Below are 56,337 nucleotides of genomic sequence, written 5' to 3'. Positions count from 1 at the left end.
GCGTCGGGCGCGCACTGCGGCCCGACCTGTCGCTGCGCGGCCGGCCGCTGTGGAAAAGCCTCCACGCGACAGCCGGTATCTGGCTCGCGGCCGGCACGGTCGCGTTCATCCTGACGGGGCTGCCGTGGTCGGGCTCGTGGGGCAAGAACTTCAAGGCGCTCGCCGCGACCGTGAACCTCGGCGCGCCGGAAGGCGCATGGGGCGGCTCATCGGTGCGCTCGACGCGACCGGGCACCGCCACGACGCCCGGGCAGGCGCCGGCGCACGCCGCCGCACCGTCCGGCCATCACCACGATTCGGGCGATTCGATGCCGGGGATGGTGATGGACGACCTGCCATTGCCGCAAACGCCGTGGGCGGTCGGCAACGTGCCCGTTCCGCAATCGCCGTCGGCGCCGACCCCCGCACCGTTGCCGCTGGCCCGCGCGATCGCGACCGTCGCCGGCCTGGGCGTGACGAGCGGCTACACGCTCGCGCTGCCGTCCGGCGCGGACGGCGTGTTCACCGCGTCGTACTTCCCGGCCGACCCGAAAGCGGAACGCACGATCTACGTCGACCAGTACAGCGGCGCGGTATTGAAAGACATCCGCTACGACGACTACGGCGCGGTATCGCAGGCCGTTTCGTACGGCACGTCGCTGCACATGGGCCGTTACTTCGGGCTCGCGAACCAGATCATTTGCGCAGTGTTGTCGCTCGGGCTGGCCGCGATGGCCGTCACGGGCACCGTGATGTGGTGGAAGCGCCGCCCGGCCGGAAAGCTGGGCGCACCGTCGCGCGAACGCGGCACGCCGCCGATGCGCGGCTGGATCGCCGGGCTCGTGCTGCTCGGCATCGTCTTCCCGCTGATGGGAATCACGATCGTCGCGGTCTGGTTGCTCGACCGGCTGCTGTTCGGCCGCGCGACGCGCGCGGCAGCGTAATCGACGCAAGCGCTTCCACCCATTCGAAGGAAACCGAAACGATGAAGTTCAGATTGATGCTGCCCGCCGCCGTGCTCGCGGCCTTTTCTCCGGCCGGGCAGGCACAGGAAAGCGGCGTCGACCGCACCGGCGCCACGCTCGCCCCGATCCGCGTCGACGCGCAGAAGGCACCCGCGCTCACGCAGCCGCTCGACACCGGCAGCCATCTCGGGCTGTCGTCGCTCGAAACGCCCGCGAGCGTCGAGCAGATCAACCGCGCGACGCTCGACACGCGCGGCGACAGTTCGATCATCGACGCGGTGAGCCGCGCCGCCGGCATCAGTGCGTCGCCGCATCCCGGCAACGGCAATTCGGAGCTGAGTGCGCGCGGCTTCGTCGGCGCATCGTCGGTCACGCAGCTCTACGACGGCGTACGCCCGTACGGCGCGATCGGCGTCACGTTCCCGTTCGACACGTGGTCGGTCGACCATATCGACGTGCTGCGCGGCCCCGCGTCGGTGATCTACGGCGAAGGCGCGATCGGCGGCGTGGTCAACATCGTGCCGAAGAAGCCGACGCGCACGCCGATCCGCAACGAGCTGCAGGTCGGCGGCGGCACCGAGGGCACGGCGCGGGCGGCGTTCGGCAGCGGCGGCGCGCTCAACGACAAGCTGTCGTACCGCTTCGACATCAGCGGCAACCGCTCGTCGAACTGGGTCGACCGCGGCGACTCGCGCAACCTGTCGATCTCCGGCGCGCTGCGCTACGACGTGACGCCGGACCTGACCGTCACGGCGTCGTACGCGCAAGGCTTCATGCACCCGATGCAGTATTTCGGCGTGCCGCTCGTGAACGGCGCGCGCGATCGGGCACTCGACAAGAAGAACTACAACGTCGGCGACAGCGACATCGCGTTTCGCGACAGCTGGGCCACCGTATCGGCGAACTGGCAGCCGAGCGACAACCTGAACGTGACGACCACGCTGTACCGGATGAAGAGCAACCGTCACTGGAAGGATGCCGAGTACTACACGTACCTGCCGTCGAGCGCGCAGGTCCGGCGCAGCAGCTACACGGAAATCTTCCACGACCAGGAACAGTACGGCAACGTGACGACGGCCACGGTCAGCAGCGCGCTGCTCGGCATGCGCAACACGTTCTCGACCGGCTTCGAGTTCAACCACACGACGTTCCAGCACGACAACAACTCGCCGTACTCGGGCACGTCGACGGTCGATCCGTTCAATTTCGACCCGGGCAGTTTCATCAACACGGCCGGCACCGTTCCGAAGTACCGCAGCCAGTCGAACCAGTACGCGCTGTTCGCGGAGAACCGGCTCGAGATCACGCCGCGCTGGTCGGTGATCGGCGGGTTGCGCTACGACCACGCGAGCGTGAACCGCGACGATCTCGTGAACGGCGGCGCGTTCACGAAGGTGTTCGCGAACACCGGCTGGCGCATCGGCACCGTGTACGACGTGCGGCCCGGTCTCGCCGTGTATGGCCAGTACTCGGTATCGGCCGATCCGGTCAGCTCGCTGCTGTCGCTGAATGCGTCGAAGGCGAACTTCACGCTCGCGACCGGCAAGCAGATCGAGATCGGCGTGAAGCAGTCGTTCCTCGACGGCAAGGCGGAATGGACGCTCGCCGCGTACCGGATCGTCAAGAGCAACCTGCTGACGGCCGACCCGGTGAACCCGAACCAGTCGATCCAGGTCGGCCAGCAATCGTCGCGCGGGCTCGAGGCGACGGTCGGTGCGGAGATCGCGAAGGACTGGCGCGTCGACGCGAACGTGTCGATCCTGCGCGCGAAGTACGACGACTTCCAGCAGTCGTCCGGCGGCACGACGGTGTCGCGCGCGGGCAACGTGCCGGTGTCGGTGCCGCAGCGGCTCGCGAACCTGTGGGTGAGCTGGCGCTTCGCGCCGGACTGGACGGGCATCGCGGGCGTCAAGTACGTCGGCAAGCGCTTCGCCGACACCGCGAACCAGCTCGTGATGCCGTCGTACACGACCGTCGACCTCGGCCTCGCGTGGAAGCCGCGCAAGGACACGACGATCACCGCACGCGCGTACAACGTGTTCAACCGCCGCTACGTGCAATCCGCGTACTACAACGAGACGCAGTACCTGCTCGGCAACGACCGGCGGTTCGAAGTGCTGGCGAACTACCGGTTCTGACGGCGCATGCCGCCGCACAACGTGCCGGCCGGCACGGGCGCGGCGGCGTGCCGGTCGGTCTCCGGCATCGCCGCTGCCACCCCGCCTTCGTGCCTCACGCCCCCGTGCCCGCCGCACGCCCCGCCATCCACTTCCGGTAGCGGCGCGTCTGGCACTGCGCGACCAGTTGCTGCCGCACCAGCGCACGCAGCGGCGACACCTGCGGGTGCGTACGCCGCCCTTCGCTGAGCCGCGTGAGCTGGAACTTGACGACGGCCATGTTGGCCAGCGCGCCCAGCGCCTTGTTCTTCCAGCGGATCGGCTGCAGCACCGGTGCGCTGTCCTTGCCCGCGCGCCAGTCGCGCGGCAGGTTCGGGTCGATCGACAGCGCGGTCGCGATGCCGACCATCGCCACGCCGCTGTTCACGACCTGCTCGGCGACCGCACGACGCCGGATCCCGCCCGTGACCATCAGCGGCATCCGCGCGACGGCCGTGATGTCGCGTGCGAATTCGAGGAAATAGGCTTCACGCGCCAGCGTGCGCCCGTCGCGGGCTTCGCCCTGCATCGCCGGCACTTCATAGCTGCCGCCCGACAGCTCGACGAGATCGACGCCGAGCGGATTCAGCAGCTCGACCACACGCTTCGCGTCGTCCGCGCTGAAGCCGCCGCGCTGGAAATCGGCCGAGTTCAGCTTCACCGCAACGACGAATTCCGGCGACACCGTTGCACGCACCGCCTTCACGATATCGAGCAGCAGGCGCGCGCGATTCTCGACGCTGCCGCCCCACCGGTCCTGCCGGCGGTTCGTCAGCGGCGACAGGAACTGGCTCAGCAGATAGCCGTGCGCCGCGTGCACCTGCACACCGGTGAAGCCGCTTTGCTCCGCGAGTTGCGCGGCGCGCACAAAGCGCTGCTGCACGTCGCGAATATCGGCTTCCGTCATCTCCTTCGGCACCGGGAACTGCTTCGACAGCGCGCCGAGCGCGAGCGGCACGGCCGACGGCGCGAGCGTCGTCTGGCCGAGCGCGGCCTGCATCTGGCGCCCCGGATGGTTGATCTGCATCCATACGTGCGCGCCGCCCGAGCGGGCGATTTGCGCCCAGCGGCGGAAGCGGTCGAGCTGCGCGTCGTTTTCGAGCACGACGCCGTTCGGCCCCGTCATCGCACGGCCGTCCACCATCACGTTGCCGGTCAGGATCAGGCCGACCTGGCCGTCGGCCCACGCCTGGTACAGGCGCAGCAACGCGTCGGACGGTGCGTGGTCCGCATCGGCCATGTTCTCTTCCATCGCGGCCTTGGCCAGACGGTTCGGAATCACCGCCCCGTTGGGCAGTGTCAGCGGCGCAAACAGATTCATGGTGGACTTCCTCGATTGACGATGCCCAACGATAACTTTAAAGTCAACTTTAAGGTCAAGCCCTTTTGGAGCACATCATGAAAATCGGCGAACTGGCTAAGGCGAGCGGCCTCGCGGCGTCCCGCATCCGCTTCTACGAAGCGAGCGGCCTGCTCGAACCGGCCCGCCGCCAGGCGAACGGCTACCGGGAATACGGGCCGGAAGCGTTGACGCGGCTCGCGATCATCGATCGTGCGCAGCGCGCGGGCTTCGCGCTCGACGAAATCCGCGCGGTGCTGCCGCCCGATCTCGGCGCGTGGCCGCGCGACGAACTGCTGGTCGCGCTGCGGCACAAGGTCGACGAAATCGCGCTGCTCGAGCGGCGTCTCGTACAGAACCGGCAGCATCTGGAAACACTGATCGACGAAATCGAGAACAAGCCGGCGGGCGAGGATTGCGCGGGCGCCGCGCAACGGATGCTCGACCGGCTGTGCGAGCAGGCCAGCGAACCGCTTGAACCCGCGCCCATCGTGCGGCCGGCGCGCAAGCGGGCGTGACTGACTGCACGGCGTTCCCCATCGATCGATCAACCCGCGCTGTGGCGAGACGCGTCGACGCAAGCGCGCCGGCTTCCGCTGCGCCCCCTCATGACCGCCCTATCCGCATGACGATCCCCCGTATCCGAGGATTTTTCATCGCCGCGCTGCTGACGTGCGCCATCGGCAGCGCCTTTGCAGCGACGTGCGACGACACCCATTCGTCGATCCGTTGCCCGGACACCCCCGATCTGCCGGCCGACATCGTCGCGCAGTTGCCTGCCGGCTACGAAGCGCTGGATGCCGCGTCGGGGCGACTGACCGACGGCACCCGCAACGGGTACGTCGTCGTCGCGCATCAGCCCGGCGATTCGATGAGTACGCCTTCGCCGCGGCCGCTGCTGATCTTCCTGCAGGGCAAGGACGGGCACTACCGGCTCGCGGCGCGCAACGACACCGTGATCATGAAAGCCGACGAAGGCGGCATGGGCGACCCGTATCTCGATGGCGTCGCCGACAATGCGCTCACGGTCGAGCCTCGCACGTTCACGGTCGAACAAGGCGTATTCGCGGGCCGTAACCACTGGCGCGACCGCGTGACGTTTCGCTACGAGGCGGCGCATCGCACGTGGATGTTCCATCGCGAAGTGTTCCGAAACTGGCGATTCAACGAGAACCCGGATGGCGATGCGCTGAAAGCCGACCCGGTGCGCGTCACGCGCGCCGATGCGGCGAAGGCCGTCGCATTCGACGCGTGGCGGCCGAGCGACTGGTGCGATGCCGCCGAACGGCGCGACAGCGATCCGGCTTGCCGCAAGCATTGACGACGCGCGGGCGGCGACGGTGCGTGCCGGTCGCTTGAAGTGCGCTGCGGCACGACTGTCCGGATTTGCCTACGTCGCAGGTAATCGACGCGCGCCGCCCACACCGCGATCATGGCGCCATCGATTCACGAACCGCAGCACGCCCAGGAGCCCGCCGTGACCGCCTACGCCATCGCCCACCTGCACGACGTCGACATGTGCGACGACATCGTTGAGTACCTCGAACGCATCGACGGCACGCTCGCGCCGTATGACGGTCATTTCGCGATTCACGGCGCGCGGCCGGAAGGTCGCGAAGGCGTGTGGCGCGGCGACCTGATCGCGATCGCGTTTCCCGATCTCGACACGGCGCGCGCATGGTACGACTCGGATGCGTACCGGCAGATCCAGCCGCTGCGCGCCCGGCACGCGAGCGGCCCGCTGATCCTGATCGACGGCGTCGACAAACGGCACAAGGCGACGGACGTCCTGCGCTGAATCGCGACGCCGGCGAGGCCGGCAACGCTTACGACGCGTTCCGCTCCATCGGCTCGCCGACCACGAAGCCGCCGCCCTGGAACCGCTGCGCGGGATCGTCGTACTCGGCGGTCGGCGCCGTCACCGGGAACAGCCCGGCGAACTGCTCGGAGCTGTCGCGCGGGCGGAAGCCGAGGAAGCCGGCCTTCGTGTTGTCCCACCACTTCACCGGGTTGTCCGACGCGCCGTAGACGATCGCGTGCCCGACACGGTTCGTCAGCAGCGAGCAGCGCACCAGCTCGATGAAGTCGCGATAGCTGAGGAACGTGACGAGCATGCGCGGATTCTTCGGCACTTCGAACGACGAGCCGATCCGCAGGCACACCGTCTCGATCCCGAAGCGGTCGAAGTAATAGCGCGACAGCGATTCGCCGAAGCACTTCGTCACGCCATACAGGCTGTCGGGGCGCAGCGGCGAATCGGCGTCGAGCACTTCGGTGACCGGATGGAAACCGATCGCATGGTTCGAGCTCGCGAACACGACACGCTTCACGCCGTGCTTGCGCGCGGCTTCGTACAGGTTGTACGTGCCGGTGATGTTCGCGCCGACCAGATCGTCGAACGGCGCATCGACCGAAATGCCGCCGAGGTGGACGATCGCGTCCACGCCATCGACGAGCGCCATCACGGCCGGGCGATCGGCCAGGTCGACCACGCGGATTTCTTCATGCGCGGCCGCGTCGTCCAGCGCCGCGATGTCGCTGACGCGTACGACGTCGGCCCAGTCGGCGAGCGCGCCGCGCAACTGGCGGCCCAGGTTGCCGGCCGCGCCCGTCAGCAGCAGGCGCCCGAACGGTTTGCGCGCGGCGGTGGATGAGGCGTTCATCGAATCTCCTTGAATCTGACCAAAATCGGAAAACGTTTTCCAACTATACGCGGTGGCGCGGCCGAACGTCAATGGTCGAACCCGTTCTCAGCCATCCGCACTTTCCCGATATCGACGGCTGGCCGCGCACCGGCTTTTTCTGACACAATCCGGCGTAATAGAACGAAAACGTTACCCTTCCGATGAAAAAAGTTTCCCCGACGATCCGCGACGTGGCTGCGGAAGCCGGCGTGTCGGTCGCGACGGTATCGAAGTACGTGAACGGCACGCAGCGCTTCTCGCCGACCGTCGAGGCGCGGCTCAAGGAATCGATCGAGCGTCTCGGTTACCGTTCGAACCCGCTCGCGCGTTCGATGATCACCGGCCGCACGCGCACGATCGGCCTCGTGATCCTCGACATCAGCAACCCGCACTTCACGAACGTGGTGAAAGGCGCGAACCGCGTCGCGCTGCAGCACGACTACACGCTGCTGCTCGTCGATACCGAAGAGAGCCAGGCGCGCGAACGCTCGCTGATCGAAGCGCTGGCGCAGCGCGTCGACGGCCTGATCGTCAGCACGCGGATGCCCGACGAGGAAGCCGGCTGGATGCTCGACCTCAACAAGCCGCTCGTGCTGCTGCGTCGCAGCCCCGGCCTGCCGATTCCGAGCGTCGGCATCGACAACCGGCTGTCGACCTACATGCTCGCGCGTCACCTGCTCAATCTCGGCCACACGCGCATTGCCTATCTCGGCTTCGGCACCGCGCGCGTGAACGACGAGCGGATCCAGGGCGCGCGCGACTGCCTCGCCGAAGCGGGGCTCACGCTCGACGTGCACGATGCGCATGCGCCGACCGCCGAAGCCGGCGAGCGCGCATGCTCGCGCGTGATGCTCGGGCCGCAGCGTCCGCAAGCGGTGATCTGCTACAACGACCTGATCGCGCTCGGCTTCATGAAGGAAGCGGCATCGCTCGGCTTCCGGCTGCCGCAGGACGTGTCGGTCGCGGGCATCGACAACGTGCCGTACGGCGAATACGCGGCGCCCGCGCTGACGACCGTCGACATCCAGAGCGAGAACATGGGCGAGCTCGCGATGCAGAAGCTGATCGACGCGCTCGCGGGACGCACCGATGCGAGCTATTCGACGTTCGAGCCGCGGCTGATCATGCGTGCATCGACGGCATCGGCCGGCTGATCGCGCGCCCGCCGCGCGCGCCGAAAGAAAACGCGCCGCCCGAGGGCGGCGCGTTCGTTTGCCGGGACGCCATCAGGCGTCGAGTTTCGCGGGCTTCATCTTCGGCGTGAGCACGTGCATCACGGCCAGCGCGATCAGGTAGGCCGACGCGCCGATCGCGAACAGCACCCAGTAGTGGCCCGTGCGCTGCAGCACCTGGCCGATCACTTCCGAGAACAGCACGCCGCCGATCGAGCCGGCCATCCCGCCGATGCCCACCACCGACGCCACCGCACGGCGCGGGAACAGGTCGGACGCCGTCGTGAACAGGTTCGCCGACCAGCCCTGGTGCGCGGCGGCGGCGAGGCCGACGATCAGCACCGCGGGCCACAGGCTCTGCACCTGCGACACGAACGCGATCGGCAGCACGCAGCATGCGCAGATCAGCATCGCCGTCTTGCGCGCGCCGTTCACGCTCCAGCCTGCGCGCAGCAGCATCGACGACAGCCAGCCGCCGCCGATGCTGCCGACCGTCGTCAGCGCGTAGATGCAGACGAGCGGCAGGCCGATGTGCTGCATGTCCATCCCGCGCGACTCGTTGAGCCACTTCGGCAGCCAGAACAGGTAGAACCACCACACCGGATCGGTCAGGAACTTGCCGATCAGGAATGCCCACGTCTCGCGCTTGCGGATCAGCTCGCCCCAGCGCGGCGCGCCGGCGTTCGCATTCGCGGCATCGAGCGCTTCGGCTTCGTCGCGCGGCTCGTCGTACTCCGCGGCGAGCGCACGCGTGTCGGCCTGGCGATAGAGCACGAGCCACACCGCGAGCCACACGAGGCCGATCGCGCCGATGATCACGAACGCCGCGCGCCAGCCGTAGGCCACCGCGATCGCCGGGATGATCGCCGGGGCGAACACCGCGCCGATGTTCGCGCCCGAGTTGAAGATGCCGGTCGCGAGCGCGCGTTCGCGGCGCGGAAACCATTCGGCCGTCGTCTTGATCGCGGCCGGGAAATTGCCGCCCTCGCCGATCCCGAGCAGCGCACGCACGAACGCGAAGCCCGTCACCGAGCCGACTGCCGCATGCAGCATCGCGGCGATGCTCCACACCAGCATCGCCACCGCGTACGACACGCGCGTGCCGAGCCAGTCGACGATGCGCCCGAAGCCAAGCAGGCCGAGCGCATAGAACGCGGAAAACGCCATCACGATGCGGCCGTACTGCACCTGGCTCCAGCCGATGTCGTGCTGGAGCATCGGCGCGAGCAGGCCGAGGATCTGCCGGTCCATGTAGTTGATGACGGTCGCGAAAAACAGCAGCGCACAGACGGTCCAGCGGTAGCGGCTGGCGGCTGCGCGCACGGCGCCGACGACGGCAGATTGCATGAATGTCTCCGATGCGCGGCCGCGCCCGTCGCGCCGCACGGTATTCGTTGACCGGCGACCGGCGCCGGGGTGGGCGGCCCGCGCTGACGCACGGGTCGGTTCACCCACCAATCTGGAAAACGTTTTTCAAAGGATAGGGCGTCTGCCGGCGCCCTGTCATTCGGGGATTTCGATGAGTCATCTCAAATGGGTCACCGCAAAAGAGACGACTGTTTCGCAGATTGGCATTAACCGTTTTTCCCGGATTTTCCCGACACGCGCGCGGGAGTGCGGCCGCCCATTCACATGTCCGATTCCAGCCAGAATCCGGCGCGGGGATGGTTTACAGTCGTCGCATGCGCCTCGATCCCGACACCTGCTACGACGCCCTGCTTTCGCGGAACCGCCGCTTCGACGGCTGGTTCTTCGTCGGCGTGGCGACGACCGGTGTGTATTGCCGCCCCGTTTGCCCGGTGAAGCCGCCGAAGGCGCAGAACTGCAGCTACTACCCGACCGCCGCAGCCGCCGAGAAAGCCGGGTTCCGGCCCTGCATGCGCTGCCGCCCCGAACTCGCGCCCGGCCACGGGCTGCTCGACCTGTCCGGCAATCTCGCCGACGCAGCCGCCTCGCTGATCGAGGACGGTTTCCTGAACGCACATTCCGTCGACGCGCTCGCGCAGCGCGTCGGCGTGACCGAGCGGCATCTGCGGCGGATCTTCGGCGCGCAATTCGGCGTGTCGCCGGTCGAGTTCGCGCAGACGCACCGGCTGCTGATGGCCAAGCGGCTGCTGACCGATACCGCGCTGCCGGTGGCCGTCGTCGCGTCGACGGCCGGATTCGGCAGCGTGCGGCGCTTCAACGACCTGTTCCGCCAGCGCTATGGCCTCAACCCGCTGCGGCTGCGCAAAGGCGCCGGTGCATCGGCCGACGGCGACATGACGTTCCCGCTGCCGTACCGGCCGCCATTCGCGTGGGACGACCTGATGCGCTTTCTGGCGCAGCGGCAGATCGACGGCGTCGAGCGGATCGATGCGCAGGGTTATGCGCGTGTCGTCGACATGCCGGACCGGAACGACGGTGGCCGCGTGACGGGCTGGCTATCCGTCGCACACGTGCCGCAGCGCTTCGCGCTGGCTGTCACCGTGTCGCGCGCGCTGACGCCGGTCGTCCCGGCCGTGCTTGCCCGCGTGCGGCGGCTGTTCGATCTCGACAGCCGGCCCGACGTGATCGACGCGCATCTCGGCGATCTCGCGAGCGGCTCGCCGGGCCTGCGGGTGCCCGGCGCGTTCGATGGCCTCGAGATCGCGATTCGCGCCATCGCAGGCGAACAGCTGGCGGCGGCGGATGCGGGCACGCCTGCGCCGGCACGCATTGCAGAACGCTTCGGCGCCCCGGTCGACGGCGCGCCGCCGGGCCTCACGCACGCGTTGCCGTCCGCTGCAACGCTGGCCGCCCTGCCGCCTTCGGCCCTCGAAACCATCGGCATCAAGCGCGATACGGCACGGGCAATCGTGTCGCTCGCACGCGCAATCGACGACGGCACGCTCGCACTCGAACCCATGGCGCCGCTCGATCCAACGCTCGCCGCGCTGCGCACGATGCCCGGCTTCGACGAACGCGCGGTGCAGTACGTCGCGATGCGTGCGATGGCCTGGCCGAATGCGTTCCCCGCCGACGATGCGTGGCTTCCCGCACGCACCGAACGCGCGACCATGCCATCATCTGCGCCGCATGCGGCGCGCTGGGCGCCGTGGCGCGCGTATGCCGCACTGCATGTGTGGCGACTTCATGGAGATGCAGCGCGATGACTCCCGCTCACCTGATTCCGAGCCCGCTGGGCGACATCGCCGTGCGCATCGAGGACGATGCGCTGACGGGCCTGTACTTCGTCGGCCAGAAATACTTTCCGCCGGTGGCGATCGTGACCGAAGCCGAAGCGCTCGCGAGGTCGCCGGTCGCATGCAAGGTCGCGGAAGAAATCGCCGAATACTTCACCGGCACGCGCGACACGTTTTCGGTGCCGATCCACCTGCGCGGCACCGCGTTTCAGCGACGCGTGTGGAAGGAGCTGCTCGCGATTCCGTTCGGCGAACTCGTGTCGTACGGCGACATCACCGAACGCGTCGGGTTGCCGATGAGCGGCGCGCGCGCCGTCGGCGGTGCGGTCGGCCGCAATCCGGTATCGATCATCGTGCCGTGCCACCGCGTGGTTGGCGCGTCGGGCAGCCTGACCGGCTACGCAGGCGGCATCGACCGCAAGCGTGCGCTGCTGTCGCTCGAAGGCGCCGGGTTCTCACGTGGCGCCCGTCATCCGGTTCAGCAGGCGCTCGCATTCTGATACGTGATGCGCATCACGCGCTCAACAGGGGCCGGCGCGCTTCACGCTTCGCATACGCGCCGGGCGTCGTGCGGAATTTTGCCTGGAACAGCGCGATGAACGACGACGTCGAGTCGTAGCCCAGTTGCGCGGCCACCGTGCCGATCGGCTCGCCCGCATCGAGCAGCGGCAGCGACGCGATCAGCCGCACGGCCTGCCGCCATTCGGTGAACGACAGCCCCGTATCCTGCCGGAACAGCCGCGACAGCGTGCGCCGCGTCGCGCCGACCTGATGGCCCCATTCGTCGAGACTGCGCGTATCGCCCGGCGCGGCATGCAATGCCCGCGCGATTTTCAGCAGGCGCGGATCGCGCGGCAGCGGCACCGTCAGCGGCGCCGGCTGCATCCGTGCGATCCGGTCGGCGATCAGGCACACGAGTGCGCCCTCCGGCCCCGCCTCGTCGTAGTTCACCGGCAACTCGCCCGTCGCGATCACCAGCTCGCGCAACAGCGGCGTCATGCAGAGGATCGTGCAGTCGTCGTTCACGTCGTCGCGCGCGATCGCGGCGTCGAGATACAGGCTGTGGAACGCGACGCAATCGCGCGTCGACACCGCATGCGGCACGTGCGGCGGAATCCACATCGCATAGTGCGGCGGCAGCAGATGCCGGCCCGACGGCGTCGACACCTCGAGCACGCCGCTCGTCGCATACATCAGCTGGGCCCACGGATGGCTGTGCGCGTCGACGCTCACGTTGCCGGGGATCCCGAACGCGCGCACGTACAGCGGCCTCGGCAGGCGCGCCATCGGCGGCACCGCGTAAGGGTCACCCGATTGTCCCGCCAGCAACATAAGACGTCCTCCGAAGGTCATTGCACGAACGAACGCGATGCTACCGTGGCGGCTCTTCTTTTACACGGCTTCCGTTCATGAGCGCTCACACCCGCACCACCCGCAAGACCGTCACCGCGATCCGTTCGACCAAAGGCATCGGCAGCCTCGTGTCGCTGACCGCGTATTCCGCGCCGATGGCGAAGCTCGTCGATGAAGTGGCCGACGTGATCATCGTCGGCGACTCCGTCGGCATGGTGCTGTACGGGATGCCCGATACGCTGCGCGTCACGCTCGACATGATGATTGCACACGGTGCGGCCGTCGTGCGCGGCGCCGCGCAGGCGTGCGTCGTCGTCGACCTGCCGTTCTCGACGTTCCAGGAATCGCCCGCGCAGGCCTATCGCTCCGCCGCGCGGCTGCTCGCCGAAACCGGCGCGCAGGCCGTGAAGCTCGAAGGCGGTACCGAGATGGCCGACACGATCCGCTTCCTGACCGATCGCGGCATTCCGGTGATGGCGCATGTCGGCCTCATGCCGCAGCAGGCCAACGCGACGGGCGGCTTCCGCGCGCAGGGGATGGATCCGCGTTCCGCTACGCAGGTGTTCGACGCCGCGTGCGCGGCCGAGCAGGCCGGCGCGTTCAGCGTGGTGATCGAAGGCACCGCCGAAGCGCTCGCGCGCCACCTGACCGACACGCTGACGATCCCGACGATCGGCATCGGTGCATCGCCGGTATGCGACGGGCAAGTGCTCGTGACCGAGGACATGATCGGCGCGTTCGATGCGTACACGCCGCGCTTCGTGAAGCGCTATGCCGATGCGAATGCGGTGATGCGCGACGCGATCCGGCAATACGCGCACGACGTGCGGGAGCGCGTATTTCCGGAGCCCGCGCATTGCTTCGGGTACGGCAAGCCGCTGCAACTCGCAGACGCAGCCGCGTGATGCGCGACGAACGACGCGGTTACGTCACGTGCGCTTGCGCATCGCATGTGCGACCCGCGCGTTCGCTTCGAATTTCGCGCGATGCGTCGAGAAGAACGTCCGCACGTTGCGGACGTTCGATGCACCGGTGAACAGCCGCCGCGCGAATTCGTCGTATTCGGCGACGTCGGCCAGATCGGCCACCACGACGAAATCGGGCCCCGGCGACACGCGGTAGCACTGCGTGACGGCAGGCTCCGCACAGACGTACGTTTCGAACGCGTCGTAGTCTTCCGCCGTCTGCCGGTCGAGGCTGATCTCGATCAGCGCGGTGACAGCCGTGCCGATCGCGACCGGGTCGAGCACCGCGACCTGCCGGCGGATCACGCCGGCTTCCGTCAGCCGCCGCACGCGGCGCATGCAGGTAGGCGGCGACGACAGCGCGCGCTCGGCCAGTTGCAGGTTCGACACCGACGCGTCGTCCTGCAGGATCGCGAGGATGCGCAGGTCGAGATCGTCGAGGGTGATGCCGGCCATCGGCGGCTCCTTCCGGTCAGGGCGTGAAATTTAATTTCAACATGATAGATGATCATCCTTACGTTTCATTCATTGTTGAATTTTGAAATTTAATTCCATTTGACAGGTTCTACCATCGCTCTCACGGGTCCAGACGGACATTTACGGAGCGCGATATGTGTGGAATTGTCGGGGCGGTCGCCCAGCGGGACATCCTGCCGAACCTGGTCGACGGCCTGAAGCGGCTCGAATACCGCGGCTACGATTCGTGCGGTGTCGTGGTCTACCGCGACCGGGCACTGGCGCGCGCCCGCAGCGTCGATCGGGTCGCCAACCTGCAGCGCGAGATCGCCGAACATGCGCTGTCGGGTTACACGGGGATCGCCCATACGCGCTGGGCCACGCATGGCGCGCCTGTCACGCTCAACGCGCATCCGCACTTCTCGCCGAGCGACGCGAACGCGCGCATCGCGCTGTCGCACAACGGCATCATCGAGAACTGCGATCAACTGCGCGCGGAGCTGCAGGCGCACGGTTATGTATTCGCGAGCCAGACCGACAGCGAGGCAATCGCGCATTTGATCGACCATCTGTACGACGGCGACCTGTTCGATGCGGTCCGGCATGCGGTGGCGCGACTGCGCGGCAGCTATGCGATCGCGGTGATGTGCCGCGACGAGCCGCACCGGATCGTCGGCGCGCGCGACGGGATGCCGCTCGTGGTGGGCGTCGGTGAAGGCGAAAATTTCCTGGCGTCCGATGCGATTGCGCTGTCGGGCATCACCGATCGCATCGCATATCTCGAGAACGGCGACGTCGCCGACATTCAACTGCATCGTTACTGGATCGTCGATGCGGCCGGCCAGCGCGTCGAGCGCGCGGTGCAACGCGTCGCCGCGCATAGCGGCGCGGCCGATCTCGGGTCGTACCGCTACTACATGCAAAAGGAGATCTTCGAACAGCCGCAGGCCGTGGCCGATACGCTGCTCGATGTTTCGTCGATCATGCCCGAGCTGTTCGGCGACGGTGCGTGGCGTGTGTTCAATGACGTCGATTCGGTGCTGCTGCTCGCGTGCGGCGGCAGTTATCACGCGGCGCTGACCGCGAAGTACTGGATCGAGAGCATCGCGAAGCTGCCGGCGAGCGTCGAGATTGCCAGTGAGTATCGTTATCGCGACGGTGTGCCGAATCCGCGCACACTGGTTGTCGCGGTGTCGCAGAGCGGCGAGACGGCGGATGTGCTCGGGGCGGTGCATGTCGCGAAACGCAGCGGGATGACGCATACGCTCGCGATCTGCAACGTCGCGACGAGTGCGTTGATGCGCGAATGCGCACTGCAGTTCGTGACGCGTGCGGGGATCGAGATCGGGGTCGCTTCGACGAAGGCATTCACGACGCAGCTCGTTGCGTTGTTCCTGCTGACCTTGTCACTGGCGCAGGTGCGCGGGCGGTTGAGCGACGACGAGGAGAAAGCGCATCTGCGCGCGCTGCGGCATCTGCCCGATGCGATGTCGAAAGTGCTCGCGCTGGAGCCGCAGATCATGGCGTGGTCAGAGTTGCTCGCACGACGCGACAACATGCTGTTTCTCGGGCGCGGGATGCATTATCCGATCGCGCTGGAAGGCGCGCTGAAGATGAAGGAGATTTCCTATATTCATGCAGAGGCTTATCCGGCGGGCGAGTTGAAGCATGGGCCGCTGGCGCTCGTGAGTAACGAGATGCCGGTGATTGCGGTTGCGCCGAATGACATGCTGCTTGAAAAGCTACGGTCGAACATGCACGAGGTGAGTGCGCGGAATGGACGGCTGTTCGTGTTCGCGGATGTGGACTGCGGGTTGGTGCCGAGTGAGGGGATCGAGGTGATTCGGCTCAATGAATACTACGGGCCGTTGTCGCCCATTTTGCATACGGTGCCGATGCAACTGCTCGCGTATCACGCTGCGCTGGCGCGGGGGACGGATATCGACAAGCCGAGGAATCTGGCGAAGTCGGTGACGGTGGAGTGAGGGGGGCGTTTCCTCTCCCCGCTTTCAGCCGATACACCGACAACGCAAACGCCTCGCCTAACGCCCGCTCGCCGATGCATGTTCGGGCGCAACCGACCCCGCCCGCACGAAATGATGCTCCACCTTCGTGCGCAGCACGCCTTCAAGCGCAGCAAGCCGTTCACGCAATCGCACCGCCTGCCTTTCCGTCATTTCACCGAGAACGATCTTCTGCTCGAGAACATCGCCACAGCGCGTGATGGCCCAACGATCGACCGTCGCCGTTTCCCCTTCGAGTACGGCCGCCGCGGTCGAGACGATGCCCGGATTCCGTCTCGATACGAGATGGACGGTATGCGTCAACGTGAAACCGGCAAGGAATTGCGACCAGTCTTCACAGACTGCCGGGCGGGAAGCGGAGGAAACTTGGCTCATGGTTGCTCCGGATAAGTGATTACCGAACCGGTGCCAGCCATGCTGCTCCCGTTTCGTTGCCGTAAATCGGCCGCATCGCCTCAGAGGCGTCCACCTTGCCCGGGAGGGCAGGTTGGCGTCGGAGAATCCGACTCTGGATGCTTGACTTCTCACGTTCGACATTTCGAACGTTGATTCATTATATCGAAAAAACGACGTCGGGCAAGTGGTCTGTGAAAAGCAACCCTTCAGCGGGACAGGTCCACTCTTCCGGCCCTCGCACCAAGGGGAGCCCACGGACCTTCGTGCCTTGCATGAGGGTCAGAATCCCTTCATCACGGCCTAAAACCACACACTGAACCGCGTCCCCGTCGCCAGCACATCGACCGTCAGTTTCCATTGATGGGCCACGGCAATCTCCTTGCAGATGGCCAGCCCGAGACCGGCACCGTCATACCGCGAATCAGGCGCCCGCCAATATCGGTCGAAGAGCCGCGGCAGATGCTCCCGCTGAATGCCCGGCCCTTCATCGTCGATATGGATCGCCTTGTCGAGAACGGTCAGCACGACAACGCCGTCCGACGGCGACGCATTAATCGCATTCTCGAGAATGTTCTTGAGCAGGATGAACAGCGCCCCGCGATCCGCCCGAATCGGTGACGCAGCGTCGCGTGCTTCGATATGGAGCTTCACCTGCTTCGCATCGGCCTTGCCGGCCAGCATGTTCACGACGTCGCGCGCGACTTCGGCGCCGTTCACGTCGCCAAAGCAGAAGTTCTGCGCTTCGCTGACTTCGGCCAGATGCAGCAGTTGCTTGACCTGCCGCGCCATCAGGTCGATCTCGCGAAGCAGGAGTGCCTTCTGCCGGATGTCGGGCTGCAACTCGATCTGGCCTCTGACCAGCGTGAGCGGTGTCTGCAACTCATGCGCGGCGTCGGCCAGAAACTGCTGCTGAACCGCGAAACCGTTCTCGAGCCGCGTCAGCGCATCGTTGAACGCATCGATCAGCGGCTTGATCTCGCTGGGAATGCCGTCCGAAGACAAGCGCGTCTTCAGGTTGCGCGGCTCGATGCCCCTCGCGGCACGCGATACTTCCCGCAACGGCTTCAGCACGCGACTGATCGTCAGCGGCAGCGTCAGCCCGAAGATGATGGTTGCAATGACGAGCACATATGCGACGGTCTTCGGTATCGGATCGATTCTCGACATGATGAGCGCATCGACGAGCTGCCTGCTTTGCGCCACCTGCACGTAATAAACGACGCGCCCGTTCGATCCGCGCTGCGTGGCGATCGCATACGCGTTGCCGTCGATCGTGGTGGGCAGCACCTTGCCGGCCGCCTTCGCGAGATCTTCCGTCAACCACGGTCGATCGCCGCTCGACGGCACCGAGGCCAGCAACAGCTTGCCCGTCGCGTCGAGCACGCGATACTTCACCTCGGTCGGCAAGAGCCGGAACATCAGCGCCGGACGCTCGCCCAATCGCACCGCTACCGGACGCCCATCGGCGTCGAAGCTCAACCCCGCCTCGATATGACGGATGCTCTCCATCTGCTGCCGCCGCCCGAAGAACTCCGGATATCGATCGAGGACATGCGCGGAAACTGCGGCCAGCAGCGCCAGGCTGATGGCGAACGCAACGACGTTGGTCACCCACAGACGCGTCGACAGGCGTCGAATCCAATGATGGAACATGGTCAGTTTCTTACCCTGAAGCAGCAACGAGCGAGACGCGGCGAATCGTCATGCATCCCGCAGCGCGAAGCCGGCACCGCGGATATTGGTCAGCCGCATCGTCGCACCGATTGAAGCCAGTTTCTTGCGCAAGCGGTGCACGGTCACCTCGAGCGCGTTCGGCGTGACCGCCTCCCCGAGCCCCCAGGCGGCATGCTCGAGTATTGAATGCCGGACGGTCCGGCCGGCGGCTTCGATCAGGCACAGCATGACCTGCAGCTCGGCCGGCGCAAGCAGCACCGTCCGGTCGCCGCAGCGCATCGCGCGCTGGGGCGGGTCCACGCTCACATCCGCGAACGACGCGACGAGCGTCGTCAGCAACGCCGGACGCCGCATCAGCGTGCGCACGCGGGCGACGAGCTCGCTCATTTCGAACGGCTTGGTCACATAGTCGTCGGCCCCGCTTTCGAGCCCGTCGATGCGGTCGTGCAGCGCGTCGCGCGCCGTCAGCATCAGGCAAGGCGTCATGCGCCCTGCCGCGCGCAGCGTCCGCAGGAACGCCAGCCCCTCTCCGTCGGGCAAGCCACGGTCGATGATCAGCAGCGCGTAGTCGGCCCGGTCGACACCGTAGGTGGCTTCCCCTACATTGCCGAACCGGTCGGATTCGATTCCCGCAGCGGCCAGCGCCTGGGACAACAGGTCGGCTAGGCGCTCATGATCCTCGACAATCGCCACTCTTGGCATACTCGCACTCACTTGAACCGATACATGTAGCCGACCCTGGCTTCGGGAACGAACCGTCTTCCGACGATCGGGCTGTCGGTGATGGCGTCGCCGAGACGCGACACGCCAACGTCCACAAAGATCGTCTGCTGTTTCGTCGGCCGGTAGTCGATACGCGTGCCGGCCGACACGTTCACGGTCGAACCCGCGCTGTAGGCTGCGCGCCCGGCGCGCGCCTCCGATGGTCGCACGCCGTAATAGTAGTCGACGTATTTGTCGCTCAGCCATTCCACGCCGACATGCGGCGCAACCGAGAATTGGCCGAAGGCAAACGCCTTCTCGAAGCCGATTTTCGCGCGCTCGCCCTTGTTTCCGCCGAACAGGAAGGTGCCCGACAACGTGCCGAACCCGGTGCCCCATGACAGAGCAGGCCCGTACCAGAACGCGCCCTTGCGATTTTCCATGCCGTTCAGGATCGGGGCGTCCGAGCCCTTGTAGCCGTCGAAGATCGAGAACTGGCCACGCAGCGCGACACTGACCCCGCTCCAGCTACCGATTTTCAGGTCGGCCGTGGTACCGATGGCCTGGACCCATTTGTTGTCGAAATAGACCAGCGGAAACGGCAGCACGCGGCTGCTATCGCCCTGGTAGACCGACGGCTCAATGCCGACTCCGGCACCCAATCCCCAATGCGTCACGTTGGTCGCATTATTGAGTATGGTCAGCCCCGAATGATCGGCATCGGGCGGGATCATACTCTCGTCGGCCCAGGCGGAAGCAGACGACAATGCGAATGAGGCGGCAAGCAGCAACAACGGACGTTCGCGGTGGAAGGCGGTTTTCACAATCATTTTCCTGGAGTCGACGATCGAAACGGGGGCTACTGTAGGACCAGTCGACTTACCGCTCACTTACCAGGAAAAATATCGTTGCGTTGCGGACTGTGCGGAGAATTTCGGCGATGGGGAATATCGACGCAGGGCGAGCATGTGTCGCCCTGCGTGCTGGAAGAACGCGGCGCGACACGCCGTCAGAACACGGTATGCAACCCGACCCGCGCCACGGCCTGACTCGCCGAACTTGAAGCACCGTTCGGATCCAGCACGCCATTCACCTGCGCGTTCGCGCCGCTGTTCGCCCGCTGATAATCCGCCGACACGTACACCATGGTCCGCTTCGACAACAGGTATTGAAGCGCCATGCTGATCTGATGCGCGTGGTTGTTGCTCACCGCTTCATTGCCCTTCATGTACATGTATTTCGCGCCCAGAACGACATCCGGCCGGATCCGCCACAGACCGCCGGCTTCGGCCATCCACACGCCGGCATCGTTGAACGAGTTGTGCACGGTCGTCATCAAGGCCTTTGCGGCAACGACACCGAAGTCGTAGTGCATCCCGACGCCCCAGTTACGCACGCTGGTCGACGGCACGCCCGGCGCCGGGCCGTACTTCTCGTTCGTATAGGCCGCCCCCACGCCGAACGGCCCGAGTTCATAGTTCACCCCGGCGCTGACCGCGTTGTCCGCGCCGACCGAACCGGCCACGCCGCCGAACGCATACATCACGCCGCCGGACAAGCCCGCGACCGTCGGCGAACTGTATTTGACGGCGTTCGCGATCGGCTTGCTGCCTGCGGTGCGGTCCCAGTCGAACGCGCCGGTCGGGTTGTCGGGAAGCGCGAGACGTTGGAACGGGCCGTTCCGGAATCCGTACAGCCCGGAAATGTCTCGCGAAATTGCATTGCCTTTCGAAAAGAGCGAATCCACCATGAAGTCGTATTGATTCCCCAGCGTGATGCTGCCGAACCGGTCGCTATCGATGCCCACGTAGGCGTTGCGCCCGAAAATTCCGGTCCCGACGATGCTGCCGTTCGCCATCGAGAACTGGTTCACGAGCGCGAATGTTGCGTGGTACCCGCCACCGAGATCTTCGGTGCCGCGAAAGCCGAAGAGATTGGGCGCGTAGATGCCGTCGTCGAACTTGACGTTCTTTCCGCCGCCCTCGTTGCTGACATACGAGATGCCGGAGTCGATCAGACCGAACATCGTCACACTGCTCTGCGCCCACGCGCCCTGCGCAACGGCAAGAACTGCGAATACGCCAAACCTGAGTTTCATGTTGTCTCCGTCTTTTTTATGGAAATACGCGTCCGTCGCCACACTGGGTGGCGCTTGCCCGCTTGTTGCTTCGTGAAAAATCGCCTGGATTCAGGCAGCTACATCAACATCGGAAATATGATTAGTTTTACTTATTTACAAACACGACAATTCGCACAAGAACCGGCTTCAAACCCGCCTGGATCCAAACCCGTGAATCAAGCGCCTCGAAAGATGACCCAAGCCGTGGAATCCACTTCGACCGCGACGGTTTCCAGTCCGGCCCCCGTGCAGGGCCCGTCGATACACACGCCGTCATCGAAGCGAAACAGCGCGCTGTGATGCGCACACATCAGCACCTGCGACCGATAGCAGGAAACATCGCCCGGCACGAAATCGAGCGGCACGGAGAAATGCGGGCACCGATTCACATACGCCCATACTTGCTCGCCACGCCGCACCACGATGACGGGACGTCCGATGCAGGCTTCGTCGACCACGCGCGCGCCGCCATCAGGCACCTCGGACACGCGGCAGAGTTGTTTCGCTTCCATCGCTCACACCCGTTGCTCGGGGTTGCCGAGGCTCCAGTCCCACGGACGCACTTCCACGTGCGAGAACAGCCCTTCCTTCACATACGGGTCGTTTCCGACGAACTGCATCACCGCATGAAGGTCGTCCGCCTCGACGACGAGCAGCGTTCCGTTCATCGCGTCGCCGTGCGGGTCGAGCGTCGGCCCGCCGAGCCGCACGTACACGCCGTGCTCGGCAGCCGAGCGCAGATACGTCCTGTGAATCGGACGCACGCGGTCGCGCACGTCGCGCATGCCGGGCTGGTCCGTCGCAAACACCGCGAAAAATCGAGCCATGACGATCAGCTCCGGTCGATGAGGTCATTCATCACGTCTTTCTCCGTTGGCGCATCCGGCCGCTCAATGCGGCGCGCGACCGTCCCATGCGTCCTGAAGCAACGCACGAATCGCCGCGCGTTCGATCGGCCGGGGATTGGCATAGGGGTTCTTGCACGCGAGGTCGGCCGCTTCGTCGAGCCCTTCCCGAGGCATTCCGATTCCGGCGAGCGCCGGCGCGATGCCAAGCTGCTCGTTCAGCCTGAACAGCAGCGGGCCGGCGTCGGCCGCATCGGTCCCGCCCAGCGCCCGCGCAACGCGGCGTAGTGCATCAGGCGCCGCGGCATGGTTGTAATGTGCGGTATGCGGCAACATCGCCGCGTGCGTCTGCGCGTGCGGCAGGTTGAACGTGCCGCCGAGCGTGTGACAAAGCTTGTGGTGCAACGCCATGCCGACCGCGCCGAGGCAGGTCCCGGCAAGCCACGCACCATACAGCGCGCGGCTGCGCATCGTCCGATCCTCCGGATCGCGCACCACCGCGGGCAACGCTTCGCCGAGCGCGCGAATCGACTCTTCGGCCATCAAGCTGATCACCGGGTTCGCGTCTTCCGCATAGAGCGCCTCGACCGCGTGCGCCATCGCATTGACGCCCGACGCCGCCGAGATGCCCGGCGGCAGCGACAACGTCAGCGACGGGTCGTAAATCACGGTACGCGGCAGCACGCGCACATCGCGCCCGGTGCGCTTCAGCCGGCCTTCGGTGATCCCGTAGATCGGCGTCATTTCCGAGCCCGCGTAAGTCGTCGGCACGGCCAGGATCGGCAGCGACGATTCGAGCGCAATGGCCTTGCCCAGCCCGATCGTCGAGCCGCCGCCGATCGCGATGCAGCAGTCCGCGCCCAGCGCGGCCGCCATCTCGCGCGCGGCACGCGCGACTTCGACCGGCACGTGCATGACGGCCTGCGCGCATACGCCGGCCGCACGCTCGCCCAGCACGCTCTTCACGCGATCGGCGAGATGCCGCTGTTCGGGCGTGGACAGGATGAGCGCACGACGGGCGCCGAGCGTCGACAGTTCGTCCGGCAACTTGTCGAGCGCCCCCCATTCGAATACCACGCGCGAAGGGGTGCCCTGATAGACAAAGCGCTCCATGAGAGCCTCAGCGCTTGAAATGCGGCGGCACGTTGCCGTCGACGTTGACCCACACCGAGCGTGCTTCCGTGTAGTCGTGCATGGCCTCGAAACCCATCTCGCGGCCGTAGCCCGACTTGCCGACGCCGCCGAACGGGCTGCCCGGATTGACGCGCTTGTAGCAGTTGATCCAGCACATGCCCGCGTTGATCTGCGACGCCATCTTGTGCGCACGCGAGAGATTCTGGGTCCAGAGGCCGCTGCCGAGCCCGTATTCCGTTGCGTTGGCAATCGCAAGCGCCTCCTCGTCGCTGCCGAAGCGCAGCACGGTGACGAACGGGCCGAACACTTCTTCCTGTGCAACACGATCGGCCGCGCTCCTGGCCTCGATGATCGTCGGGCGCACGTAGTAGCCATTGGCGAGCGCCGGATCCTGCGGCGCGCTGCCGCCCGTCAGCACGCGGCCACCCTGCTCGCGCGCGACGTCGACATACGACAGCACGCGGTCGAGGTGCTGCTTCGACGTGAGCGGCCCCATTTCCGTATTCGGATCGAGCGGATTGCCGATCCTGATCGACGACGCGAGCGCGACGAACCGCTCGAGGAACGCGTCCGCGATGCGTTCGTGCAGCACGAGCCGCGAACCCGCGATGCACGCCTGCCCCTGATTGTGAAAGATCGCCCACGCAGCGCCGTTGATCGCCGCGTCGAGATTCGCATCGTCGAACACGATATTGGCGCCCTTGCCGCCCAGCTCCAGCTGCACGCGCTTCAGGTTGCCCTGCGACGCTTCGACGATCCGGCGGCCGGTCGCCGTCGAACCGGTGAACGCGATCTTGCCGACGCCCGGATGTTCGGCGAGCCGCTGGCCCGCCGTATGCCCGTAGCCGGGCACGATATTGACGACGCCCGCAGGGAACCCGACTTCGGCCATCAGCTCGACGATGCGCAAGGTCGACAGCGGCGTGATTTCCGACGGCTTGAGCACCACCGTATTGCCAGCGGCGAGTGCCGGGCCCATCTTCCAGCTCGTGAACATCAGCGGGAAATTCCACGGCACGATCTGGCCGACGACGCCGATCGGCGCACGCTGCACGTAATTCAGGAAACCGGTCTCGACCGGAATCACCGAGCCTTGCAGCTTGTCGGCCATGCCGCCGAAATAGCGGAAGCAGGCGGCCGTACGCGGCACGTCGAGCGACCGCGAATCGCGAATCGGGTGGCCGGTGTCCAGCGATTCGAGCTGCGCCAGCGCCTCCGCGTTGGCTTCGATCGCGTCGGCCAGGCGCAGCAGCAGACGGCCGCGTTCGGCCGCCGGCATCGCCGACCATTTGGGAAAGGCGCGCGTCGCGGCTTCGACGGCCAGATCGACGTCCGCCGCGGTGGCCGCCGCGATCTTCGTGATGACGGAGCCGTCGTGCGGGTTCAGCACGTCGATCGTGCCGCGGTCGACGGCGTCAACGAAGCGCCCGTCGATGAAGAGTTGGGTTTGCATGAATCGTCCTCGGTGTATTGCGGAAGCGAAAGCTGAATCGGTAGCAAAAACGCGGCTCAGAACGCGATCGGGTACGGCGCGAGCTCGCCGCTTTCGTAGCGTTGCGGCAGGTTCGGCGTCGCGTTTTCCCAGACGAGCAGCATCGATCGCTTCGTCGAGTAGCCCTGGTGCCGGATGTCGGCCGGCATCGCGCAGATGTCGCCCGCGCGCATCGTGATGCGTGCGCGCGGCGCGCCGGTGTTCTTGTCGCCGATGTCCCACACGATTTCGTCGGACAGTTGCAGGAACCATTCGACGCGGTCGTTGCCATGGAACACCGGCAGGATGAATTCCTCGGTGGTCGGGCAGAACAGGCTGCGCCCGCACACCGACGTGACCGACGGATTCCACGTGACGTCCGAGCGCGACAGGTACTTGAACAGGTTGAACGCGTGCAGTTCGCCCTCGAAGCCCGGTTCGACGTGCACCTCCGGCTCGTCCTGCGCGACGTCGAGGAACGCACGGTTGACCGGCAGCGCGTCGCGCAGCGGCGAGTCGCCTTCGAGGCCCGGCATGCGGCGCGTCGCGATACGCGTGCGCTCGATCGCCGAGCCGTTTTCGCCGTGCTTGCGCCCGAATGCCGTGCCCGTTTCCTCCGGCGCCGCGAACGGGTCGAAGCCTTCGTTGGTCCAGTCGTGCAGCATTGCCTTGAAGGTCGCCATGATCGTCGGCGTTTCGAAGGTCTCGGTGTAATCGACACCGGCGTCCTTCAGGATGCCGTTGAAGGTGCCTGCATACATGTCGACCTTGCCGTAGTGATTGCGCGTGCCGAACACGTGATCGAAATTCACCCAGCCGTAGAAGAAGCCCCACGCCACGTCGCGCATCATCGCGCGCAGGAATGCGTCCGCTGGCATCGCATGCGTACGCGTCTGGCCTTTCGCGGGCCAGCTGATCTTCACGAAGTATTCGTCGCGCTGGAACCCGAATTCGCCGAGCTGGAAGCGGCGGTAGCCGGTGACGGCATCGGCTTCGGTCGATCGCACCAGATCGGCGGCAAAGCCCGTGGACGGGTCGAGGGTTTCGAGGGTGGCCATAACGTGTCTCCTGGGATAGTCGAATGAGGTCGGAAGGTCAGTGCAGGCAGATCTCGGCCCACTTCTCGACCGACAGCTCGCCGAGGATGGTCTGCACGAGCGCGACGCCCGGCCGGCTCGCGGTGAAGCGATACGCACAGCCGGCCGGCAGCAGCGCCTGATGGCCCTGGCGCAATACGACGTACCCCATGTTCCGGCCGGCCGGTTGCGTGCCGGCGCTCACGGTGCCGCGACCCGATGCCGGCGGATTGTCGAGCTTGATGAATTCGATCCGGACTTCGCCGTCCATCTGGATCGTGAACTCGTCATGCGCGCAGGCGAACCACGGCGACTGGCCGTCGGTCCTCAACACTTCGATCACGTATTCGAGATTCTTGCCGGCGACGACCTTTTCGTAAGGGGCCGACTTCGACGCCACCTCGAAGACATTCGAGAAGGCGTAGTGCTGCGCGCTGCCGCTGGTGATTTCGATCTCGCCCTTCCGATAGCCATCGAGCGAACCGAAGACGGTGTGGAATGCCGTGCTGGTCATTGCTGTCTCCTGAGTTGAACCGCTTGTTGGATTCAACTCTAGGGGCAAGGGACAGCAGCAACAAGGCAACGGATGGCGATTACGGCATTTGCGTTTCGCGAATAATCCGCGCGGTTCAACGCACCCAGCCGCGCTCCAGCAGCGGGAGATCCCACGGGGATTCGTCGCCGATGTATTCGGCGAGGAATTCGACCAGGGCCTTCACCTTCAACGCCTGTCGCTGCGTTGCGGGATAGACGGCGGCAAAGCTCAGCGGCGCGAGCTGATAGTCGGTGAGGATCGGCACCAGGCGGCCCGCGACGAGCGCTTCGCTCGCCACGAGCGTGGGCAAGCAGACGACACCGCCGCCCGTCAGCGCGTATTCGCGCAGCAGGTGAACGGAGTTCGAGCGAATCATGCCCGGCAGCTCCATTTCGACCACCTCGTCGCCGCGCGTCATCGTCCAGCGGTTGCGCGACGGGTAGCCCGAATACAGCGCTGTCGTGTGCTGCAGCAGATCGCGTGGATGTTGTGGCGCACCATGCGCGTCGACGTACGCGGGCGCCGCACAAAAGAGGCGCCGGACCGTGAACAGCCGTCGCTCGATCAGCGATTCGGAAATCGGCGGGAAGATCTGGAACGCGATGTCGAACCCTTCTTCGACAGGGTCCACGACACGGTCATTGACGATGATGTCGAGCTGGATGCCCGGGTAGCGCTGATTGAATGCGGCGAGCGGCGCGCCGAAGTGATCGAGCGCGAACCCGGGCAGTATCTGGATGCGCAGCCGCCCGGTCGGCGTCGCGCGAAGCTCGCGCATCTGGTCCGTCAGCTCGTTGACGCGCCCGACCACCTCCGCACACTCGCGATAGAACGCCTCGCCCACTTCGGACAGCCGCACGTGGCGCGTGCTGCGATGGAACAGCGGCGCGTTGACGAACTTCTCGAGTTGCTGGATGCGATTCGTCACGACTGAACTCGTCACCCCCAGTTGCCGCGCGGCCTCCGCGAAGCTGCTTGCCTCGGCCACTCTCACGAATGCTTCGATGCTCAGGAACCGGTCCATACCGCGCCCTTTTTCGACAGCGAAACAGGCAGTCTACCTGTGCGGGTATCGGGCTGTGTCATGCGAAAGGCGTCACAGTGTCGCCAAATCGATGTCAATTGCCGGGCGCACCGGTACCGGCGTTCGCCGGTATGCCCGCGCCGGTACGCCCGCGCCGGTATGCCCGCGCCGGCATTACCGCGACTGCTCTCCGGCCACCAGGTCCGGCCGCACGACCGCGCGACGCTGCAGCACGGCCGGCGCGGTTTCCTTCAGCAACAGGCTGACCACGATTCCCAGCAGGACCGAGCCCATCGGCAGCCACAGAATGTTCTGGATGCCAAAGTGTGCGGCAACGTAGCCGCCCATCGCCGGCGCAATGCCGCCGCCGAAGATCTCGCCTACGCCGACCACCATGCCGATGGACGTCGACACGAGGCCGATGGGGGCGGCCTCGGTCGCCACCGGGCCGGACAGCAGCGACACCAGCCCGAGCGTGAAGAACGACGCGACGAACAGCACGCCGAACAGCGCGAGCGGCTGCGGGCCGAGGCCACGGAAGATGTAGAGCATCACGGCCGTGCCCACGAACCCGACGATGCTCGCGATGCGGCGGCCGACCAGGTCGGAAAGCCCCGGCAACCCGAACTGCCCGAGAAAACCGCCGAAGCCGATCGCCGAGACGACGAGGCCCATCTTCTGCGTGCCGAGCGACAGGTAATCGGTCAGGTACAGCGGCAGCAGCGCGCCGAGCACGAAGACGCCGGTCATCGCGCAGCACAGCGCGGCCATTGCCACGAGGATGTTGCGGCTCTTGAGCACATGCCCGAGCGACGCGGGCGCCGGTTCGGACGCGACCTCCTTCACGACCTTCGGCTCGCGGATCACGAAGAACATGATCGCGCCGAGAATCAGGCCGGGCACGGCCACGAGCGCAAAGACCCAGCGCCATGACACGAAGCCGAGCAACTGCGTGGCGATGATCGGCGACAGCGCGAGCCCGAACAGCGCAAAGCCGCTCTGCTGCAGGCCGAGGTTCAGCCCGCGCCGCCGCGGATGCGACGCATCGGCCGTCGCGGCGAAGCTCGTCGGGCAGAACGAACCCTCCGCGACGCCCATCAGCCCGCGAATCGCCATCAGGCCGAGCAGCCCGCCCGCGAGCCCCGAGAAACCGGACAACAGCGAGAACGCGACGATCGCCGGAATCAGCACCTTCCGGCGGCCGACCTTGTCGGAGATGCCGCCCATCAGCGCCGCAAAGATGCCCCACGACAGCCCGAGCACGCCGATGCAGTTGCCGACGTCCTGCGCGGTCAGGTTCAGGTCCTTCATGATCGACGGGAACAGCGGCGCGATGAGCCAGCGGTCGAGGCCGACCAGCCCGAAACCGAGCGCCAGCAGCGTCACCGCCTTCCACTCGTATGAGGTATCCCACTCGTTTGCTTTCATGTCCGTCTCCGTGGACGCCGGTTCGCCTGCGCGCGCCGGAGCGCCTGCGCATGGGTCAGGTCCGATGATTTTTGTGTGCGACGTGAATCGCGAGGAAGTGCCGGCCGCCTTTCGGATTCGACGAATCAAATTCACTCGACCGACGCCACCACGATAGGTGCACGGCCGCGAATCGGGTATGGAACAACCGGCGAACGCGCCATTCGCGAAACGCAAATAATCGGCAGGGGTAGGCTGGAACGGACGGCGGGACAGCGTGGAGCGGGTGCACGCAACGTGGACGTCGTGCCCACTCGCGTGTTACGGGGGAATCCCTCATAGACATCGACGCATCGGCGCTCTGCTTCGCGAGCAGGGACGATGCAGCCGGTTCGACCGGCGCAACGGCATCGACGGTTTCTACGTACCCCGAACAACCTGCCGGCTGGCCCCCGGCGGCACCCCCGTCACGCGCTTGAACGCGCGACTGAACGCAGCTTGCGACGCATAGCCGAGCTTCAGCGCCACCGTCTCGATCGGCAGCCGGTCGTGGTTCAACCACTGGCTGGCCACGCGCATTCGCAACTCCGTCGCATAACGCAACGGCGGCGTGCCGATCGTCGCCTGGAAACGCTCCGCGAACACGGAGCGCGAGATATGGCACTCGGCGGCCAGTTCGGACACGCTCCAGACCCGATCGGGCTGCCGATGCAGCGCCAGGATCGCCCGCGCCAGCCGGGGGTCGCGCAATGCAGCCACCAGGCCGGATGCGTTGTCGCAGCCGCATTCGACCCAGCCGCGCACAAGCATGGCCGCCACCACGTCGGCGAGGCGCGCGAGGACGCCGGCGAAGCCGATGCGCCCTGAGCAGATTTCGCGCTTCATCGACGCGAGGATCGGCATGAGCCCCGGATAGCGCTTCCCCTTCGCATCGACCACCATCACGCCCGGCATCAACCGGCCGAGCGCCTGCATGCCGCCGAGATCGAACGCCATGCAGCCGGTGAAGAGGATCGCACCGGGCGTCATGCTCTTGCTGGGACACGCGTTCACGGCGCTCACCGTGTCGCCCAGCGGAGCGGCGTCGAACGTGTCGATATCGCGGACCGGCTGATCGGTGCCGGACAGGAGCTGGTGCGCGTCGCCGCGCGGCAGGAACACCGCGTTGCCGGCCGACAGTTCGTGCAGCGTGCCGTCTTCGGTGCGCAGTACCGCGGAGCCGACCGCGAGAAAGTGGAAGTACGCGTGCCCGGGCCGCGTATCGAAGCCCAGGCCAAACGCCGGCCCGGCCTCGATGCGGCGGTACTGGACGCCACGCAGGCGCATGCCGGTCAGCAGCTCGCTGATCAGGTCGGACGACAGCGCGAACGGGTCCGGCAAAGTCATCTTCGGGGTTTCAGGTAAAAATTCAAGGCTTTCTATCATAGATCATCCTGACCATCCCACCTAGACTCGCTCTGAAATCAACTTTCCGAGGAATGTCTTGTCATGAGCGAATGTGTTTCCAGCGCCGTACCCGGCGACGACGGTCGTCGCAGCGCGGCCGTGACCGAGCCCGCATGGACGGCCGTGTTCTCGCTGGCGATGGGCGTGTTCGGGCTGCTGACCGCGGAGTATCTGCCGGCCAGCCTGCTGACGCCGATGGCGACCGGATTGCACGTATCGGAAGCGCTGGCCGGCCAGGCGGTCACGGTCACGGCCGTGGTCGCGCTGTTCGCCGGCTTGCTGGTGCCGGGCCTGACGCGCAGGCTCGACCGGCGGACGGTGCTGCTCGGTTTCAGCACGCTGATGATCGCGTCCAACCTGCTGGTGGCGCTGTCTTCCAGCCTCGCGATGCTGCTGGCGATGCGGATCCTGCTCGGCATCGCGCTCGGCGGCTTCTGGAGCATGGCCGCGGCCGTCGCGATGCGTCTGGTGCCGCCGGCGCTGCTGCCGCGTGCGCTGTCGATCGTCTTCAGCGGCATTGCCGTCGGCACGGTCGTCGCCGTGCCGCTGGGCAGCTATCTCGGCGGGCTGTTCGGGTGGCGCAGCGCGTTCATCGCAGCGGCGGCGGTCGGCGCGACGACGCTGCTGTTCCAGTGGTTCACGCTGCCTCGGATGGCGCCGCGCGGCACCGTGCGGTTGAACACGGTGCTGCAGTTGCTGCTGCGCCCGGGCGTCGCGATTGGCATGTTCGGTTGCGTACTCGCGCACACGGGCCATTTCGCGTTGTTCACGTATATCCGGCCGTTCCTGGAAAGCACGGCGGGTGTCGGCCCGGACGGGCTCGCGCTGATGCTGCTCGGGTTCGGCATCGCGAATTTCGCCGGCACGCTGATCACCGGATTCCTGATGGAACGCAGCCTGCGCGGCACGCTGGCGCTGATGCCCTGCCTCGTCGGCATCGCGGCATTCGCGCTGGTGATGCTGCCGGCATCCGTCGCCGGACATGCACTGCTGGTCGCGTTCTGGGGGATGGCGTTCGGCGGCGTGCCGGTCGCGTGGTCGAACTGGGTGACGCGCGCGGTGCCCGATCAGGCGGAAAGCGCCGGCGGAATGGTCGTCGCATCGGTGCAATCGTCGATTGCGGCGGGCGCAGCCGCGGGCGGGGCGATGTTCAGCTTCAGCGGCATCACCGGCGTGTTCGTCGCAGGCGGGATCGTGATGCTGCTTGCGGCACTGTTGATCGTTCTGCGTGTCGGCGTGCCGGCCGCGCAATCCGGCGCACTGCCGACACTGCATGTTTGACCGGCGGGCGGCCGCGCGCACCGATCCGGCGCGTGCCGCCCGTCACCGGAGCTGGCGCGCCCCGATCCGAATGCACTTACCGCGACTCGCCCCGCGCAACGTAGCTGTCGCCCCAGTCTTTCATCGCGTCGAGCACGGGCGCGAGGGTTCGCCCCACGTCCGTCAACGAATATTCCACTCGGGGCGGGACCTCCGCGAATACCGCCCGGGAAACGATGCCGTGCGCTTCAAGCTCCCGAAGCTGCAACGTCAGCGATCGTTGCGTGACGCTGCCGATGGCCGTGCGAAGCGCGCCGAATCGCTTCGTACCACTGAGCAGATAATAGATGATCAACGGCTTCCACTTTCCGCCGATGACGTCGACCGTTGCCGCTACCGTACATCGGTATGCGTTCGTATTGGGTTTCTCCATCGGCCAATAGTATAAAAATTTACCCTATATATCAAACTCGTACTTACTTGCCATCGATATCCCTGCAACGCAGAATTTTTCCGGGCGGCGGTCAAGACCGCACGGCATGCCCCAGTTGCAGGAAACCCATCGGAGCAAGACAGATGAAAGCAGTGTTCTACGAGCGTCAGGGTGCCGCCCGGGATGTCCTGATCGTCGGCGAATTGCCGACGCAGGCGCCCGGGCCGAACGAAGTACGCGTCCGCGTCCATGTCTCCGGACTGAATCCGACCGACATGAAAGCGCGTGCCGGGTTCTCCTCCGCGATGCCCTTCCCGCGCATCACGCCTCACCAGGACGGCGCAGGCATCATCGATGCGGTCGGCCCCGGCGTATCGCCGGACCGGCTCGGCGAGCGGGTCTGGATCTACGAGGCGCAATTCGGCCGCGCCGCCGGCACGGCGGCCGAATACGTCGTCGTTCCGTCAAGCCATGCGGTTCGCCTGCCGGGCCATGTGTCGTTCGACGTGGGCGCGTCACTCGGCATTCCGGCATTGACGGCGCATCGTTGCCTGTTCGCCGACGGCAGCCTGGCTGGGCGACCGGTACTGGTTCACGGCGGCGCGGGCGTCGTCGGCACCGCCGCGATCCTGCTGGCGAAATGGGCGGGCGCGTGGGTTGCGACATCGGTCAGGAACGCCGAACAGGCTGCCGTCGCACGAGCGAACGGCGCGGATCTGGTCATCGACCGGCACGCCGCGGATGGCGCACGCGTCATTCTCGATGCAACCGGCGGGCACGGGGTCGACCGTATCGTCGACGTCGACCTGAAATCCAACCTCGACCTTGATCTTGCCTGCTTGTCGCAAGGCGGCGTGATCAGCGCCTATGCAACGGCCGGTGCAACGGACGCGCTGCCGGTTCCGCTGCTGAAGGCCATGATGCACGGCTGCGTACTGCGTTTCGTCTATATCTATCACGTGCCCGGCGAAGCCAAGCAGGCTGCCATCCGCGACATCGACGCATGCGTCGCAGCGGGCGCCTACTCGCCCCGAATCGGCATGAAGGTGCCACTGACCCAGGTGATCGATGCACACGAAGCGCTGGAATCGGGCCAGGTCATCGGCAAGGTGCTGGTACACAACTGATTCGGCTTCGATCGGCCATCGCCGGCGCTCGTCGACACGTGCGTCAAGTCGTTCGCATGGCTTGCTCGACGAGCCCGCGCCGTCGCCGTCGGGCCCACCGGTGCCGGGTCATCTCCCACCGCCCGTCGCCGCTCGCGCATCCCGCCCCCGCCCCTTCCTGCCGGACAGCGCCACCAGCGCATTCCGGTCGGCCTCCAGCTGAATCCGCATGTGCTGGAGAAACACCCGCGCGTTCTCCGACATCGGCGTGCCCGGACGAAACACCAGCACGCCCGTAAACGCGACATCGACGTCGAACGGCCTGACGACCAGCCCGCGCGGCACGAAATCGAGCGCCACGAGCGGGTGCGCGAACCCCACGCCCACGCCGGCCAGCGCGAGTTCGCACACGGTATGCGAGTAAGGCGTTTCCACCAGCGGTTTCAACACGACGCCGAGCCCGCGCAACTGCGTTTCGAGCCGCAATCGCGTGCTGTCCTCCGGGTTCAGCGCGATGAAGGGCGTCTGCGACAGATCCTCGGCCTTGATCACGCTTTTGGCGGCGAGCGGGTGACGCGCACTCATCACGGCCACGCCCGGCATGCTGACGAACGACGAGTGCTCCAGCCCGGCCATCGACATCTCGTCGGACATCAACCCGAAATCCACCTGCCCGGCCGACACCTTCTCGTGAACCTCGCGCGAGCTCATCACCTGCAGCGAAATCTGCACGTCGCGCGCCGCCGCATCGAACGACGCGATCACGCGCGGCAGGAACCCGGTGCCGAGCGCGGGCAGCGACGCGATCGCGAGCCGCCCCAATCCATACGAACGCAGGCTACGGATCCGGTGTTCGATCACCTCGAAACCGAGAAAGTAGCGGTCCACGTCGCGCATCAGCGCGACGGCCTCCTGCGTCGGCACGAGACGGCTGCGCACGCGCTCGAACAGCCGGAACCCGGCCATGCTCTCCAGCCGCCGGATCGACTGGCTCACCGCCGGCTGCGAAATCTCCAGCACGCCGGCCGCCTTGCTGGTACTGCCGGCGTTCATCACGGCCCGGAACACCTCGATATCGCGCACGCCCACCTATAACCTCGGCTTATCAACCTAATTATTTCCGATGTTGCTGCAAACCGGCGCGAAAGTAAAACTTCACGTCATCCAGTTTCCAGCCACGGAGTACCGACCCGCATCATGACCACCACCCCGCCGCTCCCCCCGCAACCGTTCCGCAGCCTGTCGCCGGCGGTCATGCGCGCCTCGACCGTCGTGTTCGACTCGCTCGACGATTTCGCCCGCCGCAAGGAACGCCAGCCCGACGGCTACAGCTACGGCATCACCGGCACGCCGACGGCGCGCGAACTGGAGCGCCGCATCGCCGCGCTCGAAGGCGGCGCGCACTGCGTGCTCGCGCCGTCCGGGCAGGCCGCGCTGATGACGTCCGTCATGGGCTTCGTGCGCGGCGGCGATCACCTGCTCGTGTCGGCCGCGTGCTACGGCGCGCTCAAGACCTTCGCGCAGAAATGGCTCGCGCTGTTCGACGTGGAAGTCGAACTGTACGAACCGGCGATCGGCGCCGAGATCGAGCGGTACGTGAAACCGAACACGCGGATGATCTGCATGGAATCGCCGGGCACGGTGACGATGGAAGTGCCGGACCTTCCCGCGATCGTCGAAGTCGCGCGCCGCCATCGCGTCATGACGATGATGGACAACACGTGGGCCAGCCCGCTCGCGTTCCGTCCGCTCGAACACGGCGTGGACCTGAGCGTCGAAGCGGCCACGAAGCTGTTCGGCGGTCACTCCGACCTGCTGCTCGGCGCGATCAGCATGAACGACTTCGGCCACTACGAGACGTTGCGCGAGACGCAGAGCATCCTGGGCCAGCAGGCCAGCCCGGACGACTGTTTCCTCGTGCTGCGCGGCCTCGAAACCCTCAGGGTGCGCTTCGATGCACAAAGCGCGGCGGCACTGCGCGTCGCGCAAGCGCTCGAATCCCATCCGGCCGTTCGCAAGGTGCTGTTTCCGGCGTTGCCGTCCGACGCGGGCCATGCGATCTGGAAGCGCGATTTCTCCGGCAACGGCTGCCTGTTCTCGCTGATGCTCGAACCCGCACCGGAAGCCGCGTTCACCGCGTTCTTCGATGCGCTGCGCCACTTCGCGATCGGCGCGAGCTGGGGCGGCGTCCATAGCCTCGCCGCGTACTACCCGGCGCCGCTGCAGGCACAGCGCCCGTTCCCGCTGACCGACCAGCCGATCGTCCGCCTGTCGATCGGGCTCGAATCCCCCGATCTGCTGATCGACGATCTGTGCACCGGCCTCGCCGCGTTCACCGACGTCAGGAACCGCGACGCATAACGCGACGGTCATGCGCGACCAACCGACACCCAAGGAGACACCATGAAAAACCAGACCACACGCGCGTTGGCCAGATGCCTGGTCACGCTCGGCATCACGGGCGCGCTGGCGTTGTCCAGCGTCCAGGCCGGCGCTGCCGACCTGCTCGCGGCCGCGCGCACCAGCGGCACGCTGCGTGTCGCGAACACGCAGAGCAGCCCGCCGTGGAGCCTGCTGGACGATCGCAACCAGCCGGCCGGCTATGACGTCGAAGTCGCGCGCGAAGTCGGCAAGCGCATCGGCGTGAAGCAGGTCGTGTTCATCGCCGATGCGTACAAGAACTTCGTCGAGGGGCTCAAGGCCGGCAAGTACGATCTCGTGATGAACGACCTGACGCCCACTACCGAGCGCAGCAAGCAGGTCGATTTCGCGAAGCCGTACGGCGTCGAGGATTTCCGCATCTTCGTGCGCACCGACAACACGGACATCCACGGGCAGGCGGACCTCAAGGGCAAGCGCGTCGGCGTCACCACCGGCTCGTCGAACGAGGCATGGGCACGCGCGCACCTGAAGGATTCCGACATCCGCGCATACGACAACGGCGGGCTCGTGTTCAACGATCTCGGCAGCGGGCGGCTCGACGCCGTCATCATCTCCCACTTCGGCGGGATGAAATACGCGAACGTGAATCACCTGCCGGTCAAGGAAGTCGGCGAGCCGCTGATCTATCAGCTTTCCGCGCCGGCGCTCGTGAAGGGACAACCGGCGCTCCTCGCCGCCGTCGACAAGGCAATCGACGACATGGCCGCCGACGGCACGCTCGAACGGCTCGCGAAGCGCTGGGTCGGCCCGACTTACGACATGGTCGGCAACATCGCCAAGGCGAAAGCGCAGAAGGAGTAACGCATGTTCGATCTCTTCGTGCGGTCGCTGCCGCTGCTCGAAAGCGCGGTGACGATGACCGTGTTCCTCGGCCTCGCGTCGTTCGCGCTCGGGTCGGCGCTGGGGCTCGCCGTCGCACTCGCGCGGGTGTCGTCGATCCGGTTCCTGCGCGGCGTCGCGTTCGCGTACGTGTCGATCTTTCGCGGCACGCCGCTGCTGGTGCAGATCCTGCTGATCTACTTCGGCCTGCCGCGCTACGGCATCACGCTCGACCCGGTGCCCGCCGCCCTGCTGGCGCTCACGCTCTTTTCCGCGGCGTACCTCAGCGAGAACTTCCGCGCCGGGATCAATGCGGTCGATCGCGGCCAGTGGGAGGCCGCGCATTCGCTCGGCATGAACTACTGGAAGATGATGTGGCGCGTGATCCTGCCGCAAGGGCTGCGCATCGCGATTCCGCCCGTCGGCAGCCGGATGATCGCGCTGATCAAGGACACGTCGCTGGCGTCCACGATCACCGTCGTCGAACTCACGCGCGTGGCCGACCAGGTCGGCGCATCCACTTTCCGCTACCTCGAGATGTTCCTGATGGTCGGCCTGATCTACTGGGTCATCAACCAGGTGCTGACGATCGTCCAGACGATTTTCGAAGGCCGGGTGTCGCGGCGCTTTCAATGAAGACCACCATGCATACCATCGTCGTTCAGGGGCTGACCAAGTCGTTCGGGGACAACGCCGTGCTGCGGGGCGTCGACTTCCGCGTCGCGCGCGGGGAAGTCGTCGTGCTGATGGGGCCGTCCGGTTCCGGCAAGACCACGCTGTTGCGTTCGCTGAATTTTCTGGAACTGCCCGATGCGGGCACGGTGTCGGTGTGCGGCATCGAAATCGCGCGCACCGGCGGCGCCGCGCTGTCGCGCGACGAGCAGAAACGCATCAAGGCCATTCGCCAGCGCACGGCGATGGTGTTCCAGTCGTTCAACCTGTTTCCTCATCGCACCGCGCTGGAAAACGTCATCGAGGGGCTCGTGAGCGTCAAGGGCGTGAGGAAGGGCGAGGCGGTCGAGCGCGGCCTGCACCTGCTCGATCGCGTGGGCCTCGCACACAAGGCCGGCGAATATCCCGCGCGGCTGTCCGGTGGCCAGAAGCAGCGCGTGGCCATCGCACGCGGCCTCGCGATGGACCCGGAAGTCATCCTGTTCGACGAACCGACTTCCGCGCTCGATCCGGCCTTGCGGGAAGACGTGCTCGCGGTCATGCGGGAACTCGCGGGCAACGGGATGACGATGCTCGTCGTCACCCACGAAGTGCGCTTCGCGCAGGATGTCGCCGATCGCGTGGTGTTCATGGAGAACGGCGTGGTGGTCGAAGACACGACGCCCGATACGTTCTTCACGGCCAGCACCCACCCGCGCGTACGTCAGTTCCTCAATCTCATCGAGACCTGACGCGCACCCGACCGGCCACCGGCCGGTCGTTCCTTTCATTCACTTCATTAGTTTTACGAAACATATCGAACCAAGGAGATGCTCATGAACCGCCGGCAGTTCTTCCCCGTGCTTGCCGTGCCGCTCGCCGGCGCTTTTCCCGAGATCGTGCAGGCGGCGAAGTCGAAAGACCGCGTGATCGTGATCGGCAGCGGCGTGATGGGCGCGTCGATCGCGTATCACCTCGCGGCGCGCGGCGCGGAGGTCGCGCTCATCGAGAAGGACGCGCCGGCGTCCGGCACGACGCGCAACTCGTTCGCGTGGATCAACGCGAACAACAAGACGCCCTACTCGTACTACGCACTGAACTACGAAGGCATCCTCGGATGGCGCCGCCTTCAGCTTGAAATCGGCCCGTCACTGCAGATTCAGTGGGGCGGCGGCATCGCGTGGTGCGGCCCCGATCCGCAGCAGATCGATACGCTCCACTACACGACCGCGCGGCATCAGCCGTGGGGCTATCCGATCCGCAACATCACGCGTGACGACCTCGAACGGCTGGTGCCCGGCGTGCGCGCCGGCGACTTCGGCGCGGGCTGGCATTCGACCCTCGACGGGACGCTCGACCCCGTCGCCGCCACGCTGGCGCTGGTCCAGGCCGGCATCCGGGCCGGTGTCACGCTGACGAAGGCCAACGTCGCGACGATCGATTTCAAGGGCGATCGCGCGATCGGTGTCACGACGGACAAGGGGCCGTTCTTCGCGGACCACGTCGTGATCGCGGCCGGCAACGACTCCACGCGGCTCGGCGCACAGGCGGGCATCCCCGTTCCGCTCCGCACGTCGAAAGGCATCCTGGCCCACAGCAAGCCGATGCCGCCGCTCGTGCATCAGGTGCTGATGCCGGCCGGCCTCGACATCAAGCAGAATCCCGACGGGCGCATCGTGGCGGGGTCGAACTTCGGCGACACCGGCGCGCTGGCGCCGACGCCCGAACTCGGCGCGCAGCTGCTCGAACGCGTGACCGGCGTGCTGCCGCAGACCCGCGGGATCGAACTCGACACCATGACGCTCGGCTATCGCGTCATGCCCCGCGACGAGTATCCGATCATGGGCCGCGGCCGCCAGTACCGGAATGTCCACGTTGCCGCGATGCACAGCGGGATGACGTCCGCGCCGGCCATCGGCCAGCTGTTCGCGATCGAAGTGCTCGACGGCATCGAAACGGCGCAGCTTCAGGACTTCCGCCCGCAACGCTTCTACGCGTGAGCCCGCCACCCGCCGGTTTGCCCGGCCGTGCCGGCACCCGCCCGTGCACGGCCCGGCCCGGCCCGGCCCACGGAGAAACAAATTCCTCCATTCCACATTCAAATAAAACGTTATTCCATATCAAGCTGAATCGCCAGCCAACTTTGGATCCTTTTTCCCGCCTGTCCCCCGTATCATTTCTCTCATTACGCAATGAGCAAGAGACGGACATGAGCGACACCACCACGCTGCACTACCTCGACTACGCCGCCACGACGCCCGCCGATCCGCGCGTGATCGAAGCGATGACGGCCTGCCTCGGCTTCGACGGCATCTTCGGCAACCCCGCATCGAGCTCGCACGCCGCCGGCCGGCTGGCGAAAGACAAGGTCGAACACGCACGTGCGCAAGTCGCCGCGCTGATCGGCGCGGATGCCGACGAGATCGTCTGGACGTCGGGCGCCACCGAATCGAACAACCTCGCGTTGAAGGGCTATGCCGAGAACGCGACCGACAAGCGCCACCTGATCACGAGCCGCATCGAGCACAAGGCCATCCTCGACACGATGGCGAACCTGTCGAAGCACGGCACGCAAGTCACTTTCCTGACGCCCACGCGCGACGGCGAAATCACCGCCGACGCCGTGGCGGCCGCGATCGGCCCCGATACGGGCCTCGTGTCGCTGATGCTCGTGAACAACGAGATCGGCACGCTGACCGATATCGGCGCCATTTCCCGCATCGTGCACGCCGCCGGCGCCCTGCTCCACGTCGACGCCGCACAGGCACTCGGCAAGACCCCGATCGACGTGCGCGCGCTCGGCATCGACATGATGTCGATGTCGGCCCACAAGGTTTACGGCCCCAAGGGTATCGGCGCGCTGTTCGTCCGCCGCGAGATCGCCGATCGCATCGCACCGCAGATTCACGGCGGCGGTCATGAGCGCGGGTTGCGCTCGGGCACGCTCGCGACGCATCAGATCGTCGGCATGGGCGTCGCGTGCGAACTCGCCGCTGAAAAGCTCGACGGCGAAGCCGCGCGGATCGCCGCGCTCGGCGCACGCCTGACCGGCGCGCTGTTCGCGCTCGGCGACGTCACGCAGAACGCTGCCGCCGCGCGCCGCATCCCGCACACGCTGAGCCTGACGGTGAACGCACCGGGCTTCTTCCCGTTCATGCTTGGCGAAGCGCTCGCCGTGTCGTCGACTTCCGCGTGCAACTCGACCAGCGGCGCACCGTCGCACGTGCTGACCGCGATCGGCCTCGATACGGAAACGGCCGGCCGCACCGTGCGCATCAGCTTCGGCCGCTTCACGACGGAGCAGGACGTCGACTTCGCGATCGCGTGTTTCCGCCAGGCGATCGAGCAATGCCGCGCGACCGCCGCGAACGGGTTCTCCGCGTCGCGCCAGATCACGCCGGCCGACCTGAAGGCGATCCGCAATGCCGGCTTCCGCTCGGTCATCTGCAACCGGCCCGACGGCGAAGGCGTCGATCAGCCGGCCTTCGACGAGATTGCCGCCGCAGCCCGCGAACTGGGCCTCGAAGCACGCTACCTGCCGGTCGAGCGCGACCACATCGGCGACGCGGAAGTCGACGCGTTCGGCGCACTGGTCGACACGCTGCAGAAGCCGGTGCTCGCGTATTGCGGAAGCGGCAACCGGGCCGGCATGCTGTGGAATCGTTTGTGCGCCCGGCGCACGGCCCCGGTCTCGGCCTGAACCCGCACACCATCGCGTAACGCGAAGATGCCGCGCTCGGGCGGCGATCGGGCAAGGCCAACGATGAGTTCCGGCACAATGGTTGTCCTGTCCGTCACCCCAGACACGAATGCCCTGCCCGTCACATTTCCGCGCGTGGAAGCGCGCCGACACTGACGCACCTTCCGCCGGCAGCCCGTGCAAGAAGCAGCGTGCCAGTCGGGCCACCGCGCTGCTGCTTGCAGCGAGCATCGCCGCTTGCGACGCCACGCCGGTACCTGACCGGCTCTCGGACGCCGACGCGACCTACGCGATGAAGGAGCGGTTCGGCCTCGGCGGCGTCATGGTATTTCTCGGGTCCTGCATCGGCGCCAAAAACCCGACTTACCCGGGCCAGGCGGCCTGCACCGTTGCAATCCGCTCGAACGGCCACGGGTCGGAGACGCAGGCCGATTTCCACTGGAACGGTAAGAAATGGGTGGCCGAGCCCACCGAGTCGCGGGACCTCCTGCCCTATCCCGATCCACAGCTCGCCGGGTTAGTAAAGTAAGCGCGGCGTGCATGGCCAGCATTCCCCGCACGACAGCCGCTACTTCGGATACTCCAGTTGCAGCGCGACCCAACCTGATGTCGCGTCGCCGTAGCGTGCCGCGATGTCTCCGAGCACACCGGGAAGCACCGATTCGCCATGGCGGCCGGCCGGCATCGCCACGTGCTCGTGCCGGTCATTCACCGGCTGCGCCAGCAAGCGCAGCCCGTGCCTCGACTCGATCACGCGCGCGTCTGCCGTCGCGACGACGTCACTGCGCCAGGTCCGCGCCCACGCATCGGCGGTCAACGCAACAGGAAGCTCGTCGAACCCGTTTTCGACCGGAAGTTCGAACGTCTCGTGCCGCCAGAACGCGAGGCGGTTCATCAACGCCATCGCCACCGTACGCGTGGTCAATGCGTATCGGCTACCGGCGTGAACGTCGCTCCATGCCTGCGCGCCGACGCTCTGCGCCGTCTCGCGTGCCGCTGCCGGCCCGACCAGCGCATTCACCAACGCCAGCGAAGCGGGAATCGACGCCGACACGCCGGTCGTCGTCATGACGTTACCGTCCATCACGTAGCGGCGATCATCAACCCACGTCGTATCGGTAAAGCGGCGACGCAGTCGTTCGCGCGAATACCAGTGGGACGTCGCCGTGCGATGCCGCAGCAAGCCCGCGTTCGCGAGGACTTCGGCACCATCGCAGATCGCCACCATCGTCGCGCCGGCAGCCGCCTGCTTGCGCAGCCAGGCCAGCACCGCCGGCCGGTCGGCACGATGCATCGCAGGCACGATCACGACATCCGCCCCCGCGGGAACCGTGGCGTCAAACCGGTCGAACGCGGTGTCTGCCAGCATGCGCAGCGCGGGCATCAGCTCGACCTCGCCCTCGTCGGCCGACACGGCGACCACGTCGACCGCACCGGACGCCTTCAGAATCGCGTACGGAACGATGAAATCGGTTGTTTCAGTTCCGGCGTTGTCTGCAACGATTGCAACGAGCGGCCGCGTGCGGCCCGACTTTGGCACACTCATCGTCAACGCTTGCGCGACTGGAGGCGTGTCCTCTGCCAGTGCCTGCACCGGCCGCCCCGATCCCCAAGCGCCCAGCAGCCCGCACACGAACAACACTGCCCCGCCTGTCTTCCGTACCCGCATCGTCCCCTCGCATCAGTCGATTGCACGTCCGGAAAATTACAAGGATCATGCTTGCGGTCACAAGGACAACTCCACCGCACTTTCCGCCATGTCCCAGTCAACCTGCCCGGCACGCGACATCGTTGTCGTCGGCTTCGAAGGCGTCCAGTCGCTCGATATCACGGGCCCGATGGAAGTGTTCGCGGTCGCGAACCGTTACCTGTCCGACCATGCCGTGCCGTACCGCCTCACACTCGCGACGCAACACGGAAATGACCTCGTCACGCACGCGGGCCTGCGCCTCGCCGGCACGGCCGCGCTCGCGGCACTGCCGGGGCGGATCGACACGATCATCGTTGCCGGCGGCAATGAAGCGGCGCTGCGACACGCCGCGTCGGAAGCCGGCGTGCTGCCGTGGTTGCGCACGCGGATCGCGGACACGCGCCGAATCGCGAGCATCTGCACGGGCGCGTTCGTGCTCGCCGCGGGCGGATGGCTGGACGGCAAGCGCGCGACCACGCACTGGAACCAGTGCGCGACGCTACAGGCGCGCTGCCCCGATGCGCGGATCGAACCGGACGCGATCTACGTGAGCGATCCGCCGTTCCATACATCGGCCGGCGTGACGGCCGGCATCGATCTGTGCCTCGCACTCGTCGAGGCAGACTGCGGCGCACCGACCGCACTTGCGGTCGCACGCGAACTCGTGCTGTTCATGCACCGTCCCGGCGGACAGGCGCAGTTCAGCGTCGGGCTCGACCTCCAGGCCGGTGCGACACCCCGCATGCGCGCGCTGCTCACCGACATCGCAGACAATCCGGCCGGCGACCTCGGCGTCACTGCACTGGCCGCCCGCATGCACATGAGCGAACGGACGTTTGCGCGCAATTTCCTCAGGGAGACCGGACTGTCGCCTGCGCAGTACGTGCTTGCAGCGCGCGTCGAGCGCGCGAAGGCACTGCTGGAGCGGGCCGACTGGCCGCTTGAACGGATCGCGGAACGTTCGGGATTCGGCAGCGTGGACGCGTTGCAGCGTGCCTTCGCGAAACGCGTCGGCGCCACGCCGCGCGACTATCGCGCGCGCTTCGGACCTCGAAGCGACAAGCGGAAGACGGAATAGGCCGCCCCGATTCATCCCGCGTTCAGGATGAAATGCGGGCGGACTTGCCCTGAAACAGGGCACGCCTCCGGATTTTCACTACGTTGCCGAAATCTGATAGAGCCGGGAGATTTGATTTCATACCGTTCACGCATCGGAATGGAAAGCGATGGCCGTTCGAGCACGGCATCGCGTGCCGCCGACGAATCCCAGGAGCGGGTCGCGGCATGAGGCCCGGGCGGCGATGACGGTCCTGCCACGCAGGACATTCGTGACGGAGCGACTATGGATGCAAGATTCCAGCCTGATTCAGGCACCGACAGTGACGTGAGCCTGCTGCACAAGATGGGCTATGCGCAGGAACTGTCGAGACGTATGAGCGGTTTCTCGAACTTCGCCGTGTCGTTTTCGGTGATCTGCATCCTGTCGGGCGGCATTACCGCGTTCCAGCTCGCGTTTTCCGCCGCCGGCGGCGCATCGATCGGCCTCGGCTGGCCGCTGGGCTCGCTGTTTGCGCTGATCGTCGCCGTGTCGATGTCGCAAATCGCGTCCGCGTTTCCGACGGCCGGCGGCCTCTATCACTGGGGCGCGATCCTCGGCGGGAAGAAATGGGGGTGGATGACCGCGTGGCTCAACCTGATCGGCCTGATCTTCGTGATCGCCGCGATCAATTTCGGCACCTACGATCCGTTCTTCAAGACGCTGATCGCGCCGATGTTCGGCGTCAGTCCGGACAGCCTGACGTGGTGGCATCAAACCGCGTTCATCGCGGTCATCACGATCTCGCAGGCGATCCTGAACGCGCGCGGCATCAAGATCGCGAGCAAGATCACCGACCTGTCGGGCTACCTGATCTTCGTCGTGACGATCGCGCTGGTGGTGTCGCTGCTCTACTACTCGCCCGTCGCGTTCGACGCGCACCGGCTGGTCACCTTCACCAACTTCACCGGCGTCGACGGCGGCGCATGGCCGAAGCAGACGACCCCGCTCGCGTTCCTGTCCGGCCTGCTGCTGGTGACCTACACGATCACCGGCTTCGACGCGTCCGCGCATACGTCGGAAGAGACGCACGACGCCGCCAGGAACGTGCCGCGCGGCATCATCGGGTCGGTGTTCTGGTCCGCGGTGTTCGGCTACGTGATGGTATGCGCGTTCGTACTGGTGATGCCCGACCTGACTGCCAGCATGAAGCAGGGCACCGGCTTCTTCGAAGCGATCCTCGCGCCGATTCCGAAGACGCTGCGGGTGACCCTCGAAATCGCGATGTTCTTCATCAACTACGTGTGCGGGCTCGCGGCGATCATGTCGACGTCGCGGATGATGTATGCATTCGCACGCGACGGCGGGCTGCCGGCGTCGAAGCTGCTGCGCAGCGTGAACCCGGCCCACCGGACACCCGGGCCCGCAATCTGGACGTGTGCGGTGCTCGCGATCGTCGTCACGCTGTATGGCGATGCGTTCTCGGTACTGAGCGCCGGCAGCGCGGTGTTCCTGTTCATCTCGTACGCGATGCCGATCGGCTCCGGGATGCTGGCCGAAGGCCGCTCGTGGACCGACAAGGGCCCGTTCCGGCTGGGGATCTGGTCGAAGCCGTGCGCGCTGCTCGCACTGGTCGGCGCCTGTGTGCTCGCGTATGTCGGCATCCAGCCGCCGAACGAAAAGGTGCTGTACGTGCTGGTCGGCTTCGTCGTGGTGCTGATGGTGATCTGGTACGGCTTCGGCGTGCGCAACACGTTCGCGGGGCCTCCGGTGCTGAAGGACACGCGCAATCTCGACCGCATCCGCGAACTCGAGGCGAACGTCGATCCGTCCGTCTGAAGCGTCTCCAGGCAAACTCAAAAACCGACTCGCCGGCACGATGCCGCGAGTCGGTTTTTTTATGTCGACGGGTCACGACGGGATTCAACCGCCCCGCGACGGTCGACCCTCGCGTCTGTCAGCCGTAGACCGGGAAACGCCTGGTCAGCTCGGCGACCTGCCCACGCACACGTTCGAGCGTCGCCGCATCTTCCGGGGCTTCGAGCACGTCCGCGATCAGGTTGCCGACGATCTCCGCCTCCTTCACCCCGAAGCCACGCGTCGTCATCGCCGGCGAACCGAGGCGCACGCCGCTCGTCACGAACGGCTTTTCCGGATCGTTCGGGATCGCGTTCTTGTTCACCGTGATGTGTGCCGCGCCCAGCGCCGCTTCCGCTGCCTTGCCCGTGATGTGCTTTGCACGCAGGTCCACCAGCATCACGTGGCTTTCCGTACGGCCCGACACGATCCGCAGGCCGCGCTTCACCAGCGTTTCAGCCAGCACGCGTGCGTTCTCGACCACCTTCTCCTGGTACGACTTGAACTCCGGCGACAGCGCTTCCTTGAACGCCACCGCCTTCGCCGCGATCACGTGCATCAGCGGGCCGCCCTGGATCCCCGGGAAGATCGCCGAGTTGATCGGCTTCTCGTACTCCGCCTTCATCAGGATCACGCCGCCGCGCGGGCCGCGCAGGCTCTTGTGCGTCGTCGTCGTCACGAAGTCCGCGTGCGGCACCGGGTTCGGGTACACGCCCGCTGCGATCAGGCCCGCGTAGTGCGCCATGTCCACCATCAGGTACGCGCCCACCGACTTCGCGATCTTCGCCAGACGCTCGAAATCGATCTTCAGCGAGAACGCCGACGCGCCCGCAACGATCAGCTTCGGCTTGTGTTCCTGCGCGAGCTTCTCGGCGGCGTCGTAATCGATGTCTTCGTTCTCGTTCAGGCCATAGCTCACCACGTTGAACCACTTGCCCGACATGTTCACCGGCGAGCCGTGCGTCAGGTGACCACCGTGCGCGAGGCTCATCCCCATGATCGTGTCGCCCGGCTTCAGCATCGCGAAGAACACGCCCTGGTTCGCCTGCGAACCCGAGTTCGGCTGCACGTTCGCCGCTTCCGCGCCGAACAGCTGCTTCACGCGGTCGATCGCCAGCTGCTCGACGACGTCGACGTACTCGCAGCCGCCGTAGTAGCGCTTGCCCGGATACCCTTCCGCGTACTTGTTCGTGAGCTGCGAGCCCTGTGCGGCCATCACGGCCGGGCTCGTGTAGTTTTCCGACGCGATCAGCTCGATGTGATCTTCCTGGCGGCGGTTTTCCTGCTCGATCGCTGCAAAGATTTCGGGATCGACGTTGGCAACGGTGCTGGTGGTGCGATTGAACATGATGATGGACCCAATGAGAGTGATTGACTGACCGCGGGATGCCGGCTGCAGGGTGATTCGGCCTTCGCATTCCAGCAGACGCGCCACCGTTCAGATAGAAGGATTGCGACAATCCGCTAGGACGCACCCCGCGCCGTGCGGACAAAAAAAATCGAAGGTTCGCATCGCTGCGGAACCTTCGACGAGACGGGCCGATCTGCGGCAGGCGTGACGCCCGCCGTTCGGCTTCTTGCGAACCGCCGCGTTCAGACGGCGGAAAAACAGTTGTCGACGAACAGGTGGGTGCCGTTGACGAAACTCGATTCGTCGGACGCGAGGAACAACGCGGCCGCCGCGACTTCCGACGGCTCGCACAACCGGCCCTGCTGAACCGCGATCGCCGCTTCGGTCGCATCGACACCCATCGCCTGCAGGTCCTTCAGTTCGCGCATCCCGTGCGGGGTGCGGATGAACCCGGGGGCCAGCGCGTTGCACCGGATCCCGCGGTCGCGGTACTCGACCGCGATCGCCCGCGCGAACATGTGGCACGCGCCCTTGGTCGCGTCGTACAGCACTTCGCCCGGCGTCGCGCATACCGCCGAGATCGACGACGTACAGACGATGCTGCCGCGCCCTTTCTCCAGCATCTGCGGCAGCACGGCCTTCGTCATCAGGAACATGCTCTTGACGTTCACGCCCATCAACCAGTCCCATTCGGATTCCTCGATGTCGAGGAACGGTTTGACGATCAGCGTGCCTGCATGATTGAACAGGATGTCCGCGTTGCCGTACTGCTTGCGCGCTGCATCGACCGCCTTCTGGACCTCCGCCTGCTTCGACACGTCGGCGCCGAGGCCGATCGCCTGCAGGCCCGCATCGCGCAACCGCGCGGCGAGCGTTTCGGCCGCATCGCCGTCGCGGTCGACGATCGCCACCTTCGCGCCCTGCGCGGCGAACAGTTCGGACGCCGCGCCGCCGCATCCGCCGGCGCCGCCGCTGACGATGGCGACCTTGCCGGCCAGGCGGCCGTCAATCTTGACATTCATGTGTCGTTCTCCAGTCTGGTTCGTTCGGTATGCTCAGCTGAACAGGGATCGAAGGTGATCGTTGAGGAAGCAGCCTTCGGGGTCCACGCTGCGGCGCAGCGCGCGGAACGCTTCGGCTTTGGGGAACCAGCGATCGACGTCTTCGCGGTTCGTGAAATGCAGCTTGCCCCAGTGCGGACGCGCGTCGTAGTCGCGCAGGATGTCGTCGACGTCCTTCAGGAACGGCCAGTAGTCGACGCCGTTCGGGCCGCCGGAGCATGAAATGGTCACGCTGTCCTGCCGATGGAACGGGCTGATCCAGGCCGGATCGCCCTTCGTGAAGCGGTATTCGACCGGGAAGATGCAGTCGCGGTGTTTCGTGAGGATGAGGTCGCGCACGCGGCGCAGCGCTTCCTTGCCGTGTTGCGCGGGCACCGCGTATTCGAGCTCGTGGAAGTTCGGCACGTAGTGGATCGCGTACACCTCCGAGCTGTAGGCGATCTTCTCGTGTTCGCCTTCGTGGAACGTGCGTTCGTCGGTGACATCCATCACCTTGATCTCGCACACGTCGTAGTCCTTCTTCGAGTTCGACACCTTCGTGGTGTCGGGCAGGCAGTACAGGTCGCGGCTTGCGGGCGTCGGGCACCAGAAGAAGCCGAAATGCCGGTGCGTCGCCGCCAGCGCGTCGTACTGCTCCATCAACGCTTCGAAGTCCTCGCGCCACACGCGGTCGTGCAGCCAGAACGCATCGGTCACCTGCAGCGTCATCTCCGACACCACGCCGAACATGCCGATATTCACCTGCGTCGCATGAAGCAGATCGAGGTCCTTCCCGTCGCTCACTTCCATGATCGAGCCGTCCGGGCGCACGATGCGCATCCCGACGACCTGCGACGACAGGTTGCTCAGCGTCGTCCCCGTGCCGTGCGTGCCGGTGGCGAGCGCACCGGCGATCGCCTGCGAATCGATGTCGCCCTGGTTGACGAGCGACAGGCCGGCCTCCTTGAGGTGGCGCGTCACCGCATTCAGCTTGGTGCCGGCCTTCACAGTCACGCGCTTGCGCGCCTGATCGACATCGACGATGCCCTGGTAATCCTGCAGCGACAGCAGCAAGCCGCTCGTGGCCACGACAGGCGTGAACGAGTGGCCCGACCCCGAGCAGCGCACCTGCTTGCCCTGGCGCGTCGCGGTGCGCACCAGCTCCGCAATCTCGGCCTCGCTGGTCGGCGATGCCAGGTGCGCGGCCACGCACGACTGGTTGCCGACCCAGTTTCTCCAGAATCCGCCACGGGGAAGTTCCATCGACGTCGCTCCAGCGTTGGTTTTGTGCCAAAGGTAGGGCGTCGACAGGCTTTTCACTATCGGATTTCGGCAAGCAAGGGTATTTACGAGCATGTGCCGGTTGCGGCCTTTTTGACCGGCCGGGCGAGCGGCTACAATGAATCGATCCGGCCCGCCCCTTCCCGCCCCCGATGACGCCGCCTGCCCACCCGAGCGATTTCTCCGGCGACCCGCTGTTTGCGCGCACGGTCGCGTTCTGCGCGTTCACCGACGTGGAGGAACAGGCGCGGTCGTTCGACGGCTGGAACATGAACTACACGCAGATCTCCGGCGGGCTGTTTCATGGCTCGTCGTCGATCATGTCGCTGGGCGGCATCAAGCTGCTCGTCGAAGACCTCGACAAGGTCATCCTGCAGCAAGGCGCGGTGCCGTCGGAGCGGATCGCCGTGGCCGTGCCGCTGGAACTGGAAGGCCACGCGCGGCTGTGCGGCGAGAAGAGCGGGCGCGACAGCCTGCACGTGTTCTCGAGCCAGCCGCAATTCGAGTTCTATTCGCCCGACCGGCACGTGCTCGTGAATATCGAGATCGAGCCCGGGAAGCTGTCGACGGAAGCGATGCGCACGGTGGCCGCGTCGCTGCGCGCGCAAACCCATTCGCCGGTGATCCCGATGGCGACCGCGATGGCCGACCATCTGCGCGACCTGCTGCGCCAGACGCTGGCCGCCGCGGCGAAATGCCTGCGCATCGACGACGTGGCGACGCAGGAGAGGATCGAACTGCTCGAGCGCACCGTGCTGTATGCGATCTCGGAAGCGATGACGGCCGCCACGCCGGAGGCTGGCGCGCAGGCCGCGCGCCCGACGAAATACTGGTCGCTGGTCAACGCGGTGCAGGAACGGCTCCAGGACGCGTCGACCTGCCCGCTGTCGATCGCCGAACTGTGCGTGCAGCTCGGCATCAGCCGGCGTACCGCGCAGTACGCGTTCCACGATACGTTGAACCTCAACCCGATTGCGTATCTGCGTGCCGTGCGGCTGAATCACGTGCGCCGCGAACTGCGGCTCGGCGATTCCGTGACGTCCGCCGCCACCAAGTGGGGCTTCTGGCACCTGAGCAGCTTCGCGCAGGACTATCGCGCGATGTTCGGCGAGTTGCCGTCGGCCACGGCGAAACGCTACGCCGCGCACCGGGCCGGCTAGGGCCCGCTCACGATCCGGTGGCCGATGCGACGGATATCGCACCGGCCACCGCGCTGCCTGCTACGTCACTCGTCCTGCTGTTCCTGCTGCGCCTGCACCTGCCGCTGCTGGATGAACTGCCGTACGTCGCTCATCGTCACGCGTCCGGTGTGCTTCGCATCGATCTCGTCGAAGTGCTTCGACACGAAACCGAGCCCGCTGCTCTGCGCCTGCGCCTTCGTCACGGCCGCGCCGTTGCTCAGCACGGTATTGCCGCCGAGCCGTGCGTCGACGCGCTGCTGCGCCTGCTGCTGCAGCGCCGCGCCGGTCGACGGCAACACCGGCGCCGCCCGCGTGGCCGGAAAGAACGGACCGTCGACACCGCGCCCGCCGTGCGGCAGCTTCACCGGCGCCACCGACTGCGGCGGCAACGCGTAGGCACTGCTCATCACGGCTCCGAGCACGATCAACGGGGACATACGCCGCATCAATTTGATTAGGGACATGATCACTCGCATTCAATGGATGAATAGAGGGTTCCTTTGACAAGGAGTCCGTCGCTTAAGGGGCCGCCGCCAGCGTCGTCGCGGCCGTCGCACCCGGGACGCTGCCGGTCGGCACGCTGGGCGGGTTTTCATCCGGCCACGGCGGCGGCAGCGTGTGCAGCGTCAGCGCCGTCGGAATCCGCGCGCCCTTGTAGAACGTCTTCAGGTCCCGCTTCATCTCCGGCCGGGCGACGTCGTCCAGGTAGATCATGTGGCCGCCCTGGAAGAAGTTCACCTGCAGCTTCGGATTCAGGCCCTTCACCGTCTGCAGCCGCGCGAGTTGCTTCTCGGTGTTGAAGAACGGCGTCGCGAGATCGTGATAGCCGTTCTCCGCGAGCACGCGAAGCTTCGGGTTCAGCTGCAGCGCACCGAGCAGATCGGGGATCGTGTCGGGCATCGGCTGGCCGTCGTGCGAGAAGTCCCAGACGCCGATGATGTTGTCGTTCAGCGGCAGGTACGTCGCGTTCGGGGCGGTATAGCCGAGGTAATCCGGCATCTGCGTCGCGAGCGCGTTCGTGAACGGCTGCGAAATCAGGATGTCGGACGGATCGCCGTCGTTCTGCAGCCGCGGATCGGAGTTCGGCAACGACACGCGTCCGTCATACCGGCCGATCGTCGTGCCGGGCAGCAGGCTCGTGCCGAACGGATTCGCGTTGAAGTAGCCGCGCAGCGCCTGTTGCGTCAGGCTCGACGGGATCGACCACAGCTTCAGCGTCGCATCGCTCGGGAACACCGGCGTGCCGAGCGCATCCGGAATGCCGAGCTGGCTCAACACCCACGACTGCGAGTACTTCTGCAGCTGGTTGTAGATCAGCGTCGTGAACAGTTCCGTCTGCAGTGCGTACAACCCCGGGTTCACCGGTGCCGGCGAGACCTGGTTGAAGTACGCCGCGACCGCCGCGTAGCCGGGCAGATAGCCGGCCACCGTATCGGTTTCGAGCAGCAGCCCTTCCGTCGACTGCGTGATCGCCACCGCCTCCACCGCATCCGCGAAGTAGTTCAGGATCGCCGACTGCAGCACGATGCCCGTCAGGTGCACGCCGGCCGATTCGAGCGCGAGCGCCAGCATGTCGGTACGCGGCGTGCCGTACGATTCGCCGTACAGGTAGATCGGCGACGTGCTGCGGCTGTTGACGTTCAGGTAGCGCTGGATGAAGTCGCGCATGATGTTCACGTCCGCATCCGAACCCCAGTACTTCTGGTTGGTGTTCGGCAACACGGCTTCCGACAGCCCCGTTCCGGGCGGGTCGATGAACACGAGGTCGGTGGTGTCGATCAGGCTGTCCGCGTTGTCGACGAGCGGATAGTTCGGCCAGTTGGTGCCGAACAGCGGATCGGGCGTGGCGACCCGCGTCGGCGCGAACGAGCCGAGCCGCAGCCAGATCGACGACGAGCCGGGGCCGCCGTTGTAGACGAACGTGACAGGGCGCGGCTTGCCGTTCTTGCTCGGCGCGGTGTACGCGACATACGACATCGACGCTTCCGCATTGCCGTTCGCATCCTGCGCGGTCAGGTGGCCGGTGGTCGTCGTGTAGTTGACCGTCGTGCCGCCGCCCTTCCACTGGTAATGCATGACGGCCGCTTTCTCGGAGACCTGCGACGCGGCGAGGCCGTCGGTCGCATTCATCGAGTACGCAACCTGGTCGACGTAAGGCTGGTTGGCCGCCGGCGCCTGGTTGCCGGCCGCTTGCGCGCTGGCTTGCTGGCTGGCCGTGGCCTGCGCGAGGCTCGACGCGCCGACGGACGACGAATCGTCGCCGCCGCACGCCGCGAGCGCCAGTGTCATGACGGTCAATGCACCTAGCCCGGCCAGCCGGCCGTGACAAACACGGCGGCTGCCGGTACTGCTCCTGTCTGGTTTCATCTCTTTCCTTGTGGCTGGTTCAGATACCACTTCACAAAGGCCGCCAACGCCCGCGAAACGCGCAGGCCTACCCGCCACTCGCGTTGCACGGTCGGCAGTCGGCGGTTGGGGATGGGACTTCTCAGAGACTGAACTTGATACAGACACAGCAAACTGCTGGCGAGAATGGTGCTCGGACGCGCCCCCTGCAGTTTGGACAACTTTTATATGACCAAAATTTACGACATGACAAAAATAGGCGGTGCTGCGCCGCGTTGTCAAAGATCATTCCGATATTAAAAATCCCGCAATGATGCGAAGGGCCGCCAGTGTCTGGCATTTGAAAGAAAATGGGATTATTCGTGCAAGGTGTTCTTTATCCGCAATGCGGCGCCAAATATTTTACTTTTCTCGCACAACACGCAAGCCTTTGCCGTATTGGCACTGCGCATCGAAAGCCTTCAGATCGACAGGATTTTTCTTTCATTTTTATTATCCATAATCGATTAAGACTGGATAGCGACATTCACCCGTCACTTCAGGATTCGATTCACTTCGGCCTTTCTTCAATTGCGATGCCGATGCGCATCGCGTCATCCACAAAATACCGATTTCGTTAATTCAATCCGGTATCGGCGGCATTATTTACCCGATATCCGGCCGGCATTTCCGGGCGGGCCGACGACGTGCGGCGGGGCCGCACGTCGTCGGTGATGGCACGTCAGCCCGCGATTACTTCCCGCCGCCCGGCAGCGCGATATCGATCAGCACCGGATCGTGATCCGACGAACGATACGCATCCGGCGCGTAGAACGTCTTCTGCTGTTCGGCCGACTTGTACGCGAGCGTGTACTGCAGCGCGAGCGGCTCGTCCGCGTTGATGTGCCATTCGTGCACGGCCTTCACGTGCGACGCGAGCGGCAGCGTCGCGAGCGCGTGATCGAGATAGCCGGCTTCGCCGTTGTACACGTAGCTGTACGCATTTGCGCCGATCCAGCGCGCGACGAGGTTGCGGTAGCCGCGCGATTCGAGCGTGCGGATCGGGTCTTCGTACGTGTAGCTGTTGAAGTCGCCGATCAGCAGCACGCCCTGGCCCGCGACACCCGTCGGGTTGCCTGCGAGCCAGTCGGCCACCTTCGCCGCCGCACGCGTGCGCGTCGGGTTCCAGCAGCCCTGGCCGTCGCCCTGGTCGAGATCGTCGTTCGTGGCGTCCGGGCAGTTCTTCGACTTCAGGTGGTTCACGGCCACCGTCAGCGACTGCTTGTTGCCGTTGATCAGCCGGAACGACTGTGCGAGCGGCTGGCGGTTCTTGTCGTCGATCGCGAGCGTCGCCGTGCGGCCGACCGGTTCGACCTTGCGGCTGTCGTAGATTATCGCGACCGCGATCGCATCGCCACCGAGGCGCGACACGCCCGGATCGACCACGCGCCAGTTGTTGCCGAGTTTCGCCGCGAGCTGGCGCACCGCGCCCAGTTCGCCGTAGCCGTTGTTCTGGACTTCCATCAGGCCGATCACGTCGGCGTCGAGCGCCTTCAGCGCGCCGACGATCTTCGCTTCCTGACGCTGGAATTCCTGGTAGTTCTTCGCGCCGCGGTTGTTCGGATCGTCGAAGCCGCCGCCGAGACCGTTGCCGTTGAAGTAGTTCAGCACGTTGAACGACGCGACGCGCAGGTTCGACTTCGGATCGCGTGCCGGCGCGTTCGTGCGCGGGTTCGGACGCGTGTCGAACGCCGGTACGGCCGCGCCGGGCAGCGGCTGCACGCGCCATGCGCCGTAACGCACCTCGAGCACGCCTTCGACGTCGCGCACGGTGTAGCCCGCACGCAGCGTGTTCGCGGCCGACAGGCCCGGCGCCGGGTACGGCACGGTTGCCGGGTTCTGCTTGTTCGAGCCGTCGTCGAGGATCAGGCGGTTGCGTGCGTTCGCGTCGATCTGCGTCTGCGCCTGGGCGGGCGGCACGACGCTCGTCGGCGTGCGCAGGCGGCCGTTGCTGAGCATCACGCTGCCGTAGCGGCCGAGCTCGTAGTTGTCGGTCACGTTCAGCGTCTGCGGCAGGCGCACGAGCATCCCTTCGTACGCGGCGAACGTGCTCGGGCTGTCGACCGGCAGCGTGAGCGTCGCGGGCGTGACCGTCTGGCCGTTCGCGCACACCGCGATCGCGCCCGACAGCGTCAGTTGCGTCTGCCCGTATTTCTCCTCGACCTTGCCCGTCACGTGCACGAGATCGCCGGCCTTCGCGCGCGCTTTCGGCGCATAGACGAACAGGCCTTCGGACACGCCCGGCTGGTTGCGGCGTTGCGCGTCGGCCTGCTGGACGAAGAAACCGCCGAAGCCGTCCGTGCCGCCGAAATCGGCGGTGACGACGGCTTCGATCGACACGTTCTGGCCGGCGAGCGGCGACGGCGCGCCAGGCCCCTGGATATCGGCGATCGGCGTCGTGCTGCCGCCGCAGTTCGGGCTGACGGGGGCGGCCGTGGCGGCGAAGACCGGCGCGGCGAGCGTCGGGAGCAGCAATAGCGGGGTAAACAGGCGGATTGTCGAGCGCATGACGGGGAATCCCGGTTGTGAGGGTGGCGAAAGCTTAGCGGCGCTCAATGACAGTTTTTGGTAATCGAAAGACAGGTCGATGTAATTGTCGTTATCGCGCTGCGATCGCCACCGATCGCCCGTTCGGGCCTGAAAATGCGGGGAAATCGTCTGACGAAAAACGTCTTCGTGCCCGCGACGATTGCCCCGCGTGCCTGTGCGCATGGCCCGCCGCGCTACACCGTCCCCGGCAACGCACTCGACACGAGCACGGCCGCGACCATCAGCACGCCACCGAGCACGACCGCCTCGATCCGCAACACTGCGCCGAACCGTTTCAACGAACGGGCCGGCATCGCGGCGACCGGATCCTTCAGCGCGGCCAACAGCTTCGGCATCCCGAAGAAGCGGTTGTGCCCGCCGAGCGCCGCCGCGATCAGCACCAGCGCGAACTTCAGCAGCAGGATCTGCCCGTACGTCGACGCGAGCAGGTTGGCGGGCGTGGCGACGCCGCGCCAGCCGTTGTACGCGCCGGTCGCGAACAGCACGATCAGCGCATACGTCGATGCATCGGACAGCGACTGCACGAACGATGCGCCCGCCGTGCGTTCGCTCGCGGGCATGCCGGCGAGCCGCGGCATCACGCCGAACGCCGTCACGAGCACGAGCCCGACCCACGCGCTGATCGCCAGCAGATGCAGCCAGTCGATCCACACCGGCACGCTGAACCAGCCTGCGTCCACCGGATGCCCGCCGTTGCTGCGAGCCAGCGCGACGCAGGCGAGCGCAGCCCACATCGCGAACGGAACCCGCGTGTCGTCCGCGCGCCTGACGCACGACAGCAGCACGACGACGAGCATGAACACGGCGCCGGCCAGCCATGCATGACCGAACCCCGTGCCCGCGAGCATCGCGCAAACGGCCGGCCCCGCGTCGAGCAACGGCACTTCGCTCATCAGTGCGCAGTGCGCCCAGAACGCAGTGATGCTGGCGAGCAGCGACACGACCGACGCGAGGCGCAGCGTCGCGACGAGCCGCCGCCCGACGGCGCGCTGCCATGCCGACGCGCCGCGCGCGAGCCAGTGGCTGCCGAGCAGCGCACCGACGACGACGGCGAACCCGGCGTTCTGGAGCGCCACCGCCACGAGCCGCAGCAGGCCGACGATGCCGTCGTTCATCCCTTCACCCTGAAGGTATAGGTGCCCTTCGTGCGGTGCGCATCGGCCGTCATCGCAGCCCATTGCACCGTGTACGCACCGGGCGCGAGCTTCGGCATCGCGACCGTCATCACGCGCGGGTTCGATGCATCGACCTGCGCCTTGTCCTGCGTGACGGCGTTGCCGCTCGCGTCCGACACCTTCACCGAACTGAATGCCGGTTCGAGGTCTTCGTTGAAGGTGAGCCGCACGGTGTCGGGCGCCACGTCGACCGTGCTGCCCGTCGCCGGTGCGGCGCTTTCCAGCTTGCCGTGTGCCGACGCCGCGATCGGCACGGCCGCAACGAGTGCGGCCACCGCAACGATCGCGGCCAAC

51 protein-coding genes, 1 pseudogene and 1 riboswitch (2 of these 53 running past the window's edge) are annotated in these 56,337 nt (G+C 66.1%); of the genes and pseudogenes, 22 read left to right on the top strand and 30 right to left on the bottom strand.

Features of this window, described 5'->3' with window-relative positions; genetic code table 11:
• Both BLA15945_RS21975 and BLA15945_RS21970 read left to right on the top strand, forming a co-directional pair.
• Nucleotides 1-923, top strand: the 3' portion of a protein-coding gene (locus BLA15945_RS21975; RefSeq protein WP_174993365.1) for a PepSY-associated TM helix domain-containing protein. Its footprint begins 547 nt before the window's first position; the window shows 923 of its 1,470 coding nt (coding positions 548-1,470); its start codon lies beyond the left edge, outside the window; it ends in the stop codon at nt 921-923.
• Between the two features lie 41 nt (nt 924-964).
• Nucleotides 965-3,082 carry a TonB-dependent receptor gene (locus tag BLA15945_RS21970; RefSeq protein ID WP_174993364.1) on the top strand — a complete coding sequence of 706 codons (2,118 nt, stop codon included), beginning with the start codon at nt 965-967 and terminating at the stop codon, nt 3,080-3,082.
• A gap of 94 nt (nt 3,083-3,176) precedes the next feature.
• On the opposite strand, the gene BLA15945_RS21965 is transcribed toward BLA15945_RS21970, so the two are convergent.
• Complete coding sequence (locus tag BLA15945_RS21965) at nt 3,177-4,421, bottom strand: NADH:flavin oxidoreductase/NADH oxidase family protein (RefSeq protein WP_174993363.1); 1,245 nt, start codon at nt 4,419-4,421, stop codon at nt 3,177-3,179.
• 77 nt (nt 4,422-4,498) lie between these two features.
• Between BLA15945_RS21965 and BLA15945_RS21960 the strand changes: the two genes are divergently transcribed.
• The 3 genes from BLA15945_RS21960 (at nt 4,499) to BLA15945_RS21950 (ending at nt 6,237) form a co-directional block, all read left to right on the top strand.
• Nucleotides 4,499-4,957: a MerR family transcriptional regulator gene (locus tag BLA15945_RS21960; protein WP_174993362.1), complete on the top strand. Its 459-nt coding sequence runs from the start codon at nt 4,499-4,501 to the stop codon at nt 4,955-4,957.
• A gap of 107 nt (nt 4,958-5,064) precedes the next feature.
• Nucleotides 5,065-5,760: a hypothetical protein gene (locus tag BLA15945_RS21955; RefSeq protein WP_174993361.1), complete on the top strand. Its 696-nt coding sequence runs from the start codon at nt 5,065-5,067 to the stop codon at nt 5,758-5,760.
• Between the two features lie 156 nt (nt 5,761-5,916).
• Nucleotides 5,917-6,237, top strand: a complete 321-nt coding sequence (locus tag BLA15945_RS21950; protein ID WP_174993360.1) for a DUF1330 domain-containing protein — start codon at nt 5,917-5,919, stop codon at nt 6,235-6,237.
• 28 nt (nt 6,238-6,265) lie between these two features.
• Here the strand turns inward: BLA15945_RS21950 and BLA15945_RS21945 are convergent, their stop codons facing one another.
• A complete protein-coding gene (locus tag BLA15945_RS21945) occupies nt 6,266-7,102 on the bottom strand; it encodes an NAD-dependent epimerase/dehydratase family protein (RefSeq protein WP_059237714.1) in 837 nt (278 codons plus the stop codon).
• Nucleotides 7,103-7,173: 71 nt separating this feature from the next.
• Here BLA15945_RS21945 and BLA15945_RS21940 point away from each other — a divergent pair.
• Nucleotides 7,174-8,277: pseudogene (locus BLA15945_RS21940) on the top strand (LacI family DNA-binding transcriptional regulator).
• 72 nt (nt 8,278-8,349) lie between these two features.
• Here the strand turns inward: BLA15945_RS21940 and BLA15945_RS21935 are convergent.
• On the bottom strand, nt 8,350-9,642 hold the full coding sequence (locus BLA15945_RS21935) for an MFS transporter (protein ID WP_059237716.1): 1,293 nt from the start codon (nt 9,640-9,642) through the stop codon (nt 8,350-8,352).
• Between the two features lie 317 nt (nt 9,643-9,959).
• On the opposite strand from BLA15945_RS21935, the gene BLA15945_RS21930 reads away from it, so the two are divergent.
• Together BLA15945_RS21930 and BLA15945_RS21925 are read left to right on the top strand one after the other, a co-directional pair.
• Entirely contained in the window at nt 9,960-11,429 is a 1,470-nt protein-coding gene (locus BLA15945_RS21930) for a DNA-3-methyladenine glycosylase 2 family protein (protein ID WP_174993359.1), read from the top strand.
• The gene (locus tag BLA15945_RS21925; protein ID WP_059237718.1) at nt 11,426-11,959 is read left to right on the top strand and encodes a methylated-DNA--[protein]-cysteine S-methyltransferase; all 534 of its coding nucleotides are present in this window, start codon (nt 11,426-11,428) and stop codon (nt 11,957-11,959) included. The genes BLA15945_RS21930 and BLA15945_RS21925 overlap by 4 nt, the downstream gene beginning before the upstream one ends.
• Nucleotides 11,960-11,972: 13 nt before the next feature.
• Here BLA15945_RS21925 and BLA15945_RS21920 read toward each other — a convergent pair whose 3' ends face one another.
• Nucleotides 11,973-12,791 carry an AraC family transcriptional regulator gene (locus BLA15945_RS21920; RefSeq protein ID WP_174993358.1) on the bottom strand — a complete coding sequence of 273 codons (819 nt, stop codon included), beginning with the start codon at nt 12,789-12,791 and terminating at the stop codon, nt 11,973-11,975.
• Between the two features lie 77 nt (nt 12,792-12,868).
• Here BLA15945_RS21920 and panB point away from each other — a divergent pair, with 77 nt between their 5' ends.
• Nucleotides 12,869-13,717: a 3-methyl-2-oxobutanoate hydroxymethyltransferase gene (gene panB, locus BLA15945_RS21915; protein WP_174993357.1), complete on the top strand. Its 849-nt coding sequence runs from the start codon at nt 12,869-12,871 to the stop codon at nt 13,715-13,717.
• Between the two features lie 24 nt (nt 13,718-13,741).
• Here panB and BLA15945_RS21910 read toward each other — a convergent pair whose 3' ends face one another.
• Nucleotides 13,742-14,233, bottom strand: a complete 492-nt coding sequence (locus BLA15945_RS21910) for an Lrp/AsnC family transcriptional regulator (protein ID WP_059237721.1) — start codon at nt 14,231-14,233, stop codon at nt 13,742-13,744.
• 155 nt (nt 14,234-14,388) lie between these two features.
• Between BLA15945_RS21910 and glmS the strand changes: the two genes are divergently transcribed.
• On the top strand, nt 14,389-16,218 hold the full coding sequence (gene glmS, locus BLA15945_RS21905) for a glutamine--fructose-6-phosphate transaminase (isomerizing) (RefSeq protein WP_174993356.1): 1,830 nt from the start codon (nt 14,389-14,391) through the stop codon (nt 16,216-16,218).
• 57 nt (nt 16,219-16,275) lie between these two features.
• On the opposite strand, the gene BLA15945_RS21900 is transcribed toward glmS, so the two are convergent.
• From BLA15945_RS21900 to BLA15945_RS21835, 14 genes are all read right to left on the bottom strand, one after another.
• On the bottom strand, nt 16,276-16,632 hold the full coding sequence (locus BLA15945_RS21900; RefSeq protein WP_174993355.1) for a hypothetical protein: 357 nt from the start codon (nt 16,630-16,632) through the stop codon (nt 16,276-16,278).
• Nucleotides 16,633-16,674: 42 nt separating this feature from the next.
• Nucleotides 16,675-16,778: riboswitch (SAM-I-IV-variant riboswitch) on the bottom strand.
• 175 nt (nt 16,779-16,953) lie between these two features.
• Nucleotides 16,954-18,306 carry a sensor histidine kinase gene (locus BLA15945_RS21895; RefSeq protein WP_174993354.1) on the bottom strand — a complete coding sequence of 451 codons (1,353 nt, stop codon included), beginning with the start codon at nt 18,304-18,306 and terminating at the stop codon, nt 16,954-16,956.
• Nucleotides 18,307-18,354: 48 nt separating this feature from the next.
• Nucleotides 18,355-19,029 (bottom strand): response regulator transcription factor, encoded by a 675-nt coding sequence (locus BLA15945_RS21890; RefSeq protein ID WP_059237729.1) that lies wholly within the window; start codon nt 19,027-19,029, stop codon nt 18,355-18,357.
• Nucleotides 19,030-19,037: 8 nt separating this feature from the next.
• Nucleotides 19,038-19,853: a MipA/OmpV family protein gene (locus tag BLA15945_RS21885; protein WP_059240827.1), complete on the bottom strand. Its 816-nt coding sequence runs from the start codon at nt 19,851-19,853 to the stop codon at nt 19,038-19,040.
• Between the two features lie 185 nt (nt 19,854-20,038).
• On the bottom strand, nt 20,039-21,127 hold the full coding sequence (locus tag BLA15945_RS21880; RefSeq protein ID WP_059237730.1) for a porin: 1,089 nt from the start codon (nt 21,125-21,127) through the stop codon (nt 20,039-20,041).
• Between the two features lie 197 nt (nt 21,128-21,324).
• A complete protein-coding gene (locus BLA15945_RS21875) occupies nt 21,325-21,660 on the bottom strand; it encodes a Rieske (2Fe-2S) protein (protein ID WP_174993353.1) in 336 nt (111 codons plus the stop codon).
• Between the two features lie 3 nt (nt 21,661-21,663).
• Nucleotides 21,664-21,975 (bottom strand): YciI family protein, encoded by a 312-nt coding sequence (locus BLA15945_RS21870; RefSeq protein WP_059237732.1) that lies wholly within the window; start codon nt 21,973-21,975, stop codon nt 21,664-21,666.
• 63 nt (nt 21,976-22,038) lie between these two features.
• Nucleotides 22,039-23,106, bottom strand: coding sequence for a maleylacetate reductase (locus BLA15945_RS21865; protein ID WP_174993352.1), 1,068 nt, complete (start codon nt 23,104-23,106; stop codon nt 22,039-22,041).
• 7 nt (nt 23,107-23,113) lie between these two features.
• The gene (locus BLA15945_RS21860) at nt 23,114-24,580 is read right to left on the bottom strand and encodes an aldehyde dehydrogenase family protein (RefSeq protein ID WP_174993351.1); all 1,467 of its coding nucleotides are present in this window, start codon (nt 24,578-24,580) and stop codon (nt 23,114-23,116) included.
• 56 nt (nt 24,581-24,636) lie between these two features.
• Nucleotides 24,637-25,656, bottom strand: coding sequence for a hypothetical protein (locus tag BLA15945_RS21855; RefSeq protein ID WP_059237735.1), 1,020 nt, complete (start codon nt 25,654-25,656; stop codon nt 24,637-24,639).
• A 37-nt stretch (nt 25,657-25,693) separates the two neighbouring features.
• Nucleotides 25,694-26,188 (bottom strand): cupin domain-containing protein, encoded by a 495-nt coding sequence (locus BLA15945_RS21850; RefSeq protein ID WP_059237736.1) that lies wholly within the window; start codon nt 26,186-26,188, stop codon nt 25,694-25,696.
• A gap of 115 nt (nt 26,189-26,303) precedes the next feature.
• The gene (locus tag BLA15945_RS21845) at nt 26,304-27,233 is read right to left on the bottom strand and encodes a LysR family transcriptional regulator (RefSeq protein ID WP_059237737.1); all 930 of its coding nucleotides are present in this window, start codon (nt 27,231-27,233) and stop codon (nt 26,304-26,306) included.
• Between the two features lie 174 nt (nt 27,234-27,407).
• On the bottom strand, nt 27,408-28,661 hold the full coding sequence (locus BLA15945_RS21840) for an MFS transporter (protein WP_174993350.1): 1,254 nt from the start codon (nt 28,659-28,661) through the stop codon (nt 27,408-27,410).
• Between the two features lie 399 nt (nt 28,662-29,060).
• The gene (locus BLA15945_RS21835) at nt 29,061-30,026 is read right to left on the bottom strand and encodes an AraC family transcriptional regulator (protein ID WP_217468164.1); all 966 of its coding nucleotides are present in this window, start codon (nt 30,024-30,026) and stop codon (nt 29,061-29,063) included.
• Nucleotides 30,027-30,128: 102 nt separating this feature from the next.
• Between BLA15945_RS21835 and BLA15945_RS21830 the strand changes: the two genes are divergently transcribed.
• Nucleotides 30,129-31,367 (top strand): MFS transporter, encoded by a 1,239-nt coding sequence (locus BLA15945_RS21830; RefSeq protein WP_059237740.1) that lies wholly within the window; start codon nt 30,129-30,131, stop codon nt 31,365-31,367.
• A gap of 76 nt (nt 31,368-31,443) precedes the next feature.
• On the opposite strand, the gene BLA15945_RS21825 is transcribed toward BLA15945_RS21830, so the two are convergent.
• A complete protein-coding gene (locus tag BLA15945_RS21825; RefSeq protein ID WP_174993348.1) occupies nt 31,444-31,779 on the bottom strand; it encodes a winged helix-turn-helix transcriptional regulator in 336 nt (111 codons plus the stop codon).
• A 143-nt stretch (nt 31,780-31,922) separates the two neighbouring features.
• Between BLA15945_RS21825 and BLA15945_RS21820 the strand changes: the two genes are divergently transcribed.
• Nucleotides 31,923-32,906: an NADPH:quinone reductase gene (locus BLA15945_RS21820; protein ID WP_174993347.1), complete on the top strand. Its 984-nt coding sequence runs from the start codon at nt 31,923-31,925 to the stop codon at nt 32,904-32,906.
• Nucleotides 32,907-33,014: 108 nt separating this feature from the next.
• Here the strand turns inward: BLA15945_RS21820 and BLA15945_RS21815 are convergent, their stop codons facing one another.
• Complete coding sequence (locus BLA15945_RS21815) at nt 33,015-33,974, bottom strand: LysR substrate-binding domain-containing protein (protein ID WP_174993346.1); 960 nt, start codon at nt 33,972-33,974, stop codon at nt 33,015-33,017.
• Between the two features lie 108 nt (nt 33,975-34,082).
• On the opposite strand from BLA15945_RS21815, the gene metC reads away from it, so the two are divergent.
• The 7 genes from metC to BLA15945_RS21780 all read left to right on the top strand — a co-directional run bounded on the left by metC (nt 34,083) and on the right by BLA15945_RS21780 (nt 41,026).
• Entirely contained in the window at nt 34,083-35,246 is a 1,164-nt protein-coding gene (gene metC, locus BLA15945_RS21810) for a cystathionine beta-lyase (protein ID WP_174993345.1), read from the top strand.
• A gap of 42 nt (nt 35,247-35,288) precedes the next feature.
• Nucleotides 35,289-36,128 carry an ABC transporter substrate-binding protein gene (locus BLA15945_RS21805; RefSeq protein ID WP_174993344.1) on the top strand — a complete coding sequence of 280 codons (840 nt, stop codon included), beginning with the start codon at nt 35,289-35,291 and terminating at the stop codon, nt 36,126-36,128.
• Nucleotides 36,129-36,131: 3 nt separating this feature from the next.
• Nucleotides 36,132-36,782, top strand: coding sequence for an amino acid ABC transporter permease (locus tag BLA15945_RS21800; protein WP_059237746.1), 651 nt, complete (start codon nt 36,132-36,134; stop codon nt 36,780-36,782).
• 8 nt (nt 36,783-36,790) lie between these two features.
• The gene (locus BLA15945_RS21795) at nt 36,791-37,549 is read left to right on the top strand and encodes an amino acid ABC transporter ATP-binding protein (RefSeq protein ID WP_174993343.1); all 759 of its coding nucleotides are present in this window, start codon (nt 36,791-36,793) and stop codon (nt 37,547-37,549) included.
• Nucleotides 37,550-37,633: 84 nt separating this feature from the next.
• Nucleotides 37,634-38,797, top strand: a complete 1,164-nt coding sequence (locus tag BLA15945_RS21790) for an NAD(P)/FAD-dependent oxidoreductase (RefSeq protein WP_174993342.1) — start codon at nt 37,634-37,636, stop codon at nt 38,795-38,797.
• Between the two features lie 209 nt (nt 38,798-39,006).
• Complete coding sequence (locus tag BLA15945_RS21785; RefSeq protein ID WP_174993341.1) at nt 39,007-40,497, top strand: aminotransferase class V-fold PLP-dependent enzyme; 1,491 nt, start codon at nt 39,007-39,009, stop codon at nt 40,495-40,497.
• Between the two features lie 109 nt (nt 40,498-40,606).
• Entirely contained in the window at nt 40,607-41,026 is a 420-nt protein-coding gene (locus BLA15945_RS21780; protein ID WP_174993340.1) for a hypothetical protein, read from the top strand.
• A gap of 39 nt (nt 41,027-41,065) precedes the next feature.
• Here BLA15945_RS21780 and BLA15945_RS21775 read toward each other — a convergent pair whose 3' ends face one another.
• Nucleotides 41,066-42,166: a DJ-1/PfpI family protein gene (locus BLA15945_RS21775; RefSeq protein WP_174993339.1), complete on the bottom strand. Its 1,101-nt coding sequence runs from the start codon at nt 42,164-42,166 to the stop codon at nt 41,066-41,068.
• A gap of 88 nt (nt 42,167-42,254) precedes the next feature.
• Between BLA15945_RS21775 and BLA15945_RS21770 the strand changes: the two genes are divergently transcribed.
• Together BLA15945_RS21770 and BLA15945_RS21765 are read left to right on the top strand one after the other, a co-directional pair.
• Entirely contained in the window at nt 42,255-43,265 is a 1,011-nt protein-coding gene (locus BLA15945_RS21770) for a GlxA family transcriptional regulator (protein WP_059237751.1), read from the top strand.
• A 264-nt stretch (nt 43,266-43,529) separates the two neighbouring features.
• Nucleotides 43,530-45,062, top strand: a complete 1,533-nt coding sequence (locus tag BLA15945_RS21765) for an amino acid permease (protein ID WP_174993338.1) — start codon at nt 43,530-43,532, stop codon at nt 45,060-45,062.
• 118 nt (nt 45,063-45,180) lie between these two features.
• Here the strand turns inward: BLA15945_RS21765 and glyA are convergent, their stop codons facing one another.
• From glyA to BLA15945_RS21750, 3 genes are all read right to left on the bottom strand, one after another.
• Complete coding sequence (gene glyA / locus BLA15945_RS21760) at nt 45,181-46,428, bottom strand: serine hydroxymethyltransferase (protein ID WP_174993337.1); 1,248 nt, start codon at nt 46,426-46,428, stop codon at nt 45,181-45,183.
• Nucleotides 46,429-46,673: 245 nt separating this feature from the next.
• On the bottom strand, nt 46,674-47,453 hold the full coding sequence (locus tag BLA15945_RS21755) for an SDR family NAD(P)-dependent oxidoreductase (protein WP_059237754.1): 780 nt from the start codon (nt 47,451-47,453) through the stop codon (nt 46,674-46,676).
• A 33-nt stretch (nt 47,454-47,486) separates the two neighbouring features.
• Nucleotides 47,487-48,734, bottom strand: a complete 1,248-nt coding sequence (locus tag BLA15945_RS21750; RefSeq protein WP_174993336.1) for a D-arabinono-1,4-lactone oxidase — start codon at nt 48,732-48,734, stop codon at nt 47,487-47,489.
• Between the two features lie 170 nt (nt 48,735-48,904).
• Between BLA15945_RS21750 and BLA15945_RS21745 the strand changes: the two genes are divergently transcribed.
• The gene (locus tag BLA15945_RS21745; protein WP_059237756.1) at nt 48,905-49,912 is read left to right on the top strand and encodes a helix-turn-helix domain-containing protein; all 1,008 of its coding nucleotides are present in this window, start codon (nt 48,905-48,907) and stop codon (nt 49,910-49,912) included.
• A gap of 65 nt (nt 49,913-49,977) precedes the next feature.
• Here the strand turns inward: BLA15945_RS21745 and BLA15945_RS21740 are convergent, their stop codons facing one another.
• The 5 genes from BLA15945_RS21740 to copC all read right to left on the bottom strand — a co-directional run.
• On the bottom strand, nt 49,978-50,409 hold the full coding sequence (locus BLA15945_RS21740) for a hypothetical protein (RefSeq protein ID WP_059237757.1): 432 nt from the start codon (nt 50,407-50,409) through the stop codon (nt 49,978-49,980).
• Nucleotides 50,410-50,452: 43 nt separating this feature from the next.
• Nucleotides 50,453-52,300 (bottom strand): S10 family serine carboxypeptidase-like protein, encoded by a 1,848-nt coding sequence (locus BLA15945_RS21735; protein WP_174993335.1) that lies wholly within the window; start codon nt 52,298-52,300, stop codon nt 50,453-50,455.
• 711 nt (nt 52,301-53,011) lie between these two features.
• Nucleotides 53,012-54,826: an ExeM/NucH family extracellular endonuclease gene (locus BLA15945_RS21730; RefSeq protein WP_174993334.1), complete on the bottom strand. Its 1,815-nt coding sequence runs from the start codon at nt 54,824-54,826 to the stop codon at nt 53,012-53,014.
• Between the two features lie 215 nt (nt 54,827-55,041).
• Nucleotides 55,042-55,983 carry a copper resistance D family protein gene (locus BLA15945_RS21725; protein ID WP_174993333.1) on the bottom strand — a complete coding sequence of 314 codons (942 nt, stop codon included), beginning with the start codon at nt 55,981-55,983 and terminating at the stop codon, nt 55,042-55,044.
• A protein-coding gene (copC, locus tag BLA15945_RS21720; protein WP_174993332.1) for a copper homeostasis periplasmic binding protein CopC crosses the window boundary here: on the bottom strand, nt 55,980-56,337 show its 3' portion. It continues 23 nt past the right edge of the window; the window shows 358 of its 381 coding nt (coding positions 24-381); its start codon lies beyond the right edge, outside the window; the stop codon is at nt 55,980-55,982. The genes BLA15945_RS21725 and copC overlap by 4 nt, the downstream gene beginning before the upstream one ends.

The organism is Burkholderia arboris, from assembly GCF_902499125.1.
GTDB lineage: Bacteria > Pseudomonadota > Gammaproteobacteria > Burkholderiales > Burkholderiaceae > Burkholderia > Burkholderia arboris.
The sequence above is the reverse complement of the archived record's forward strand: the minus strand, read 5'-3'. Positions and strand labels throughout refer to the sequence as shown.

What these genes read in the sequence shown, in the direction of transcription:
- BLA15945_RS21970 (WP_174993364.1), top strand. Translation starts at nt 965, where the DNA reads ATGAAGTTCAGATTGATGCTGCCCGCCGCCGTGCTCGCGGCCTTTTCT.
- BLA15945_RS21965 (WP_174993363.1), bottom strand. Translation starts at nt 4,421, where the DNA reads ATGAATCTGTTTGCGCCGCTGACACTGCCCAACGGGGCGGTGATTCCG.
- BLA15945_RS21960 (WP_174993362.1), top strand. Translation starts at nt 4,499, where the DNA reads ATGAAAATCGGCGAACTGGCTAAGGCGAGCGGCCTCGCGGCGTCCCGC.
- BLA15945_RS21955 (WP_174993361.1), top strand. Translation starts at nt 5,065, where the DNA reads ATGACGATCCCCCGTATCCGAGGATTTTTCATCGCCGCGCTGCTGACG.
- BLA15945_RS21945 (WP_059237714.1), bottom strand. Translation starts at nt 7,102, where the DNA reads ATGAACGCCTCATCCACCGCCGCGCGCAAACCGTTCGGGCGCCTGCTG.
- BLA15945_RS21935 (WP_059237716.1), bottom strand. Translation starts at nt 9,642, where the DNA reads ATGCAATCTGCCGTCGTCGGCGCCGTGCGCGCAGCCGCCAGCCGCTAC.
- BLA15945_RS21930 (WP_174993359.1), top strand. Translation starts at nt 9,960, where the DNA reads ATGGTTTACAGTCGTCGCATGCGCCTCGATCCCGACACCTGCTACGAC.
- BLA15945_RS21925 (WP_059237718.1), top strand. Translation starts at nt 11,426, where the DNA reads ATGACTCCCGCTCACCTGATTCCGAGCCCGCTGGGCGACATCGCCGTG.
- BLA15945_RS21920 (WP_174993358.1), bottom strand. Translation starts at nt 12,791, where the DNA reads ATGTTGCTGGCGGGACAATCGGGTGACCCTTACGCGGTGCCGCCGATG.
- panB (WP_174993357.1), top strand. Translation starts at nt 12,869, where the DNA reads ATGAGCGCTCACACCCGCACCACCCGCAAGACCGTCACCGCGATCCGT.
- BLA15945_RS21910 (WP_059237721.1), bottom strand. Translation starts at nt 14,233, where the DNA reads ATGGCCGGCATCACCCTCGACGATCTCGACCTGCGCATCCTCGCGATC.
- glmS (WP_174993356.1), top strand. Translation starts at nt 14,389, where the DNA reads ATGTGTGGAATTGTCGGGGCGGTCGCCCAGCGGGACATCCTGCCGAAC.
- BLA15945_RS21900 (WP_174993355.1), bottom strand. Translation starts at nt 16,632, where the DNA reads ATGAGCCAAGTTTCCTCCGCTTCCCGCCCGGCAGTCTGTGAAGACTGG.
- BLA15945_RS21895 (WP_174993354.1), bottom strand. Translation starts at nt 18,306, where the DNA reads ATGTTCCATCATTGGATTCGACGCCTGTCGACGCGTCTGTGGGTGACC.
- BLA15945_RS21890 (WP_059237729.1), bottom strand. Translation starts at nt 19,029, where the DNA reads ATGCCAAGAGTGGCGATTGTCGAGGATCATGAGCGCCTAGCCGACCTG.
- BLA15945_RS21880 (WP_059237730.1), bottom strand. Translation starts at nt 21,127, where the DNA reads ATGAAACTCAGGTTTGGCGTATTCGCAGTTCTTGCCGTTGCGCAGGGC.
- BLA15945_RS21875 (WP_174993353.1), bottom strand. Translation starts at nt 21,660, where the DNA reads ATGGAAGCGAAACAACTCTGCCGCGTGTCCGAGGTGCCTGATGGCGGC.
- BLA15945_RS21870 (WP_059237732.1), bottom strand. Translation starts at nt 21,975, where the DNA reads ATGGCTCGATTTTTCGCGGTGTTTGCGACGGACCAGCCCGGCATGCGC.
- BLA15945_RS21865 (WP_174993352.1), bottom strand. Translation starts at nt 23,106, where the DNA reads ATGGAGCGCTTTGTCTATCAGGGCACCCCTTCGCGCGTGGTATTCGAA.
- BLA15945_RS21860 (WP_174993351.1), bottom strand. Translation starts at nt 24,580, where the DNA reads ATGCAAACCCAACTCTTCATCGACGGGCGCTTCGTTGACGCCGTCGAC.
- BLA15945_RS21855 (WP_059237735.1), bottom strand. Translation starts at nt 25,656, where the DNA reads ATGGCCACCCTCGAAACCCTCGACCCGTCCACGGGCTTTGCCGCCGAT.
- BLA15945_RS21850 (WP_059237736.1), bottom strand. Translation starts at nt 26,188, where the DNA reads ATGACCAGCACGGCATTCCACACCGTCTTCGGTTCGCTCGATGGCTAT.
- BLA15945_RS21845 (WP_059237737.1), bottom strand. Translation starts at nt 27,233, where the DNA reads ATGGACCGGTTCCTGAGCATCGAAGCATTCGTGAGAGTGGCCGAGGCA.
- BLA15945_RS21840 (WP_174993350.1), bottom strand. Translation starts at nt 28,661, where the DNA reads ATGAAAGCAAACGAGTGGGATACCTCATACGAGTGGAAGGCGGTGACG.
- BLA15945_RS21835 (WP_217468164.1), bottom strand. Translation starts at nt 30,026, where the DNA reads ATGACTTTGCCGGACCCGTTCGCGCTGTCGTCCGACCTGATCAGCGAG.
- BLA15945_RS21830 (WP_059237740.1), top strand. Translation starts at nt 30,129, where the DNA reads ATGAGCGAATGTGTTTCCAGCGCCGTACCCGGCGACGACGGTCGTCGC.
- BLA15945_RS21825 (WP_174993348.1), bottom strand. Translation starts at nt 31,779, where the DNA reads ATGGAGAAACCCAATACGAACGCATACCGATGTACGGTAGCGGCAACG.
- BLA15945_RS21820 (WP_174993347.1), top strand. Translation starts at nt 31,923, where the DNA reads ATGAAAGCAGTGTTCTACGAGCGTCAGGGTGCCGCCCGGGATGTCCTG.
- metC (WP_174993345.1), top strand. Translation starts at nt 34,083, where the DNA reads ATGACCACCACCCCGCCGCTCCCCCCGCAACCGTTCCGCAGCCTGTCG.
- BLA15945_RS21805 (WP_174993344.1), top strand. Translation starts at nt 35,289, where the DNA reads ATGAAAAACCAGACCACACGCGCGTTGGCCAGATGCCTGGTCACGCTC.
- BLA15945_RS21800 (WP_059237746.1), top strand. Translation starts at nt 36,132, where the DNA reads ATGTTCGATCTCTTCGTGCGGTCGCTGCCGCTGCTCGAAAGCGCGGTG.
- BLA15945_RS21795 (WP_174993343.1), top strand. Translation starts at nt 36,791, where the DNA reads ATGCATACCATCGTCGTTCAGGGGCTGACCAAGTCGTTCGGGGACAAC.
- BLA15945_RS21790 (WP_174993342.1), top strand. Translation starts at nt 37,634, where the DNA reads ATGAACCGCCGGCAGTTCTTCCCCGTGCTTGCCGTGCCGCTCGCCGGC.
- BLA15945_RS21785 (WP_174993341.1), top strand. Translation starts at nt 39,007, where the DNA reads ATGAGCGACACCACCACGCTGCACTACCTCGACTACGCCGCCACGACG.
- BLA15945_RS21780 (WP_174993340.1), top strand. Translation starts at nt 40,607, where the DNA reads ATGCCCTGCCCGTCACATTTCCGCGCGTGGAAGCGCGCCGACACTGAC.
- BLA15945_RS21775 (WP_174993339.1), bottom strand. Translation starts at nt 42,166, where the DNA reads ATGCGGGTACGGAAGACAGGCGGGGCAGTGTTGTTCGTGTGCGGGCTG.
- BLA15945_RS21770 (WP_059237751.1), top strand. Translation starts at nt 42,255, where the DNA reads ATGTCCCAGTCAACCTGCCCGGCACGCGACATCGTTGTCGTCGGCTTC.
- BLA15945_RS21765 (WP_174993338.1), top strand. Translation starts at nt 43,530, where the DNA reads ATGGATGCAAGATTCCAGCCTGATTCAGGCACCGACAGTGACGTGAGC.
- glyA (WP_174993337.1), bottom strand. Translation starts at nt 46,428, where the DNA reads ATGTTCAATCGCACCACCAGCACCGTTGCCAACGTCGATCCCGAAATC.
- BLA15945_RS21755 (WP_059237754.1), bottom strand. Translation starts at nt 47,453, where the DNA reads ATGAATGTCAAGATTGACGGCCGCCTGGCCGGCAAGGTCGCCATCGTC.
- BLA15945_RS21750 (WP_174993336.1), bottom strand. Translation starts at nt 48,734, where the DNA reads ATGGAACTTCCCCGTGGCGGATTCTGGAGAAACTGGGTCGGCAACCAG.
- BLA15945_RS21745 (WP_059237756.1), top strand. Translation starts at nt 48,905, where the DNA reads ATGACGCCGCCTGCCCACCCGAGCGATTTCTCCGGCGACCCGCTGTTT.
- BLA15945_RS21740 (WP_059237757.1), bottom strand. Translation starts at nt 50,409, where the DNA reads ATGCGAGTGATCATGTCCCTAATCAAATTGATGCGGCGTATGTCCCCG.
- BLA15945_RS21735 (WP_174993335.1), bottom strand. Translation starts at nt 52,300, where the DNA reads ATGAAACCAGACAGGAGCAGTACCGGCAGCCGCCGTGTTTGTCACGGC.
- BLA15945_RS21730 (WP_174993334.1), bottom strand. Translation starts at nt 54,826, where the DNA reads ATGCGCTCGACAATCCGCCTGTTTACCCCGCTATTGCTGCTCCCGACG.
- BLA15945_RS21725 (WP_174993333.1), bottom strand. Translation starts at nt 55,983, where the DNA reads ATGAACGACGGCATCGTCGGCCTGCTGCGGCTCGTGGCGGTGGCGCTC.